Source organism: Microbacterium aurantiacum (assembly GCF_002872075.1).
Lineage (GTDB): Bacteria > Actinomycetota > Actinomycetes > Actinomycetales > Microbacteriaceae > Microbacterium > Microbacterium aurantiacum_A.
In genome coordinates this window covers 1-55,369 of record NZ_PGGU01000004.1, presented here as the reverse complement: position 1 = coordinate 55,369, position 55,369 = coordinate 1, and the positions used below count along the sequence as shown (strand labels likewise).

General features: G+C 69.6%; 55 protein-coding genes (1 of these 55 cut by a window edge). 34 read left to right on the top strand and 21 right to left on the bottom strand.

Features of this window, described 5'->3' with window-relative positions; all coding sequences use genetic code 11:
• Positions 1-119 carry the 3' portion of an SDR family NAD(P)-dependent oxidoreductase gene (locus CUR96_RS01875; protein WP_102191610.1) on the top strand. It extends 523 nt beyond the left edge of the window, so the window shows 119 of its 642 coding nt (coding positions 524-642); the start codon falls outside the window, past its left edge; it ends in the stop codon at positions 117-119.
• A 52-nt stretch (positions 120-171) separates the two neighbouring features.
• Here CUR96_RS01875 and CUR96_RS01870 read toward each other — a convergent pair whose 3' ends face one another.
• Entirely contained in the window at positions 172-1,668 is a 1,497-nt protein-coding gene (locus CUR96_RS01870) for an MFS transporter (protein WP_102191782.1), read from the bottom strand.
• Positions 1,669-1,836: 168 nt separating this feature from the next.
• On the opposite strand from CUR96_RS01870, the gene CUR96_RS01865 reads away from it, so the two are divergent.
• Positions 1,837-2,901: a threonine aldolase family protein gene (locus CUR96_RS01865; protein ID WP_102191609.1), complete on the top strand. Its 1,065-nt coding sequence runs from the start codon at positions 1,837-1,839 to the stop codon at positions 2,899-2,901.
• Complete coding sequence (locus tag CUR96_RS01860; protein ID WP_102191608.1) at positions 2,901-3,641, top strand: tyrosine-protein phosphatase; 741 nt, start codon at positions 2,901-2,903, stop codon at positions 3,639-3,641. The genes CUR96_RS01865 and CUR96_RS01860 overlap by 1 nt, the downstream gene beginning before the upstream one ends.
• A gap of 6 nt (positions 3,642-3,647) precedes the next feature.
• Here the strand turns inward: CUR96_RS01860 and CUR96_RS01855 are convergent, their stop codons facing one another.
• Positions 3,648-4,250 (bottom strand): DUF4916 domain-containing protein, encoded by a 603-nt coding sequence (locus tag CUR96_RS01855; RefSeq protein WP_102191607.1) that lies wholly within the window; start codon positions 4,248-4,250, stop codon positions 3,648-3,650.
• Positions 4,251-4,338: 88 nt separating this feature from the next.
• On the opposite strand from CUR96_RS01855, the gene CUR96_RS01850 reads away from it, so the two are divergent.
• Entirely contained in the window at positions 4,339-5,007 is a 669-nt protein-coding gene (locus CUR96_RS01850; protein WP_102191606.1) for an alpha/beta hydrolase, read from the top strand.
• Between the two features lie 6 nt (positions 5,008-5,013).
• Here the strand turns inward: CUR96_RS01850 and CUR96_RS01845 are convergent, their stop codons facing one another.
• The gene (locus CUR96_RS01845; RefSeq protein WP_219721948.1) at positions 5,014-6,276 is read right to left on the bottom strand and encodes an endonuclease/exonuclease/phosphatase family protein; all 1,263 of its coding nucleotides are present in this window, start codon (positions 6,274-6,276) and stop codon (positions 5,014-5,016) included.
• Between the two features lie 315 nt (positions 6,277-6,591).
• On the opposite strand from CUR96_RS01845, the gene CUR96_RS01840 reads away from it, so the two are divergent.
• On the top strand, positions 6,592-8,277 hold the full coding sequence (locus tag CUR96_RS01840; protein ID WP_102191605.1) for an ABC-F family ATP-binding cassette domain-containing protein: 1,686 nt from the start codon (positions 6,592-6,594) through the stop codon (positions 8,275-8,277).
• Here CUR96_RS01840 and CUR96_RS01835 read toward each other — a convergent pair.
• A complete protein-coding gene (locus CUR96_RS01835) occupies positions 8,274-9,557 on the bottom strand; it encodes a PA2928 family protein (protein ID WP_102191604.1) in 1,284 nt (427 codons plus the stop codon). The two genes, CUR96_RS01840 and CUR96_RS01835, sit on opposite strands and share 4 nt — an antisense overlap.
• An 82-nt stretch (positions 9,558-9,639) precedes the next feature.
• Between CUR96_RS01835 and CUR96_RS01830 the strand changes: the two genes are divergently transcribed.
• The 5 genes from CUR96_RS01830 to CUR96_RS01810 all read left to right on the top strand — a co-directional run bounded on the left by CUR96_RS01830 (position 9,640) and on the right by CUR96_RS01810 (position 16,562).
• Positions 9,640-9,819 (top strand): PspC domain-containing protein, encoded by a 180-nt coding sequence (locus tag CUR96_RS01830; RefSeq protein WP_102191603.1) that lies wholly within the window; start codon positions 9,640-9,642, stop codon positions 9,817-9,819.
• 60 nt (positions 9,820-9,879) lie between these two features.
• The gene (locus tag CUR96_RS01825) at positions 9,880-14,448 is read left to right on the top strand and encodes an ATP-dependent helicase (protein WP_102191602.1); all 4,569 of its coding nucleotides are present in this window, start codon (positions 9,880-9,882) and stop codon (positions 14,446-14,448) included.
• A gap of 19 nt (positions 14,449-14,467) precedes the next feature.
• On the top strand, positions 14,468-15,277 hold the full coding sequence (locus CUR96_RS01820; protein WP_102191601.1) for an EI24 domain-containing protein: 810 nt from the start codon (positions 14,468-14,470) through the stop codon (positions 15,275-15,277).
• Entirely contained in the window at positions 15,277-16,050 is a 774-nt protein-coding gene (locus CUR96_RS01815) for a DNA-formamidopyrimidine glycosylase family protein (protein WP_102191600.1), read from the top strand. Before CUR96_RS01820 ends, CUR96_RS01815 begins: the two co-directional genes overlap by 1 nt.
• Positions 16,051-16,154: 104 nt before the next feature.
• The gene (locus CUR96_RS01810; RefSeq protein ID WP_102191599.1) at positions 16,155-16,562 is read left to right on the top strand and encodes a transferase; all 408 of its coding nucleotides are present in this window, start codon (positions 16,155-16,157) and stop codon (positions 16,560-16,562) included.
• Between the two features lie 12 nt (positions 16,563-16,574).
• On the opposite strand, the gene CUR96_RS01805 is transcribed toward CUR96_RS01810, so the two are convergent.
• Both CUR96_RS01805 and CUR96_RS01800 read right to left on the bottom strand, forming a co-directional pair.
• The gene (locus CUR96_RS01805) at positions 16,575-17,255 is read right to left on the bottom strand and encodes a LuxR C-terminal-related transcriptional regulator (protein ID WP_102191598.1); all 681 of its coding nucleotides are present in this window, start codon (positions 17,253-17,255) and stop codon (positions 16,575-16,577) included.
• On the bottom strand, positions 17,248-18,438 hold the full coding sequence (locus CUR96_RS01800; RefSeq protein ID WP_102191597.1) for an ATP-binding protein: 1,191 nt from the start codon (positions 18,436-18,438) through the stop codon (positions 17,248-17,250). Before CUR96_RS01800 ends, CUR96_RS01805 begins: the two co-directional genes overlap by 8 nt.
• 114 nt (positions 18,439-18,552) lie before the next feature.
• Between CUR96_RS01800 and CUR96_RS01795 the strand changes: the two genes are divergently transcribed.
• From CUR96_RS01795 to CUR96_RS01780, 4 genes are read left to right on the top strand one after another with little or no spacing between them, the layout of a single operon-like run.
• Positions 18,553-20,100 carry a PspC domain-containing protein gene (locus CUR96_RS01795; protein WP_102191596.1) on the top strand — a complete coding sequence of 516 codons (1,548 nt, stop codon included), beginning with the start codon at positions 18,553-18,555 and terminating at the stop codon, positions 20,098-20,100.
• Positions 20,097-20,399 (top strand): hypothetical protein, encoded by a 303-nt coding sequence (locus tag CUR96_RS01790; RefSeq protein ID WP_102191595.1) that lies wholly within the window; start codon positions 20,097-20,099, stop codon positions 20,397-20,399. The genes CUR96_RS01795 and CUR96_RS01790 overlap by 4 nt, the downstream gene beginning before the upstream one ends.
• 21 nt (positions 20,400-20,420) lie before the next feature.
• On the top strand, positions 20,421-21,161 hold the full coding sequence (locus CUR96_RS01785; RefSeq protein WP_102191594.1) for a LysR family transcriptional regulator substrate-binding protein: 741 nt from the start codon (positions 20,421-20,423) through the stop codon (positions 21,159-21,161).
• Positions 21,162-21,205: 44 nt separating this feature from the next.
• On the top strand, positions 21,206-21,922 hold the full coding sequence (locus CUR96_RS01780) for a glutamine amidotransferase-related protein (RefSeq protein WP_102191593.1): 717 nt from the start codon (positions 21,206-21,208) through the stop codon (positions 21,920-21,922).
• Between the two features lie 15 nt (positions 21,923-21,937).
• On the opposite strand, the gene CUR96_RS01775 is transcribed toward CUR96_RS01780, so the two are convergent.
• A complete protein-coding gene (locus CUR96_RS01775) occupies positions 21,938-22,396 on the bottom strand; it encodes a glutaminase (protein WP_102191592.1) in 459 nt (152 codons plus the stop codon).
• Positions 22,393-23,607: a cation:proton antiporter gene (locus tag CUR96_RS01770; protein ID WP_102191591.1), complete on the bottom strand. Its 1,215-nt coding sequence runs from the start codon at positions 23,605-23,607 to the stop codon at positions 22,393-22,395. The genes CUR96_RS01775 and CUR96_RS01770 overlap by 4 nt, the downstream gene beginning before the upstream one ends.
• 88 nt (positions 23,608-23,695) lie before the next feature.
• Between CUR96_RS01770 and purU the strand changes: the two genes are divergently transcribed.
• On the top strand, positions 23,696-24,547 hold the full coding sequence (gene purU / locus CUR96_RS01765; protein WP_102191590.1) for a formyltetrahydrofolate deformylase: 852 nt from the start codon (positions 23,696-23,698) through the stop codon (positions 24,545-24,547).
• Here purU and CUR96_RS01760 read toward each other — a convergent pair.
• A complete protein-coding gene (locus CUR96_RS01760; RefSeq protein ID WP_102191589.1) occupies positions 24,544-25,587 on the bottom strand; it encodes an NAD(P)H-dependent flavin oxidoreductase in 1,044 nt (347 codons plus the stop codon). The genes purU and CUR96_RS01760 overlap by 4 nt on opposite strands.
• 88 nt (positions 25,588-25,675) lie before the next feature.
• Here CUR96_RS01760 and CUR96_RS01755 point away from each other — a divergent pair, with 88 nt between their 5' ends.
• Both CUR96_RS01755 and CUR96_RS01750 read left to right on the top strand, forming a co-directional pair.
• Entirely contained in the window at positions 25,676-25,948 is a 273-nt protein-coding gene (locus CUR96_RS01755) for a DUF6412 domain-containing protein (RefSeq protein ID WP_102191588.1), read from the top strand.
• 67 nt (positions 25,949-26,015) lie between these two features.
• The gene (locus CUR96_RS01750; RefSeq protein WP_102191587.1) at positions 26,016-26,786 is read left to right on the top strand and encodes a YidC/Oxa1 family membrane protein insertase; all 771 of its coding nucleotides are present in this window, start codon (positions 26,016-26,018) and stop codon (positions 26,784-26,786) included.
• Here CUR96_RS01750 and CUR96_RS01745 read toward each other — a convergent pair.
• The 5 genes from CUR96_RS01745 to CUR96_RS01725 all read right to left on the bottom strand — a co-directional run bounded on the left by CUR96_RS01745 (position 26,758) and on the right by CUR96_RS01725 (position 31,762).
• The gene (locus CUR96_RS01745) at positions 26,758-27,699 is read right to left on the bottom strand and encodes an EamA family transporter (protein WP_102191586.1); all 942 of its coding nucleotides are present in this window, start codon (positions 27,697-27,699) and stop codon (positions 26,758-26,760) included. The genes CUR96_RS01750 and CUR96_RS01745 overlap by 29 nt on opposite strands.
• Before the next feature lie 53 nt (positions 27,700-27,752).
• Positions 27,753-28,637: an SDR family oxidoreductase gene (locus CUR96_RS01740; RefSeq protein ID WP_102191585.1), complete on the bottom strand. Its 885-nt coding sequence runs from the start codon at positions 28,635-28,637 to the stop codon at positions 27,753-27,755.
• Between the two features lie 85 nt (positions 28,638-28,722).
• The gene (locus tag CUR96_RS01735; protein ID WP_102191584.1) at positions 28,723-30,360 is read right to left on the bottom strand and encodes an alpha-amylase family protein; all 1,638 of its coding nucleotides are present in this window, start codon (positions 30,358-30,360) and stop codon (positions 28,723-28,725) included.
• Positions 30,357-31,316, bottom strand: coding sequence for a TIGR03885 family FMN-dependent LLM class oxidoreductase (locus CUR96_RS01730; RefSeq protein WP_102191583.1), 960 nt, complete (start codon positions 31,314-31,316; stop codon positions 30,357-30,359). Before CUR96_RS01730 ends, CUR96_RS01735 begins: the two co-directional genes overlap by 4 nt.
• A 95-nt stretch (positions 31,317-31,411) precedes the next feature.
• Positions 31,412-31,762 (bottom strand): ATP-dependent DNA ligase, encoded by a 351-nt coding sequence (locus tag CUR96_RS01725; RefSeq protein WP_102191582.1) that lies wholly within the window; start codon positions 31,760-31,762, stop codon positions 31,412-31,414.
• 81 nt (positions 31,763-31,843) lie between these two features.
• Between CUR96_RS01725 and CUR96_RS01720 the strand changes: the two genes are divergently transcribed.
• Both CUR96_RS01720 and CUR96_RS01715 read left to right on the top strand, forming a co-directional pair.
• Positions 31,844-32,176 (top strand): hypothetical protein, encoded by a 333-nt coding sequence (locus tag CUR96_RS01720; protein WP_102191581.1) that lies wholly within the window; start codon positions 31,844-31,846, stop codon positions 32,174-32,176.
• A 70-nt stretch (positions 32,177-32,246) separates the two neighbouring features.
• Positions 32,247-32,783, top strand: coding sequence for an FHA domain-containing protein (locus CUR96_RS01715; RefSeq protein ID WP_102191580.1), 537 nt, complete (start codon positions 32,247-32,249; stop codon positions 32,781-32,783).
• Here CUR96_RS01715 and CUR96_RS01710 read toward each other — a convergent pair.
• Complete coding sequence (locus tag CUR96_RS01710; RefSeq protein ID WP_102191579.1) at positions 32,756-33,433, bottom strand: DUF6766 family protein; 678 nt, start codon at positions 33,431-33,433, stop codon at positions 32,756-32,758. The genes CUR96_RS01715 and CUR96_RS01710 overlap by 28 nt on opposite strands.
• 280 nt (positions 33,434-33,713) lie before the next feature.
• On the opposite strand from CUR96_RS01710, the gene CUR96_RS01705 reads away from it, so the two are divergent.
• Both CUR96_RS01705 and CUR96_RS01700 read left to right on the top strand, forming a co-directional pair.
• Positions 33,714-34,127, top strand: a complete 414-nt coding sequence (locus CUR96_RS01705; RefSeq protein ID WP_102191578.1) for a CBS domain-containing protein — start codon at positions 33,714-33,716, stop codon at positions 34,125-34,127.
• Entirely contained in the window at positions 34,124-34,660 is a 537-nt protein-coding gene (locus tag CUR96_RS01700; protein WP_102191577.1) for a CinA family protein, read from the top strand. The genes CUR96_RS01705 and CUR96_RS01700 overlap by 4 nt, the downstream gene beginning before the upstream one ends.
• Here the strand turns inward: CUR96_RS01700 and CUR96_RS01695 are convergent.
• Together CUR96_RS01695 and CUR96_RS01690 are read right to left on the bottom strand one after the other, a co-directional pair.
• A complete protein-coding gene (locus CUR96_RS01695; RefSeq protein ID WP_102191576.1) occupies positions 34,644-35,732 on the bottom strand; it encodes an alcohol dehydrogenase catalytic domain-containing protein in 1,089 nt (362 codons plus the stop codon). The two genes, CUR96_RS01700 and CUR96_RS01695, sit on opposite strands and share 17 nt — an antisense overlap.
• 483 nt (positions 35,733-36,215) lie before the next feature.
• Entirely contained in the window at positions 36,216-37,358 is a 1,143-nt protein-coding gene (locus tag CUR96_RS01690; RefSeq protein ID WP_102191575.1) for a sensor histidine kinase, read from the bottom strand.
• 230 nt (positions 37,359-37,588) lie between these two features.
• On the opposite strand from CUR96_RS01690, the gene CUR96_RS01685 reads away from it, so the two are divergent.
• The gene (locus tag CUR96_RS01685) at positions 37,589-38,248 is read left to right on the top strand and encodes a response regulator (protein ID WP_102191574.1); all 660 of its coding nucleotides are present in this window, start codon (positions 37,589-37,591) and stop codon (positions 38,246-38,248) included.
• Positions 38,249-38,265: 17 nt separating this feature from the next.
• On the opposite strand, the gene CUR96_RS01680 is transcribed toward CUR96_RS01685, so the two are convergent.
• Complete coding sequence (locus CUR96_RS01680; RefSeq protein WP_219721947.1) at positions 38,266-39,195, bottom strand: phosphotransferase; 930 nt, start codon at positions 39,193-39,195, stop codon at positions 38,266-38,268.
• A gap of 102 nt (positions 39,196-39,297) precedes the next feature.
• Here CUR96_RS01680 and CUR96_RS01675 point away from each other — a divergent pair, with 102 nt between their 5' ends.
• Genes CUR96_RS01675 through CUR96_RS01660 form a run of 4 tightly spaced genes read left to right on the top strand, consistent with a single transcriptional unit; the run spans position 39,298 to position 43,806 of the window.
• Entirely contained in the window at positions 39,298-40,581 is a 1,284-nt protein-coding gene (locus CUR96_RS01675) for a M18 family aminopeptidase (RefSeq protein WP_102191572.1), read from the top strand.
• Positions 40,582-40,637: 56 nt separating this feature from the next.
• On the top strand, positions 40,638-42,089 hold the full coding sequence (locus CUR96_RS01670) for a purine-cytosine permease family protein (protein ID WP_102191571.1): 1,452 nt from the start codon (positions 40,638-40,640) through the stop codon (positions 42,087-42,089).
• Positions 42,086-42,676: a cysteine hydrolase family protein gene (locus CUR96_RS01665; protein WP_102191570.1), complete on the top strand. Its 591-nt coding sequence runs from the start codon at positions 42,086-42,088 to the stop codon at positions 42,674-42,676. Before CUR96_RS01670 ends, CUR96_RS01665 begins: the two co-directional genes overlap by 4 nt.
• Before the next feature lie 59 nt (positions 42,677-42,735).
• Positions 42,736-43,806 carry an alpha/beta hydrolase gene (locus CUR96_RS01660; protein WP_102191569.1) on the top strand — a complete coding sequence of 357 codons (1,071 nt, stop codon included), beginning with the start codon at positions 42,736-42,738 and terminating at the stop codon, positions 43,804-43,806.
• A gap of 5 nt (positions 43,807-43,811) precedes the next feature.
• On the opposite strand, the gene CUR96_RS01655 is transcribed toward CUR96_RS01660, so the two are convergent.
• Both CUR96_RS01655 and CUR96_RS01650 read right to left on the bottom strand, forming a co-directional pair.
• Positions 43,812-45,185 carry a pyridoxal phosphate-dependent decarboxylase family protein gene (locus CUR96_RS01655; protein WP_102191568.1) on the bottom strand — a complete coding sequence of 458 codons (1,374 nt, stop codon included), beginning with the start codon at positions 45,183-45,185 and terminating at the stop codon, positions 43,812-43,814.
• Between the two features lie 9 nt (positions 45,186-45,194).
• The gene (locus tag CUR96_RS01650; protein WP_102191567.1) at positions 45,195-45,827 is read right to left on the bottom strand and encodes a TetR/AcrR family transcriptional regulator; all 633 of its coding nucleotides are present in this window, start codon (positions 45,825-45,827) and stop codon (positions 45,195-45,197) included.
• A 62-nt stretch (positions 45,828-45,889) separates the two neighbouring features.
• On the opposite strand from CUR96_RS01650, the gene CUR96_RS01645 reads away from it, so the two are divergent.
• The 7 genes from CUR96_RS01645 to CUR96_RS01615 are packed head-to-tail and all read left to right on the top strand — an operon-like array spanning position 45,890 to position 52,846.
• Positions 45,890-46,918, top strand: a complete 1,029-nt coding sequence (locus tag CUR96_RS01645; protein WP_102191566.1) for an agmatine deiminase family protein — start codon at positions 45,890-45,892, stop codon at positions 46,916-46,918.
• Complete coding sequence (locus CUR96_RS01640) at positions 46,918-48,633, top strand: amidase (RefSeq protein ID WP_102191565.1); 1,716 nt, start codon at positions 46,918-46,920, stop codon at positions 48,631-48,633. Before CUR96_RS01645 ends, CUR96_RS01640 begins: the two co-directional genes overlap by 1 nt.
• A 30-nt stretch (positions 48,634-48,663) precedes the next feature.
• On the top strand, positions 48,664-48,870 hold the full coding sequence (locus CUR96_RS01635) for a hypothetical protein (protein ID WP_102191564.1): 207 nt from the start codon (positions 48,664-48,666) through the stop codon (positions 48,868-48,870).
• Positions 48,871-48,900: 30 nt separating this feature from the next.
• Positions 48,901-49,755 (top strand): tryptophan 2,3-dioxygenase, encoded by an 855-nt coding sequence (locus tag CUR96_RS01630; protein ID WP_102191563.1) that lies wholly within the window; start codon positions 48,901-48,903, stop codon positions 49,753-49,755.
• Positions 49,755-50,777 carry an amidohydrolase family protein gene (locus CUR96_RS01625; RefSeq protein WP_102191562.1) on the top strand — a complete coding sequence of 341 codons (1,023 nt, stop codon included), beginning with the start codon at positions 49,755-49,757 and terminating at the stop codon, positions 50,775-50,777. Before CUR96_RS01630 ends, CUR96_RS01625 begins: the two co-directional genes overlap by 1 nt.
• Before the next feature lies 1 nt (position 50,778).
• Complete coding sequence (locus CUR96_RS01620) at positions 50,779-51,993, top strand: kynureninase (protein WP_102191561.1); 1,215 nt, start codon at positions 50,779-50,781, stop codon at positions 51,991-51,993.
• Between the two features lie 4 nt (positions 51,994-51,997).
• The gene (locus CUR96_RS01615) at positions 51,998-52,846 is read left to right on the top strand and encodes a PaaX family transcriptional regulator (RefSeq protein WP_102191560.1); all 849 of its coding nucleotides are present in this window, start codon (positions 51,998-52,000) and stop codon (positions 52,844-52,846) included.
• Here CUR96_RS01615 and CUR96_RS01610 read toward each other — a convergent pair.
• A complete protein-coding gene (locus CUR96_RS01610) occupies positions 52,833-53,840 on the bottom strand; it encodes a LacI family DNA-binding transcriptional regulator (protein WP_102191559.1) in 1,008 nt (335 codons plus the stop codon). The genes CUR96_RS01615 and CUR96_RS01610 overlap by 14 nt on opposite strands.
• 146 nt (positions 53,841-53,986) lie before the next feature.
• Between CUR96_RS01610 and CUR96_RS01605 the strand changes: the two genes are divergently transcribed.
• Entirely contained in the window at positions 53,987-55,270 is a 1,284-nt protein-coding gene (locus CUR96_RS01605; RefSeq protein WP_102191558.1) for an extracellular solute-binding protein, read from the top strand.
• Positions 55,271-55,369: the final 99 nt, after the last annotated feature.

Sequence of the window (55,369 nt, the reverse complement as noted above, 5' to 3'; positions counted from 1 at the left end):
CGGCATCCGTGGTGTTCCGCGCCAAGGCGCTGGATCCTGAGGCGCTCGTCCCCGCTGTCCTCGCGCTCTGGGATGCGGATGCCGCTGACCTCAACGATCGCGTGCTGGAACTCGCCTGAGCCAGAAGCACGACCGCGCCCCCTCACGCGCCGTCAGGAAATACCGGTGGGCCTATCTCCGCGGTTCGTTCATCTCCGGCGGAAGGCCTCTCACCGGCGGCGGGGCGTCAGACCGGCGTTGCTCCTCGCCCGCGTCTGCGGCGTCTGATCCGGGCTCCTGCGGGGCGACGCCCGAGCCGGTCGCATCCGTGGCGTCGCCTTCCGCACCCTCGGTTGGAATATCCTGCTCCGGCGCATGCGCATAGAGGTCGGTGAGCTGACGGTAGGAGCGCGTGAGGAAAGCGAGCAGCGCCGCGACCACCATGATCAAGCCGGCGAAGAAGCAGATCAGGGCGATGCCGCGCGCCTCGCCCTCGCCCAGCAGCCAGCCCCACTGCCGCTGACCATCGGCCGTGCGCATGTACGGGATGATGAGGAACTCGGCGATCGGCGCGATCAGGAATGCCGTGATCGGCGCGGCGGCCGCCTCCATCGCCGCAGCGACGCCGAAGACGCGCCCCTGCCGGGCGAACGGCACCACCTTCTGGATGATGGTCTGCTCCGCCGCCTCGACGGGCGGGATCAGGATCATGTACAGCCACATGCCCACGACGTAGAGCGGCCACCACTCTCGGAGCATGAAGATCGAGCCGAGCAGCCCCATCACGATGACCACGAGGAGCAGCGTGCGCATCGGCTTCGGGCCCAGCCCGAACTTCGCCACCAGCCCGCCTCCGATGAGGAAGCCGGTCGAGGCGAACGCCAGCGCGAACCCCCACGTCTGAGCATCGAACAGGGTGAGTCCGTAGGGATCCATCAGCGCCATGTAGACGCCGCCGATGAGGTTGTTGAAGGTGGAGAAGATGATCAGCGCGAACAGTCCGGGCGCGAGGCGGATCGCCGTCACGCTGCCACGGAAGTCGAGAGCGCTGGAAGCATTCGGGTCGGCCTCAGGCGTGCTCTCCGGGATGCGGATGAACAGCAGGTGCGCGAACGTCAGCGCCATCGCCACCACGGCGATCGCGAGCGTCCAGCCCATGCCGAGGAAGCCGATCGACAGTCCCGAGAACACGCTCGTCACCAGGAACGCCAGCCCCTGGACCGTTCCGACGAGCCCATTCGCGTTCGCACGCTTGTCCTCCGCGACGAGCAGCGTGACCGTCGTGGAGAGAGCGATGTTGCGCAGTTGCTCGATCACCCCGCCGAACAGGATGACGGCGGAGAACAGCCAGAACCATGGGCCGCCGAGGTCGAGGAGCGACGACTCGGGCTGCCACAGGTAGAGCGCGCCGGCGACCATGAACGCGACCGCCGAGATCACGCTCGAGATCACCATCACGGTGTGCTTGCGATGCCGATCGACGATGGTCCCGAATGCCATGGCGAAGAACGCCACGAGCAGCATGTAGGCACCGCCGATGATGCCGGTCGCCAGCACGGACTGAGTCTCGATGTACACCCAGAAGGTCAGGGCGAACCAGAGGAAGCTGGTCGTCACGTTGGCGATGAGCGTGTTGACGAGCACGTTCGCGAAGGCCGTCTTGGCGCGCTGACTTCCGGGCCCCGTCATCTCGGCCCCGTTGCGGATCGTGTCCGCTGATCCTGTGGTCTCGGTCACGATTTCGAGATTAGATCGGGGCGCGGACATTCGGTAGGCCCCCCAGCGGTTCCGCACGGATCCACGGGTCCTCGTGCGGCTCCGGACGGGCGGACATCCGCCGGGACATAGGCTTGTCCGGTGAGCATCCAGCATGACCCCGCGATCCGGGGCTTCGCCAGTGACAACTACTCCGGCATCCACCCCGAGGTCCTCGCCGCCATCGCGGCGGCCAACGGCGGCCACCAGGTCGCCTACGGGGAGGACTTCTACACCGCCCGCCTGCAGGAGGTGTTCCGGCAGCACTTCGGCGAGGGCGTCGAGGCCTTCCCGGTCTTCAACGGCACCGGGGCGAATGTGACCGGGCTGCAGTCGATGCTCCCCCGCTGGGGTGCCGTGATCGCCGCATCCACCGCCCACATCAACGTCGACGAGGGCGGCGCGCCCGAGCGGATCGGCGGCTTCAAGCTGCTCACGGTGCCCACCGACGACGGCAAGCTCACCCCCGAGCTCGTCGACCGCGAGGCCTGGGGCTGGGGCGACGAGCACCGCGCGCAGCCGCTCGTGGTGTCGATCACGCAGTCGACCGAACTCGGCACGCTGTACACCGCCGACGAGATCCGCGCGATCGCCGATCATGCGCACGAGCGCGGCATGAAGCTGCACCTCGACGGCGCGCGGCTCTCCAATGCGGCCGCCGCCCTCGACCTGCCGCTGCGCGCCTTCACGAGCGACGTCGGCGTCGACGTGCTCAGCTTCGGCGGCACGAAGAACGGCGCGATGCTGGGCGAGGCGATCGTGGTGCTGAATCCCGAGGCGTCCGACGGCCTCATCTACTCGCGCAAGTTCAACATGCAGCTCTCCTCGAAGATGCGGTTCGTATCTGCGCAGCTGATCGCTCTGCTCGAGGGCGACCTGTGGCTGCGCAATGCCCGCCACGCCAATGCGATGGCTCAGCGCCTGCGCGGCGCCATCGAGGCGGGGATCGCCGACGGGGCGATCAACGGAGTCGCGTTCACACAGCCGACGCAGTCCAACGGCGTCTTCGCCACGCTCCCGGACGGCGTCGCCGACGCCCTGCGCGAGTCGATCCGGTTCTACGACTGGGATGCCGCACGCAACGAGGTGCGCTGGATGTGCGGCTTCGACACGGAGGAGTCCGACGTCGACGCCTTCGTCGCCGAGCTCGCGCGTCTCACCCGCTGATGACCGGCTGGGAGGGCGCGTTCAACCTGCGCGATCTGGGCGGACTTCCGCTGCAGGACGGCGGGATGACGACGGCCGGACGCGTGTACCGCTCGGGGCGTCCGGAGACGCTGACCGACGCCGGCTGGGCCGCACTCCGCGGCGCCGGCGTCTCGACCGTGATCGATCTGCGCAACACGCCGGAGCGGCAGCGCCGTGAGACGGACCCGCAGCTCTCCGACGGCCATTCGACGGGCGTCGACATCGTGCACGCGCCGACCGAGGACCCCGATGACGCGGAGTTCATGCGGGTCTGCGGACCGTGGCTCGATCACCCTCGTTCCTACGCCGACAACGCACGGATGTATCCGGAGAAGCTCGCCGCCGTCTTCACCGCCATCGCCGATGCGCGGGGAGCGGTGCTCGTGCACTGCGCGGGCGGCCGCGACCGCACCGGAATGGTCTCGGCGATGCTGCTGGCCCTGACCGGCGCCGAGCCGGAGGCTATCGCCGACGACTACGCCGCGGCGTTCCGTGAGGCGAGCCGGCGGCACGCGCGCGATCTTCCGGCCCAACCGATTCCCGGACAGGGCGGCTACGTGGAGCCGATGTTCAGCGACGAGGAGATCGAGGAGCGGATCGCCGATCGCGTGGCGGTGCTGCGCGACTGGATCGCCGGACTGGACGTGCGGGAGTACCTGCGAGAAGCCGGAGTGGACGGCATCCGCCTCGACGAACTCGCGCAGCGCCTGCGGGACTGAGCGCTCCTACCGGAGCAGCCCCAGGTTCGCGAGCGCCAGCCGGATCAGGGTGCCGCGGCCACCCTCCATCTCAGCGGACACCGCGTCGGATGCAGCGGCCTCCGGCGGGAACCAGGTGACCTCGAGCGCATCCTGTCGCGGCTCGCAGGTGCCGGTGACGGGCACCACGAAGGCCAGCGACACGGCGTGCTGCCGGTCGTCGTGGTAGGCGCTGACGCCGGGGATCGGGAAGTACTCGGCCACGGTGAACGGCAGCGGCTGCGGCGGGAGCAGGGGGAACGCCATCGGGCCGAGATCGTTCTCGACATGACGGAACAGCGCATCGCGGATGGTCTCGCCGAAGCGGACCCGGCCGGAGACGATCGTCCTCGTCATCTCGCCCATGGGCGTGGAGCGCAGCAGGATGCCGATCTCGGTCACCTGACCTGACCCGTCGGTGCGCACCGGGATGGCCTCGACGTAAAGCATCGGCAGTCGACGACGCGCCTCCTCGAGCTCGACATCGGTCAGCCAGCCGGGGTTGCCGTCGGAGGAACCGGTGGAGCCGTCGCCGAAACCGCCGAGACCGTCGTTCGGTTCCGGGTCGGGATCAGGAGTGCGCACGGACATGACTCATTTCTATCAGCCGCATGGGCTTCCGGATACGGGGCGGCCTGCGACGAATGGACGTGTCGGGTGCCGCTGGCAGGATGGATGCATGACCACTCCCCTCGTCATCGACGAGCACGCGACCCGGTGGGCACCCGAACAGCCCGAGGGGATGCCGCTTCTCGTGCTCCTGCACGGCTATGGTGCCGACGAGAACGACCTGTTCGGCCTGGTGCCCTATCTTCCCGGCGGGATCGCCGTGGCATCCGTCGCCGCTCCGCTCGCCGCACCCTGGCCGATGCTGGGGCGGTCCTGGTATCCGATCGAGGGTCTGAACGGCCGCGACTACCTCGCCGTGTCGGCGGCAGCCGAGGCGCTGCTCGGCTGGCTCGACGCGCATGTGCCGACGACGACCGAGGTCGCCCTCCTCGGGTTCTCGCAGGGTGCGGCGGTGTCACTGCAGGCGCTTCGGCTCGCCCCCGAGCGCTTCGGCGCCGTGGTCGCCCTCAGCGGATACGCGGCGCCCGGCGAGCTGCCCCACGACGACGTGCTGCAAGAACTGCGGCCACCCGTGTTCTGGGGCCGCGGATCGCACGACGACGTCATCCCGGCGTTCCTCGTCGAGCACACGGCGCAATGGCTGCCCGACCACTCCGACCTCTCCGGCCGCATCTACCCCGGGCTCACCCACAGCATCTCGGAACAGGAGCTCACCGATGTGGGCGTCTTCGTGACGAAGTGGCGGGATGCCGCCGCCGAGACCGGCACCAAGAGCTGAAGCGCCTCAGCGCCCCGGCTTCGCTCCCGGCACGTCGGCATCCACCCACACGAGTCGATGATCACTCGACGGGAACGGGTAGCTGCCCGTCAGGCGCGCGAGAGGATCGGTCGCCGTCGGCCAGAACACACCGGAGTCGATGATCCGGATCTGCCGGCTCGGCAGCACGTAGTCCACACGCAGGTTTCCCGGCGGCTCCGAGAAGTCCGCGGTGTCCTCGGCGGGGTCGCCGAGGTGCGCGAGGTTGACCCCGCCCTGCAGCTCTGCCGCCTCGGCAGCGCCGTCACTCGTCGGCACCGACCCGGTGTTCACCTTCGGATGCTGCAACAGCTGATCGATCGCGCCGGCGGTCGAGTCGCCGTCGTTCGGATCGGCGTTCTGGTCGCCCGCGATGACGAACAGGGAGCCGCCCTTCAGCGCGCCGGTGCGGCCGGCATCGTCGACGATGTAGCCGCCGGCCTTGCCTCCCGCGATGTAGTCCGCCCAGAATCGGATCTCGTCGTGGTTGCGCGTGCCGTTGCGGTCCTCCGCGCCGTCGAAGGTCGGGGGCGTGGGATGCGACACGAGGAAGTGCACCGTCTTGTTCTTCGACACCCGGATCGGCACGTCCCAGTGCGACTTGCTCGAGAGCGGGAACTCGGCCAGCTCCTCGGGCGAGTACCAGTCGGCCGGTTCCGGCGTGCTCGGATCGTCGGGAAGGAGAGCACCGGGCATGTCGGCCCAGCGGAAGTTCTGGAAGGTGCGGATCGCGTCTTCGTCGATCGGCAACTTCGAGTAGACGGCCATGCCGTACTGCCCGGGGAACAGCCCGAAGCCCCAGGCGTCGTCTCCGCCGGAGACGACGCCGTTGTTGTTGAGGTCGAACCCGCTGGGCACGCCGGTGTTCACCGGCGCGGTGTAGCGATAGGGGTAATCCGCCGCCTCGGCATCGCCGTGCGGCACCGCGAGATAGTTGTCGTGGAAGAGACGCAGCGCCTCGCCCTCGGCGTCGTAGTCGAACTCGTTGATGAGCAGCACGTCGGGGGCCGCCCGCTGGATGATCTCGGCGACGGCATCCGCCTGCGCGTTCCCCGGCTCCGACAGGTCGCGCACCAGGGCGCCCTCGGTGCCGCGGTTCAGCGAGGCATTGAACGTGGCGAATCTCATGCCGGCCACGCTAGCGGCGGCGGGCCGGGAGTCGGCGAAGGCGGGGGTGGCCGCCGTAACGGATGTCATCAGCAGGACAGCGGCGAGGCCGGCGACGCGGGCGCGACGGTGCGGAATCTTCATGCGGTCACCCTAACGCCGTCCCGTGACGCTGGGGATACCAGATGGTGAACGGATGCCGGATGCCCCGGACACGACGAGAGCGACCGCGACACGCCCGGGGGTTGCGAAGGCCGACACGCCCCGGGTATCGTCATGGAGTCCTGTCCGCCGTGTCTGGAAGTCCTTTGATCTGATCCGTCGCCTCCGCGCTCTTCTTTCCGCGCGCTGACCCGACGATCGCCGACTCACACGGCCGCATCCGCCTTCCGGCGTCGATTCTTCGACGTCGCCGGATGCCCGGCGTCAGCGCACCCCGAACACCCCGGGAGACGCTCCATGTCATCACCAACCACCCACGCACCGGTCACCCTCGACCGCCTCACCTTCACCTGGCCGGACGGCTCGACCGCGCTCGACCATCTCACCGGCTCCTTCGGGACCGGCCGCACCGGGCTCGTCGGGCGCAACGGCTCCGGCAAGTCCACCCTGCTGCGATTGATCGCCGGCGAGCTCGAGCCGACGTCCGGCACGGCCCACGCCACCGGTGATGTCGCGTATCTGCCACAACGGCTGACACTCGACGTCGAACGCCGCGTCGCCGAGCTGCTCGGTGTCGCCGACCAGCTCGACGCGGTCCGCGCGATCACCGCCGGCGACGTCGACCCGGCGCATTTCGACGCGGTCGGAGACGACTGGGACATCGAGGCGCGCGCCGAGGCCTCCCTCGCCGAAGCCGGCCTCGACCCGTCGTTCCTGGACCGCCGGGTCGGAGAGCTCTCCGGGGGCGAAGCCGTGCTCGTCGCCACCGCGGGCATCCGTCTTCGGCGAGCGCCGATCACGCTGCTCGACGAACCGACCAACAACCTCGATCGCGACGCGCGGGCGAAGCTCGCCGCCATGATCCGCTCCTGGAAGGGGACCCTCATCGTCGTCAGTCACGACGTCGCTCTGCTCGAGCTGATGGATGACACCGCCGAGCTGTATGCGCACACACTGAGCGTGTTCGGCGGGCCGTACTCCGAATGGCGGGCATGGCTGGATGCCGAGCAGGGTGCCGCGAAGCAGGCCGAGGTCTCCGCCGCCCGAGCACTCCGCAAGGAGAAGCGGCAGCGGATCGAGGCCGAGACGAAGCTGGCGCACCGAGCCAGAACCGCACGCAAGGCGGAGATCGAGAAGCGGGTGCCGAAGATCGTGGCGCACGGCCGGAAGATGGCTGCCGAGGTCTCAGCCGGAAGGCTGCGGGTCGAGGTCGGAGAGAAGGAGGAGGCGGCCCGCGCGGCCCTCGACCAGGCCGGCCGACGGATCCGCGACGACGACTCGATGAAGATCGAGCTGCCGGATCCGCAGGTGTCACGCAGCCGCCGCATCGCGACTGTCGGCGACGGTGAGCGGTCGTGGGTCATCCAGGGGCCCGAGCGCGTCGCGTTGATCGGGCGGAACGGTGCAGGCAAGACGACCCTGCTGCAGCGACTGGTCGAGAGCGCGGCGGCGGCTGTTCACAACTCAGGAGAAATGGACCGGATCGGGCGCGAACGAGCTGGTTCCGGCGAATCTCGGCCGGATCTCCTGAGTTATGAACCGCGAACGTGGGCGCACTCCCACACCGAGCGGGTCGGCTACCTGCCTCAGCGCATCGATGGCCTCGATGAGAGCCGCTCGGTGATCGAGAACGTCGCCGAGGCGGCACCGCAGGTTCCCGAGAAGGAGCTGCGCAACCGGCTGGCGCGCTTCCTCATCCGCGGCGGCACGGCGGACCGGCCGGTGGCCGGCCTGTCGGGCGGCGAGCGCTTCCGCGTCGCATTGGCACGGGTGCTGCTCGCAGATCCGGCCCCGCACCTCGTGGTGCTGGACGAGCCGACGAACAACCTCGACCTCGACACGGTCGGTCAGCTCGTCGAAACGCTCCGTGCCTATCGCGGCGCCGTGCTCGTGGTCAGCCACGACGATGCGTTCCTGAAGCGACTCGACCTCGACCTCACGCTCGAGATCGACGCGGAGGGGGTGCTCAGCGAGGTGGATTAGGTGAAGAGGCGCTGCCACCAGGGCAGTGTGCCGACCTCGACCACCCGGAGGGTCCCGTCGGGTTGCAGGACCACCATGGTGTTCGGCCGCCAGGCATCGGGGGCGGCGGCGATCACGGCCGTCGTCCCCTCGGGGCCGGTCAGAGCGCGCAGGGCGTCGACCTTCATCTCGACGGTGTCGACGATCCGGCCGGTTTCCGCATCGATGCTGCTCAGCGCCATCAGTTCGGCGTTGACCGACTCCTTGTGCTGCACGAGCAGGAACCCCTGCCCGAGACCGGCGGGCGCCGGCGGCATCTTCCCGTCGGCGCCCATCACGTTCTCGATGAGCGCCTGGATGTCTTCCTCGTCGATGTCGCTGAAATCGCCGTCGAGGAACTGACCGGTATCGAGCATCACGCCGCGTCGGGGGCCGATGTCGGTGACCGGCAGGATCGACATGTCGACGAGCTCGGTCCGGAATACGACCTGCCCTTCGGCGGAGGTGACGGTGAGTGCATCACGCTGGACTGCCTCGGCAACGGACTCCACCTCGTAGGTGGCGCCTTCTCCGGACACGGCGAGTTCGACCTGGTCGACGAGGACCGTGTCGTCGTAGAAGGGCCCGGAGTTCAGCACGTCCTCCCAGCGCCCGGCGACCGCCGCATCGGCGGGAGTCGCCTGCTCCTGTCCGACGGGCAGCTGCATGACCTGCCCGGTTCCGGCGAGGGCGACCACGGCGTTCGCCTCGGCGTCGTATCCGTAGGCGCTGGCGGCGAGCACCGCGTCGGCGCCGAGTCCGGCGATCTCGAGGCCCCGGGAGCGCACGGCGCCGGTCGTGGCATCCAGGATGACGAGGCCGTCGTCGCTGCCGACGTACACGAGTTTCGAGTCGCCGGCGAGCACGACGGCATCGCCCATCAGATCGTCGTTGAGCTGCTGATCCCACAGCTGCTCGCCGTCGGAGGCGCGGATCGCGGTGACCCGCGTCTGGAAGCCCGAGACGAAGAGCCCGGGTCGCGAGGAGTCCTGGTAGACGAGGACCGCGACATCCTCACCGCCGATGTCGACGATCCCCGAGGTCGATGCGATCTCGATGTCCCTGGCCGACGGCGACAGTACGCTCACGGACAGCGCGATCGCGGAGCCGATGATGACGACCAGGACGACAGCCGCGATGACGACCCCGCGGGCCTTGGCGGGCTCCTTGCGCGGCTTCTCGGGCGGCGGCCAGCCGGGCGACTGCACGGATGAGCCGTTGAGGATGTAGCCCGATTGCGTGGCCGGGGTCGTGAGCTTCATGTCGTGCCTCCTGGCCCTCAGTATCACCCAACCTCGCCGCGCATGCTGTGCGTCCGGTCGGCAGTCGGGAGAGGATGGACGCATGAAATCACTCACCCGTCCTCGCGGCGATCGCGTCATCGCAGGCGTCTGCGCCGGCATCGCCCGCCGATTCGACATGAAGCCGTCGACCGTGAGGATCCTCTCCGTGATCCTCGTGCTGTTCGCCGGACTCTCGCTCTGGGCCTACATACTCCTGTGGATCGTGATGCCGAACGAGTAGTCCCCATCCGCAAGAGGCAGCATCCGGTCCGATGTCGGACGCAGGCCGCATGATGGAGTGATGAGCGACGTGCTCGAGCGTTTCACCCCCGCCACGCAGGATTGGTTCCGGGGTGCGTTCGCGGCGCCCACTCCGGCACAGGCGGGCGCCTGGGATGCGATCTCGGCGGGGAAGCACGCCCTGGTCGTCGCACCGACAGGGTCGGGCAAGACGCTCTCGGCCTTCCTCTGGGCGATCGACAGCGTGTTCCGGGAGCGGATGGCGGACGCGGCGCCGCCGGCCAGGGGCGAACCGCGCACCCGCATCCTCTACATCTCTCCGCTGAAGGCGCTCGGCGTCGACGTCGAGCGCAACCTCCGATCGCCGCTCGTCGGCATCGGCCAGTCCGCGCGCCGACTCGGCGTCGCATCACCCGCCGTCACCGTCGGCGTCCGCTCCGGAGACACCACCTCCAGCGATCGGCGCAAACTCGTCTCCGATCCGCCCGACATTCTCATCACGACCCCCGAGTCGCTCTACCTGATGCTCACGAGCCGCGCCGGCGAGACCCTGCGCGGCGTGCACACCGTGATCATCGACGAGGTGCACGCGGTCGCCGCCACGAAGCGCGGAGCGCACCTCGCCGTGAGCCTGGAGCGCCTGGATGCTCTGCGGCGCTCCTACGATCCCGATTCCGCGCCCGCGCAACGCATCGGACTGTCGGCGACCGTCCGGCCGATCGACGAGGTCGCGCGGTTCCTCGGCGGATCTGCTCCAGTCGAGATCGTCGCGCCCCCCGCATCCAAGACCTTCGAGATCGGCGTCGTCGTCCCGATGGACGACATGACCAATCCCCCTCCGCCGCCCGGCGTTCCCGGCGACGCAGCGGATGCCGAGTACACCGAGGTGACCGGTTCGGTGTGGCCGCACGTCGAGGAGGCGATCGTCGACCGCATCCTGCAGAACAACTCCACGATCGTGTTCTCCAACTCCCGGCGGCTGGCCGAGCGCCTCACCGGCCGTCTCAACGAGATCTACTCCGAGCGGATGGGCATCGCCCTTCCCGAAGCCGCCGTACCCGCCGCGATGATGGCGCAGGCCGGCGCCACGGCCGGCGCCGATCCGGTGCTCGCCAAGGCGCACCACGGATCGGTGTCGAAGGAGCAGCGCGCCCTCGTCGAGGAGGAGCTCAAGTCCGGTGTGCTCCGCTGCGTCGTCGCGACGAGCAGCCTCGAGCTGGGCATCGACATGGGCGCCGTCGACCTCGTCATCCAGGTCGAGGCTCCGCCGTCGGCGGCCTCCGGGCTGCAGCGCGTCGGGCGAGCCGGCCACCAGGTCGGCGAGATCAGCCGGGCGGCGATGTTCCCCAAGCACCGCGGCGACGTGCTGCACACGGCGATCGTCACGGAGCGGATGCTGGCGGGCAAGATCGAGGCGATCCAGGTGCCGCGCAACCCGTTGGACATCCTCGCCCAGCAGACGGTGGCCGCCAGCGCGCTCGGCGCGATCAGCGTGGAGGAGTGGTTCGAGACGGTGCGGCGCAGCGCGCCGTTCCAGTCGCTCCCGCGGTCGGCGTACGAGGCGACACTCGACCTGCTCGCCGGCCGCTATCCCTCCGACGAGTTCGCCGAGCTGCGCCCTCGCCTGGTCTGGGACCGGGATGCCGGCACGCTCACCGGGCGCCCGGGGGCGCAGCGGATCGCGGTGACGAGCGGCGGGACGATCCCCGATCGCGGGCTCTTCGGCGTCTTCGTCGCCGGCGAGACGACGGGCGCGCGCGTCGGCGAACTCGACGAGGAGATGGTCTACGAGTCCCGCGTCGGCGACGTCTTCACCCTCGGTACGACGAGCTGGCGGATCGCCGAGATCACCCACGACCGGGTCAACGTCATCCCCGCGTACGGCCAGCCGGGCAAGGTCCCGTTCTGGCACGGCGACGGCATCGGCCGGCCTTATGAGCTCGGCGAGGCACTGGGGAAGTTCTCCCGGGAGGTGTCGGCGGCCACTCCCGAGAAAGCGGCGCAGCGGCTCATCGATGCCGGTCTCGACGAGCAGGCCCGCGCCAACCTGCTCGCGCATCTCGCCGAACAGCGGGAAGCCACGGGCACCCTCCCGACCGACCGCACGCTCACGGTGGAGCGCGGCCGCGATGAGGTCGGCGACTGGCGGGTCATCCTCCATTCCCCATACGGCATGAAGGTGCACGCACCATGGGCGCTCGCCATCAACGCGCGCGTCCGCGAGCGGCTCGGGGTCGAAGGATCGGCGGTGGCCAGCGACGACGGCATCATCGTGCGGATCCCGGATGCCGAGGCCGAGCCACCGGGCGCCGAGCTCTTCGTCTTCGACCCGGACGAGCTCGAGCACCTCGTCACGGAGGAGGTCGGCGGATCCGCCCTCTTCGCCTCCCGGTTCCGCGAGTGCGCCGCGCGCTCGCTGCTGATGCCGCGCACGAATCCGAATCGGCGATCCCCGTTGTGGCAGCAGCGGCAGCGTTCCGCGCAGCTGCTCGAGGTCGCGCGACGGCATCCGACGTTCCCCGTGATCCTGGAGACCCTGCGCGAGGTGCTGCAGGACGTGTACGACCTGCCCTCGCTGCGGAAGCTCGCCACCGCCATCGCCGACCGCAGGGTCAAGCTCGTCGAGACGCAGCCCGCGCAGCCCTCGCCGTACGCGCGCGATCTGCTGTTCGGCTACGTCGGCGCGTTCATGTACGAGGGCGATTCACCGCTGGCTGAACGCCGCGCGGCCGCGCTCTCGGTCGACCCGGCGCTCCTCGGCGAACTGCTCGGGACCGTCGAGCTGAGGGAGCTCCTCGATCCCGATGTCATCGCGCAGTTCGAGCGCGAGGCGCAGCGCCTCGACCCCGAACGGCATGCACGCGGGCTCGAGGGCACGGCAGACCTGCTGCGCCTGCTCGGCCCGCTGGATGCCGCCGAGGTCGCGGCGCGGCTCGACGAGCCGTCCGAGGCGGCCGCCCATCTCGACGCGCTCGTCGTCGCGCGCCGCGCCATCCCGATCAGCGTCGCCGGGGTCGCCAGGATCGCCGCCATCGAAGACGCCGGCCGCCTGCGCGACGCCCTCGGCACAGCCCTGCCCACCGGCATCCCGGTCGCGTTCCTCGAACCCGTGGCCGACCCGCTCGGCGACCTCATCGCCCGGCACGCGCGCACCCACGGTCCGTTCCCGACGGATGCTGTGGCGACCAGGTTCGGCATCGGCTCCGCCGTCGCCCGCCACACGCTGCAACGACTCGAGAACGCGGGGCGGGTGACCAGCGGCTACTTCCTGCCGGAAGCCGCAGGCAGTGCCTCCGACATCGAGTGGTGCGACACAGAGGTGCTGCGCCGGCTGCGCATGCGGTCGCTCGCCGCCATCCGGGGAAGCGTCGAACCCGTGCCCCCCGCGGCATATGCGCGTTTCCTCCCCGAGTGGCAGCACCTCACCCGGCCGCAGGAGGGCATCGACGGCGTGCTCGCCGTGATCGAGCAGCTGGCCGGAGTGCCGATCCCTGCGAGCGCCTGGGAATCGCTGATCCTTCCGACGCGCGTCCGCGACTACACGCCGGCGTTGCTCGACGAGCTCACCGCCAGCGGCGAGGTGATCTGGTCGGGTCACGGCACGCTCCCCGGACGGGACGGCTGGGTCTCGCTGCACCCGGCCGACCTCGCGCCGTTCACGCTGCCCGAGCCGGAGGACGAGATCGCGGCCGAATCGCTGGAGGCGCGGCTGCTCGATGCTCTCAGCGCCGGCGGCGCCTATTTCGCCGCTCAGCTCAAGGAGATGGCGGACGCCGAGAACGAGCAGTCCGTGCTCGAAGCGCTGTGGACGCTGACCTGGGCCGGCCGTGTGACGAACGACACCTTCGCGCCGATCCGGGGGCTTCTCGGCGGTGGATCTCAGGCGCATCGCGTGACCCGCCGCGCCCCGCGCACCCGCGCCTACCGCGGCATGTCGCTGGGACGCTCGACGGCGCGGCCGGCCACTGCAGGCGGCCGCTGGTCGCTGCTGCCCTCGGTGGAGGCGGATGCCGCCCGCCGGGCGACCGTGACCGCCGGCCTCCTCCTCGACCGCTACGGCGTCGTCACCCGCGGCGCCGTGCAGGCCGAAGGCGTGCCCGGCGGCTTCGCGCAGGCCTACCGGGTGCTCGCGGGCTTCGAGGAGGCCGGGCACTGCCGTCGCGGCTACGTGATCGAGAAGCTCGGGGCGGCGCAGTTCGCGGCATCCGCCACGGTCGACCGCTTGCGCACCTTCGCCGGGCTCAGCGATCCCCCGCCGCGGAAGGCGATCACGCTCGCCGCGACGGACCCGGCGAACCCCTATGGTGCGGCCCTCGGCTGGCCCCGCCGCGAAGGCGTCTCGCACCGCCCAGGGCGCAAGGCAGGCGGGCTGGTCGTGCTCGTCGACGGCGAGCTCGTGCTGTACCTCGAACGGGGCGGGCGCACCGTGCTGTCGTTCAGTGACGATCCTGACGTTCTGCAGTCGGCGGCCTCCGAACTGGCCGCGACAGCGAGAGGCCGGCGACTCGACACCCTCACCGTCGAGAAGGTGAACGGCGAGGGCGTCTACGGCACGGTCCTCGCGACGGCGCTGCAGGAGGCCGGTTTCGTGGTCACCCCGCGCGGGTATACGCTGCGCAAAGCGCTGTGACGCCGCCTACGCTGAGAACATGATCCGTGAGTTCGGTGCCGGTGTCCGCACGCTGCTGCGGGGCTTCGGCCTGTGGCGCACCCGGCCCGGCCTCATGGCGCTCGGGCTCATCCCCGCCGTGATCGCCTTCCTGCTCCTCGCCGCCGCGCTCATACCGCTGCTGCTCTCCCTCGGCGGCATCACCGAGTGGATCACCCCCTTTGCGGCAGGATGGACGGAGCCGTGGCGCAGCATTCTGCGCGGCGCCGTCGGGATCATCGTGTTCATCGCCGCGCTGGCACTGGCCGCATCGGTGTTCAGCGCGCTCGCGCTCACGATCGGCGACCCCTTCTACGAGCGGATCTGGCGTGCGGTCGAGACCGACCTCGGCGGTGAGCCACCCGCCGACGGAGGCGGATTCTGGACGGCGCTCGGCGAAGGTCTGCGACTCGTGCTGCTCGGGCTGCTCATCGCCGTTCTCGTGCTGCTGATCGGTCTCATCCCGATCGTCGGCGGAGTACTCGGCGCCGTGGGCGGCGTCGTGTTCACCGGGCGCCTTCTCGCGCGCGAACTCACCGGCCGCGCCTTCGATGCCCGGAATCTGACTCCGCTGGACCGTGCCGCGCTGTTCGCCGGCAGCAGGGCGCGCGTACTCGGTTTCGGTGTCGCGACGCAGTTGTGCTTCCTGATCCCTCTGGGCGCCGTCTTCGCGATGCCCGCGGCGGTCGCAGGGTCCACCATGCTCGCGCGGACCATGCTCGATCGCGCGACGACACTGCCGTCCGGCCCGCGCCCGTCGGCATCCGGCCCTGTCTCCGGCCCGGGGATCCCCTCGACAGGCCCGGCCTGATGCCTGAGGGTGACACCGTCCACCGCACAGCCGGGCGCCTCGACGAGGCGCTGGCCGGGGCGGAGGTCACCCGCTTCGACCTTCGAGTGCCGCGCGCGGCGACCCTCGATCTGCGCGGTCAGCGCGTGCAGGGAGCTGCGGCCCGCGGCAAGCATCTGCTGCTGCGCATCGGCGACCACACGATCCATTCGCACCTGCGCATGGACGGCGCCTGGTTCCTCTACCGACCGGGCGAGAAGTGGCGGCATCCGGCCTTCAAGGTGCGGGCCATCGTCGGCACCTCCGAGCGCGAGGCCGTCGGCGTCGATCTCGCCGAGGTCGAGGTCGTTCCGACGCGTGACGAGGACCGGCTGATCGGCCACCTCGGGCCGGACCCGCTCGCGGACGACTGGGATGCGCAGGAGGCGGCTCGGCGGCTCGGCGCGGATGCCCGCAGCATCCACGTCGCCCTTCTCGATCAACGCAACGTCGCCGGATTCGGCAACGAATACGCCGCGGAACTGCTGTTTCTGCGCGGCGTGCTGCCGACGACGCCGACTCCGGAGGTCGATGTCGCCGCCCTTCTCGACCTCGGCGTCCGCACGATCCGCGCCAATCGCGACCGCCCCGATCGTACCTTCACCGGCGTCAACCGCGCGGGGCGCACGACGTGGGTGTACGGTCGCGCCGGCCGCCCCTGCCGGCGCTGCGGAACCCTCATCCGCAAGGGTGAGCTCGGCGCCGATCCGACCCGCGAGAGGGTCACATTCTGGTGTCCGCAGTGCCAGAGGTGAACCTGGCTTCCTGAGCCCGTCGAAGGACATCCCTCAACGGGAATGAATCCGCACCACCCGTGGTTGTTGATATATCCGGAGAACTCCGGGGCACGGGAGGAATCGTGGGAAAGAACTACGTCGACATCGAGAACGACCAGGGAGCGACGCTGCGTTACCGCAAGCACGCGAATGGCCGGGGTCTCGTCGCGCACGGCGCGAAGGTGCATCCGAGGGCCATGGTCGAAGCGGGCGCATACATCGAACCGGGCGCGCGGGTCGCGGCCGGTGCGAAGGTCGCACGCGGCGCATGGGTGGAACCGGATGCCGTGATCGGCGAAGGCGCTTTCATCGACGCGCACGCGCACATCGGCCAGGGTGCCGCCGTCGGTGACGGCGCGCACATCGGAGTCCGCACCGAGGTCGGCGCCGGCGCGCGCATCGCGCGCGGTGCCAAGATCGGCGATGACGAGACGGTCGCGGCCGGTATGAGGATCGCGACCAACCCCAAGGGGCTCTGGCTCGCGGCCTGAGTGCCGCGGGCGCTACAGCAGCCGGCGCTCCGATGCCCAGGCCGTCAGCTCGTGCCGCGAGGAGAGCTGCAGCTTGCGCAGCACGGCGGAGACGTGCGTCTCGACGGTCTTGATCGAGATGAACAACTCCGCGGCGACCTCCTTGTAGGCGTAGCCGCGGGCGATCAGCCGCATTACCTCCTGCTCGCGCGCCGAGAGGCGGTCGAGCTCGGAGTCGGCGATGGCCGTCTCCCCGGCGACAGCGCCGAACGCGTCGAGCACGAACCCGGCCAGTCGCGGTGAGAACACGGCGTCGCCGTCGGCGACGGCCTGGACCGCGCTGCTCACCTCGATGCCGGATGATCCCTTGGTGATGTAGCCGCGGGCTCCGGCCCTGATGACCCGCACGACGTCGGCTGCGGCGTCCGAGACGCTCAGCGCGAGGAAGCGCGTCGATGTCGGAGCGCAGCCGCGGATCACCGCTTCGCCGCCCGTCTCATCTTGAGACTGCGCCCCTGAGCCCGTCGAAGGGCCGCCCGGAAGATGCACGTCGAGCAGGACCACATCGGGCGCAGTCGCACGGATGACCGCGATCGCCGACGGCACGTCCGCGGCCTCGCCGACGACGTCGACGCTCGAGTCGAGGTCGGCTCGGAGCCCCGAGCGGAAGATCGAATGATCGTCGACGATGACGACGCGGATGCCCTCAGCCACGGTCGCCTCCGGTCGTTTGGATGTGCAGGTGCACTTCTGTTCCGTTCTCGTCGCTGCGCACGGTGCCGGCGCCGCCGGCCCTGCGCATCCTTCCGATGATGGACTCCCGGACCCCGAGACGGTCGCTCGGGACGGCCGCGAGCGCAAATCCCTCACCGCGGTCTCGGATGAAGACGTCGACGCCGGTGCCGTTGCCCTCGATGTACACGGAGATCTCGCCGCCGGCATGCCGGGCCGCGTTGAGCATCGCCTCGCGAGCGGCCGCCGCGAGGTCTCCGCTGGCGCGCTCAGCAGACAGTCCGGCCGACACGACGTCGATGCGCACGGGATAGTCCAGTTCCAGCCCGCCGGCGTAATCGCGCAGATCCGTCGGCAGGTCGCTGTCCGCCGGGGCATCGCCGTCGTACAGCCATGCCCGCAGCTCGCGCTCCTGCGCGCGGGCGAGCCGTGCCGCCTCGCTGGAGGCTCCCGCCCGGTTCTGGATCAGCGCGAGCGTCTGCAACACGGAATCGTGCAGGTGCGCCGCCATCTCACTGCGCTGCTCCTCGCGGATGCGTCGCACGCGTTCACCGGCGAGTTCGCGCCAGCGATGCATCAGCGTCGAGGAGAGCACCGCCAGGAAGCCTGCGAGGGGCAGCATCGTGAGCGCCAGGACCGATCCTCCGGTCGCCCGGGAGAACAGGATCAGGAACAGCACTCCGAGCAGGGTCAAGGCGAGAACCCGGATCACCGTCGTATGCCGGGGCCCGCGCGCCGGATCGGTGCGGTCGATGAGCGTGGCCCAGAGACCCGCTGCGGTCGCGAAGGAAGCGGCCGCCCCGACGGTGAGAAACGCCCCGGGCGCCAGCAGGCCCGACCAGGAGCCCACGGCGACAGACGCGACGAGGACCAGGGCGACCGCCGGTGCCAGGAGCATCCACGCGACCGGTGCCCGCCGGGACGGTGCAGACTCCCCCGCCTGCCACGGCATGAAGGCCCAGCACCACACGTAGAGGAGCACGCCCGCACCGCCGCAGAGCGCGAGCGCGACGAACAGGGCGCGCACGATCCAGGTCGGTGCCCCGAGGTGCCTCGCCATGCCCGCACTGACGCCGGCGACCAGGCACTCTCGATCGCGCACCAGCGGCGGACGCGGCGGCGCCGGCACGCGGCGCGGCTGCGCGGTCTGGGCCGAAGAAGACATGCCGCCATCCAATCACCCGGAGTGCTCCCCCGGCGGACCAGCGTCCGAAGATCAGGGTCGACTCAGGGGAACACCCCATGGTCGCGGCCTGCAGCCGGGCGAGAGGATCGGACCATGACGATTCCGACCGCGCCGCCACCCGCTGCCGACACCACCCCGCCCTCCGCGAAGGCGCTCCGTTCCGACAGGTTCTTCCTCTGGGTCTCCGGACTCGGCGTCGCCCGCTCCGACGGGTGGCTCGGCGGGGTCTGCGCAGGGATTGCGGCGCGGCTGCGCATCGATCCGCTGATCGTCCGCGGCGTGTTCGTCGTCGCGGCGCTGTTCGGGTTGCCGGCGATCTTCCTCTACGCCGTCGGCTGGGCACTGCTGCCGGACGCCGACGGTCGCATCCACACCCGCGACCTGCTGGCGCAGGACTTCCAGCCGACGCAGCTCGGCATCCTCGCCATGGCGATCGTCGGGCTGATCCCGACGGCACCGATCACCGGGTCCCTTTTCGGCGTCTGGTATGCCGACTGGTCGGCGCTGTCGGTCCTCGGCTGGATCGTCGGTCTCGTCCTCGCCGGCTCACTGCTTTTCCTCATCGTGCGCGCCGCACGCCGCACCCCGGGCGCTTTCGCGTCGAGTCCGTCGATGGCTTCCACGGTCTCCGCGGCCCCGGATGCGTCTGCTGCCGTCGACGGTACGGGTACCGTCGACGCCACAGACGCGATCGAGACGGATGCCGGAGCTCTCGCCGACACGGCGGCTCCGGCATCCGCTCTGCTCGAGCCCGCGCCGCTCGCCCCTGCCCCGCTTCCGGCCGGACCGCAGAGTCCCGAGGACGTCGAGGCGTGGCGCCTGCAGCACGCGGCCTGGAAGGAACAGGATCAGGCCTGGCGCCGGCAGCAACAGGATGCCGAGCGCGCCGCCCGCGACCAGGGCCGGCGCGAGCGACAGGCGATCGCGGCGGCCTTTGCCGCAGAGGCCGCAGAACGCCGGCGGATCCGCCGTGCGTCCAACCCCCGCGCGAGCTTCGCGTTCGTCGCGTCGGTCATCGGCCTGGCGCTGGTGGCCGGTGCCGCGACGGGGCTCTGGTCGGGGGGCGACGAGCGCCTCCGGCTGGCCGCGGGACTGCTCTCGGGCGCGCTGGTGCTCGCGGTGGGAATGATCGTCGCCGGGGCGCTCCGCCGCCGCAGCGGCTTCCTCGCCTTCCTCACGGTCCTGGTGCTGCTCGGCGGTGCCACCGCGACGGGCGTCGCCACGCTGCGGCAGTTCACGTTCGGCGATGTCTGGGCGAGCAACGCACATTCTCTGGGACTTCAGCAGCCGTTCGGCACCCTCACCATCACCCTCGACCCGCATGAGAGCGAACCTCCGCTGATGACTGTCGACAAGGGGACCGGCAGCACGCTGATCGCCGTCGCCGAGGGTGTGGAGCTCGACCTCGAGGCGACCGTCGACACCGCCTCTATCGTGTGGAAGCGGGTGGACGCGGAGACCGGAGCGGTGATCGAGGTGGGCACGTGGCAGCCGCGCGACGACGGGGACGGCGATCGGGTCTACGAGGAGACGATCAGCGCGAACGGCGCACCGATCGTGACGAGACAGAAGATGACCATCGATCAGGCCGCGGGTGAGATCTCCATCACGGTCTACGAGAACAAGAACGGCGAAGAATGAGCATCGACACCACGACACCGATCCCGGCAGCGCCCACTCCGGCAGAGTCGGCTCCGACGGAGTCGGCACCGCGCACGCGCTGGGCCGCCATCGTGTGGGGTGCATTCCTCGCCGCGCTGTCGGCGATCGGTCTCTGGCTTCTGACCGACCGGGACCGCAGCGAGGGCGTCGCGGACTGGGCGCTGGGGATGACCCCTGGCACGATCACGGCGACCGTGCTCCTCTGCGTCGGCACCCTGGTACTCGTGGGCGGAGCAGCCGGCCTGATCCGCCACGCGCAGCGGCGCACTTCGCGCTGAGCGGCCCGATACCCTGAAGGCATGGCGAAACAGGGTGGCGCGCGCGGCCGCAGGGCTGCGCCCGCGCGCGGCGGGAAGCGTCCCGTCGGCGCGGGGTCCACGAGGGCGCAGCCCACGAAGCGCCAGCAGAAGCAGGCGAAGGTCGTCTTCGACGCCGCGCCTGAGGCGGAGGAGCCCCGGACATTCCGGCTCGGCGCGGTCCCCGGCGCGACACCCGGCAAGTGGATCGATGCCTGGAAGCAGCGGATGCCGCACGTGCCGCTGGAACTGGTCGCGATCGAGGCGGCGGGGCAGCGCGCGGCGCTCGAGGACCTGGATGCGGCGCTCATCCGTCTGCCGCTCGAGGACGACACACTCCACATCATCACCCTCTACGAAGAGGCCCCGGTCGTCGTCGCCTCGATCGACTCGCATCTGATGGCCGTGGAAGAGCTCTCGCCTGCGGATCTCGCCGGAGAAGTGCTGATCACTCCCGACGACGACGTTCTCGGCCCCCTCGATCTTCCCGGCACGCTCGCCCCGGCCTTCCCGCCGCTGGCGACGACAGAGGAGGCCATCGCCACCGCCGCCTCCGGAACCGGAATCGTCGTGGTGCCGATGTCACTGGCACGGATGCACCACCGCAAGGATGCCGGCCACCGGCCCCTCATCGACGGGCCGACGTCGACCGTCGCGCTGGTCTGGCCGCGAGAGCGCACCACCGCGGATGTCGAGACGTTCGTCGGCATCGTCCGCGGGCGCACCTCGAACTCCTCCCGCTGACCCGCGGCCGCAGCCCCGCGTCAGCCGAACGTTAGAATCTCCTGATGGCCTCGCTTCTCTACGTGTGCGTGCGCCCGGAAACCGGGGCGGCGGATGCCGAGCACGCCTCGTTCCGGCGAGCACTCGGCGTGGACGTCGTCGATCGACTCGATCTGCTCTCCGAGCCGCTGGATCCCGCCCGGCTCGCGCACTACCGGGGCATCGTCGTCGGCGGCTCGCCGTTCAACGTCAGCGATGCGGAGAAGTCCCCCTTGCAGGCCCGTGTCGAAGCCGACCTGGAGCGCATCGCACATCGGGCCGCCACCGGCGATCTCGCCGGCTTCTTCACGTGCTTCAGCATCGGCGTCGTGACCCGGATGCTGGGCGGCGAGGTGACGATCGACACGCCGGAGGCCGCGAGCGCCACCGTCATCCGCACGACTCCCGCGGGAGACGCCGACCCGGTGTTCGGACCCAGCTCCCCCGCGCTGACCGTGTTCACCGCGCACAAGGAGAGTGCAGCATCCGTCCCTCCCGGGGCCGAGCTGCTCGCCACCAACGATGTGTGCCCCGTGCAGGCGTATCGCGTCGGCACCCATCTGTACGCCGCGCAGTTCCACCCCGAGCCGACCCCGCGCGACTTCGCTGATCGGATGACGTTCTACCGCACGACCGGATACTTCGACCCCTCCGAGTTCGACGCGGTGCAGGGGCAGGTGCTCGCGGCATCCGTCACCGAGGGCGCAGCCCTCCTCCGACGGTTCGCCGAGACCTTCGCCTGACCGACACCGCACCACTCAGCCGCGCAGCAGTTCGATCCGCTCCCGCAGGTATGCCTCCAGTGGCATGTAACCACCCGCGGTGCTCCAGCGCACAACCGCAGCCCCGTCGATCATGGCCAGAGGACCGGATGACCCGCCGGCGTCCACCGCCTGGACGTCGATGACGCTCCAGCCGACGTGCACCACCTCGCCCTCGGCGAAGCCCCCGCGCAGTGCTTCCTCCCTGCGCGCCGCTCGGGCGCGAGCAGATTCCGCGGTGTAGCCGCGACGGCCGGGGTCCGCGGCCCGCAGCACCTCGGCCGTCGCCAGCACATGCGTATCGGTGAGCAGCAGCACGCCGAGATGCCAGGCCGCACCGACCGGCACGATGCGCTGCCCGCGCCAGCGCGAGCTGCGCTCTTCGCCCAGCCGCTCCTGCGGCGCGCCGGCGAGCGCGGCCCGTGCTTCGGTCAGCAGATCGGATGCGGTCGTCACAGCTCCCCCTGCGGCCGCACATCGCCTCGCGGCCGTCCGACGACGCGCGCGCGATCCCCCCGGAGGGTCATCGCGACGAGCGGGTAGATGAGCACCGACAGCATCCCGGCTCCCACCAGCGCCGCGGCCGTTCCGCTGTCGAGCATTCCCCGCTCGACGCCGATGGCCGTCACCGCGACGATGATCGGCAGTCCGGTGGCGGCGAGCATCCCGAGAGCCGTACGGTCGCGCTGGCTCATCCCGCGCGGGGCCGACAGCTGTGCCGCCGACCCGCGGATCAGGAGGAGCGCGACCAGGAACAGCGGCAGGAGGCCGAGCGCCGCCGGAGAGGCGAGCAGGGCGGCGAGGTCGAAGTTCACGCCCGTGTACAGGAAGAAGATCGGCACCAGGAAACCGAAGGCGACCGCTTCGACCTTGCTCTCGACCGCCGCCGCGTCATCCCGCGGCGCACGGGACATGATGATGCGCCACACGGCTCCGGCGACGAAGGCGCCGAGGAGCATGTCGAGGTCGAGCAGCACGCTGAGCCCGACCAGCGCGGCGACGAGCAGCAGCACGAACCGCACCCCGAACTGGTCGGAGGTGTGCAAGGTCGCCCGGATGAACGCGTGCAGCCTTCCATGCGGCAGCCGGCGCGCCAGCACGACGGCGAGCGCCGCCAGCACGACGAAGGCGAGCAGGATCGCGGCCGCGACCGGGGTCGTGCGGGCGCTGAGGAAGACGGAGATGGCGATGAGGGGCAGGAACTCGCCGACGGCGCCGATCACGGTGGCCACTCTGCCGAACGGGGTATCGAGCTCTCGGGCGTCGCGCAGGATCGGCATCAGCGTGCCCAGCGCGGTCGAGCTCAGCGCGATCCCGATCACGATCATGCCGTCACCCGGCGCGAGGAGGAACCCGACGCCGACGCCGAGGCCGACGCTGATCACCCAGCCGATCGATGCCCGCATCAGCGGCTTCCCCGACACCGCACGGAAGTCGATCTCGGACCCCGCGACGAAGAAGAGCATCGCCAGACCGAAGTCGCTCAGCTTCTGCAGGATCTCGTGCGGCTGGATCCAGCCGAGCACCGCCGGTCCTGCCAGAATCCCGAGCATCAGCTCGAAGACGATGATCGGAACGCGGAGCACGGGGCGCACTCCCCGCGCCAGCAGAGGTGCCGCGACCGCGAGCAGCGGGATCAGCACCAGTCCGACGTCGCCCGCGTTCACGCTCTCAGGTTAGCGACCCGGCGACCCGGCGATTCGTTCCGATCACCGCATCCACGGCAGAATCGACTGACACGTCCGAGGAGTCCCCATGTCCCAGCCCGATACCGCCCGCCTCCTGATCGCCTGCGACGACCAGCCCGGCATCGTCGCAGCCGTGGCCGGTGTGCTCGCCGAGCACGGGGCGAACATCATCTCCCTCGACCAGCACTCGACGGATGCCGAGGGCGGGCGCTTCTTCCAGCGGACCGTGATCCACCTCGAAGGGCTGTCCGCCGCGCGTCCGGCACTCGAGGCCGACGTCGCGGCCGTCGCCGAGCGCTTCGGCATGGAGTGGTCGCTGCACGACGTCGCACGCCGCAAGCGCGTCGCGATCTTCGTGTCGAAGTACGACCACTGCCTGATGGAGCTGCTCTGGCGCACCCAGCGCGGACAGCTCGACATCGACATCACGATGGTGGTGTCCAATCACCCGGATCTCGCCGAGTCCGTGCGCACCTTCGGGGTGCCGTTCGTGCACATCCCCTCCGGCGACAAGGCGGCGATGGAGGCTCGTCAGCTCGAGCTGCTGCAGGGCAATGTCGACCTGGTGGTGCTGGCCAGGTACATGCAGATACTCACCGACGACTTCATCGAGCGCGTCGGTGCCCCGGTGATCAACATCCATCACTCGTTCCTCCCGGCCTTCATCGGTGCGAACCCGTACGCCAGGGCGAAGGACCGCGGCGTGAAGCTCATCGGCGCGACAGCGCACTATGCGACGGCGGACCTCGACGAGGGACCGATCATCGAGCAGGACGTCACCCGCGTCACCCACTCCGAGTCCGCCGCCGAGCTGCAGAGCCGCGGCGCCGACGTGGAACGCCTGGTGCTGGCCCGTGCGGTGCAGTGGCACGCCGAGGACCGCGTGATCGTGCACGGCCGCTCGACCGTCATCCTCTAGCGCGCCGGCACACCAGCGAGAAGTTCCGCGAAGACTCCGTCCGCCGCACCGGAGCGCGCAAGAGGCGCCGCCTGACCCATCCAGAGCGACTGCAGCTCTCCGAGGTTCTGCTGACCGGCGGCCGTCCGGAAGCGCCCGGTGAGCCAGTTCTGCATCGGGAAGGGCGCGATCGTGCCACTGGCCTCGATCGCGCGCACCACCCGGTTGCGTGCGCCGCGCGCGAGTCGCCCGCTCATCGCCCGAGTGAGCACCGTCTCATCGGCGGCGGTCGAGCCGATCGCCGCACGATGCGCGTCATTCGCCGCCGACTCCGCCGCCGCGAGGAACGCGGTGCCCACCTGCACGCCGGACGCGCCGAGGACGAGCGCGGCGGCCACTCCGCGACGATCGGCGATGCCGCCGGCCGCGATCACGGGAACCGGGACGGCGTCGACGACCTGCGGCACGAGCGCGAAGGTCCCGACGAGCGACTCCTCAGCCGGGCGCAGGAACGAGACGCGGTGACCTCCGGCCTCAGAGCCCGTGGCGACGACCGCATCGACTCCGCCGTCGGCGAGGGCCCTCGCCTCGGCCACAGTGGTGGCGGTGCCGACGACGCGGATGCCGCGACGATGCGCCTCCTCGACGACCTCCGCCGAGGGAACGCCGAACACGAAGCTGAGCACCGCCGGGGCGGCGTCCCAGATCGCATCCAACTGTTCGGCGAGGTCTGGAAGGTAGCTGCTCGGACGCGCCGGCGTCTCGATGCCGACCGCCTCGAAGAACGGCTGGAGCGCCTGCGCGAAGATCGCGTGCTGAGGGTTCGGCTCGACCTCGTCTCCGGTGGGCAGCCAGAGGTTCAGGGCGAACGGCCGTGACGTCGCCGCGCGCAGCTCTGCAGCCGTCGACCGGATGCGGTCGCCGTCGTAGCCGTACAGGCCGTATGAGCCCAGGCCGCCGGCTTCGCTCACGACTGCCGTCAGCGCGACGGAGGAGAGCCCGCCGAACGGGCCGAGGACGATCGGATGCTCGATGCCGAGCAGCGTGCGCAGATCACTCATCCTCCGAGGCTACGCCCGGCTGGGAGGATCGAGGCGCGTGGGGTCGTCCAGCCGCCGGTGGTACTCTCGCACCGAAGGGGGCGCGCACATGGGCGAGTGGTTCGGGCAGATGCTGAGCATCGTCCTCACCGCGCTCGGACTCGTCTCCGCACCCGATGCCGCCGCCCTGGGGCTCGCCATCGCGATCGTCGCCGTCACGGTTCTGACACTCGCCGTGGCGCTCAGCGCGCTTCCCGCCGGTGGCGGCGGGTCGCCGCATCCACGTCGCGCCATCGACATCGGAACCCTCCTCCCGCAGAGCGACCCTGATGCCGCTGGGCATCCGCGTCCTCGTGCGCCGGGAGTCGTGCCCGCCGCGTAGCCCGTCCTTCCTGGCTCGGGAAACGCGGCTTCGGCCGACCCTTCCCCCACGTCACGAACGGACCTTCATGGACCCCTTTGCCTTCCCCCCTCTCGCCGCGCTCCTGAACGCCGCCTACGGCGCGCTCGCCGGCCTCTCCACCGCTCTCGAACCTCTCGCCGGAGCCGCCGCCGCGGCGATGGCGGTCGTTCTCGTCACCCTGCTGGTGCGCGCGCTCCTCATCCCGGTCGGCGTCTCGCAGGCGAAGGCCGAGCAGACCCGCGCCCGTCTCGCCCCTAAGCTGCGCGAACTCCAGCGTCGGTACAAGAAGAACCCGGAGCGTCTTCAGCGCGAGACCATGGCGCTGTACCGGAGTGAGAACACCTCGCCCTTCGCCGGGATGCTGCCCGTGCTCGCCCAGGCGCCGGTGATCGGCATCCTGTACACCCTGTTCCTGCGACCGGACATCGCCGGGCACCCGAATGAGCTGCTCACCCATGATCTGCTCGGCGCTCCGCTGGGCACCAGCTTCGTCTCGGCCGTGCTCGACGGCACGGCGGGCGCAGCGACGCTTCTCGTGTGGGCCGGGCTCCTCGCGCTGATGATCGTCGTCGCCGAGGTCACCCGCCGGGTCTTCCGGCCGGCGCCGCTCGATGATTCGCCGTTGAACTCACCCGGCATGCTGCGGGTGGTGGCGGCGATGCACTACCTGACGGCGGTGTTCGCGGTGCTCGTCCCGCTCGCCGCGGCCGTGTACCTCGCCGTGACCGTCGTCTGGACCCTCGTGCAGCGGATGCTGCTGCGCCGACGGTTCCCGCTGCCGGACGCTGTCAGTCCGGGAGCGGGATCGGTCCGGTGAAAACCGTGGGCGCATCGCCGTCGTCCCGCGCCTCGGCATCCGCGCGGCGGCGCGCCCCGCGCACGCCGACGGTCGTTCCGACACTCGCCGCGACGACCAGAGCGACGGCTCCCAGCCGCAACGGCGTCGCATCCTGTCCGAGCACGAGCCAGCCGGCCAGGATCGCGAAGGCGGGCTCGAGGCTCAGCAGCACCCCGAATACGCGCTGCGGCAGACGGCGGAGCGCGGCGAGCTCGAAGCTGTACGGGATCACCGACGAGAGCACGGCTGTGAGGACCGCGAGCAGGATCAGCTGCCCGTCTCCCACGACGGTGATCGACGCAGGCACGCCGACCGGCAGCAGCAGCACCGCGGCGATGACCAGACCGACGGCCAGACCCGAGGTTCCTGGGATCACCGCTCCCACGCGCGCGCTCATGCGGATGTACATCACCCAGAACCCGGCCGCGATCAGGATGAACAGCACGCCGAGCGGGTCGAGCGGATCTGCGCCGATCATCCCGTCGACGCCGAGCAATGCCATCCCGAGCAGAGCGACACCCACCCACGCGGCATCCGCGAGTCGCCGGGTGAGCACCGCCGCGAGGATGAGAGGGCCGAGGAACTCGATGGCGACGGCGGGGCCGAGCGGGATGCGGTCGATGGCGGCATAGAAGAAGCCGTTCATCCCCGCGAGCGAGAGTCCGAACAGCGCGGCAGCCGTCCACTGCTCACGGGTCCAGCCGCGCGGGCGAGGTCGCACGATGACGACGAGCAGAAGCGCGGCGATGGCGATGCGCAGCGAAGTCACGCCCCAGGCGCCGAGCACCGGGAAGAGCTGGGTCGCGATCGCGGCCCCGAAGGGCAGCGACAGGCACGACCCGATGACGAGCGCGATACCGACGAGAGGACGAGGTGACGCGTTCGACTGCACGCACCCCAGCCTGGGGCATCACGCCGCTTCGGGACAACCTCGGCGACGCCGTATCAGAGGTGCTTGCCTCCGGTCACCGGGAGCACCGCACCCGACACGTACGACGATTCCTCCGATGCGAGGTAGACGTAGGCGCCGGCGAGCTCGGCGGGCTGGCCGGCACGCCCCAGGGGCGTGTCCTGCCCGAACGAGGCGATCTTGTCGGCATCCCACCCCGTGGCCGGAATCAGCGGGGTCCAGATCGGCCCCGGCGCGACGGCGTTCACCCGGATGCCGCGCGGGCCCGCCTCTTCTGCGAGCGCCTTCACGAAGGCGACCTGCGCCGCCTTGGTCATCGCGTAGTCGATGAGCCCAGGGGACGGGTTGCAGGCCTGGATGGATGCCGTGACGATGATGCTCGCTCCCGCCTCCAGATCGGCGTAGGCAGCGCGCGCCGAGAAGAGCAGACCGAACAGGTTCGTCTCGAACACGCGGCGCATGTCCTCGGTGCGGAGCGTCTCGAATCCCTGGATGTCATGCTGGAAGGCGGCGTTGAGAACGAGGACGTCCAGACCGCCGAGCTCCCGGCGCGCCTGGGCGACGGCATCCGTGGCGAAGGACTCCTCGCGCACATCGCCGGCGAGACCCACGCCCTTGCGGCCCGCCTCCCGCACCTGCTCCAGCGTCGCATCCGCGTCGTCCTGCTCCTCGGCCATGTGCACGATCGCGACATCCGCGCCCTCTCGGGCGAAGGCGATCGCGACCGCCCGTCCGATGCCGGAGTCGCCGCCGGTGATCAGCGCACGCCGCCCCTCGAGCCGGCCGTGGCCGACGTAGCTCGATTCGCCGTGGTCGGGCGTCGGACGCGTCTCATCGGTCAGCCCCGGCTGGTCCTGCTGCTGCGGAGGGAAAGGGCCGTCGGTGTGGAGGGTCCGGGGATCGGGGGTGTTGTCTGCCATCGTGATCTCTCCTCGAGTCGTGGATCCGGTCTGTCGAGCATCCGATGCCCGTCCCGAGAACCCCAGGGGGTTGACACGCCTTCGGCTATTCCGGCGTCACACGGCACCAGCGGAAGCCATAGGGGTCCAGATCGATCTCGAACGTGCCGCGCTCGGCGGCGATCGCGGCTGCCGAGCCGAGCAGGTCGAGCAGCTGCTCCCCGCCGATGTCCCGGGTGGAGAGTTCGATCCGCCGCGGGATGTCACTGAAGTTGTGGAGGGCCAGGAATGTGGCCCCTTCCGCGCTCAGAGTGTGCGCGAGGACCGTCGAATCCTCCACGTCCAGAACCGTGAGTGCTCCCCATGCGATCTCCGGAGCTTCCCGGTAGCGCGAGATGAGCGTCTTGATGAAGGAGAGCAGCGAGTCGGGATCGCGCTGCTGATCATGCACGTTGACCCGATCCGGTCCGTATCCGCTTTCGGCGAGCGCGGTCGGGACGCGGGATCGGGAAGCCGTCGAGAATCCGCCGTTCTTCTCCGGTCGCCACTGCATGGGAGGGCGGACCGCCATTCGGTCCCCCCAGCCGGGCACCTCCCCCATGCCGATCTCCTCGCCGTAGAAGAGCGCGGGTGTGCCGGGCAGGGCGAACATGAGGCTGTACGCCATTCGAAGGCGGCGAGGATCCCCTTGCAGCATGGGCGCCAATCGCCGCACGATCCCCCGACCGTAGACGCGCTGCTCCTCGTCCGGTGACAGTGCCTCGAACACTTCCTGGCGCTCGTCCTCGCTCAACTGATCGAGGGTCAGCTCGTCGTGGTTGCGCAGGAACATCGCCCACCCCTGCCGCACGTCGATCACGGGACGGGTGCGCAGGGCTTTGGCGAGCGGCGCGGCGTCGTGCCGGACGAAGGAGAGGAAGCACGCCTGCATCGTCGCGAAATCGAACTGCAGGTCGAGCTCCGTTCCCTTCTTCCCGAAGAAGTCGAGCTGCGCCTTGTGCGGCAGGTTCACCTCGCCCAGCAGCGCCGCCTCCCCGCGCCTGCGCGTCACGAAACGGCGTAGCTCGCGGAGGAAGTCGTGCGGATCTGCCGTCTTCGGTGCGCCCTCGTTCTCGATGAGGAAAGGAACCGCGTCGATCCGGAATCCGTCGACGCCGAGCTCGGTCCAGAATCCGAGGATCCTGGCGATCTCCGCGCGCACCTCGGAGTTGGCGAGATTGAGGTCGGGTTGGTGCCGATAGAAGCTGTGCAGGTAGTACTGCCCGCTCTTCTCGTCCTTCTCCCACACGCTGCTCTCTTCGCCGGGGAACACAGTGGCCTGCTGGACGCGGGGCGGGCTGTCCCGCCACACGTAGTAGTCGCGGTAGCGGGAGGTGCGCGACCGGCGGGCCGACACGAACCAAGGATGCCGGTCCGAGGTGTGGTTCACCACGAGGTCGATGATCACTCGGAGCCCTCGGCCGTGGGCGATGCGCAGCAACTCGACGACGTGCCCGATATCTCCCAGCCGCCGATCCACTCCGTAGAAGTCGGTGATGTCGTAGCCGTCGTCGAGGTCGCGGGTGGGCTGGAAGGGCATCAGCCAGAGGCACGTGACGCCCATGTCGGCCAGGTAGTCGATCCGGGTGGCGATGCCCTCGAGATCGCCGATGCCGTCGCCATCCGAATCCTGGAAGGTCTCGACGTCGAGGCAGTAGATGACAGCGGTGCGCCACCAGAGATCGCTCGTGTCGGCCGGTCTCATATCCGGCTCCGCAGCGCCGGGAGGAGTTCGGTTTCACAGCGACGTAGGAACGCGGCCTGGTCGGTGCCCACATGGTGCAGGTATACCTGGTCGAACCCTTCGGCGGCCCGCGCGATCCGGTCGGCGAGATCTTCGGTCGAATGGGCGATGAGGACAGCCTTCCGCAGCGCCTCCTCCGTCGGGTCGGCGAGCTCCTCGAAATCCTCGGGTTGCTCGACATCCCACATGCGCCCCGGTGGCGCGGTGGCATGCGACCACTGCTCGCCGGCGACCCGGAGGGCCTCCTCGTCGCTCTCTTCGAGACACACGTGCACCTGCAACGCGGTCTCGCCGGTTCCTCGCGCACCGCGGTACGCCGCCCGGACCTCCTGGGTGGCGGCGGCATCCGATCCGACGGTGATCAAGCCGTCGGCCCATTCCGCGACCCACTCGGCCGTCTCCGGGCTCACTGCCGCACCGAGCAGGGGCGGCGGTGACGCCGGCAGACTCCATATCTGCGCGTCATGCACACGGATGCTTCCGTCAAAGCTGATCCGGTCTCCGGTCAGGAGCCGTCGGATGACTGCAACGCAATCACGAAGGCGACCCTCGCGGGCGCTTTTGGTCGGCCACGAGTCGCCGGTGACGTGTTCGTTCAGAGCTTCACCGCTGCCGAGGGCTGCCCAGAACCGGCCGGGGAACATCTCCTCCAATGTGGCCATCGCCTGCGCGGCGATCACCGGGTGGTACCGCTGTCCCGGTGCGGTCACCACCCCGATCGAAAAGTCCGTCCGGGCGAGTGCTGCCCCGAGCCAACTCCACGCGTATCCGGATTCGCCCTGCGCCCGCGTCCACGGAGCGAGGTGATCCGAGCACATCGCCGCGTCGAAGCCGACCGACTCGGCAAGCCGCACAGCGGAGAGGAGCATCCCCGGGGGCAGCTGTTCATGGGAGGCGTGGTATCCGATGACCGTCATGGGGTGCGATCCTGCCGCCGCGCGCACCGCGATGCACGGGGGTTGACAACTCGCGCGCAGGAACGATCCGTGCGACGCGTGCCGCCCCGGTCGCGTTACACAGGTGGTGTGACCGGGAGTTCGGCAGAGCTGGTTGGCGCGTCACCGGCCTCTGCCGGCTCGGGAACGAGGTAGAGACCGCTCGGCGCGTTCGCGGTGAAGGCCAGTGCCTCGATCCAGGCGCGGTTGATCGACGGCTGTCTGCTGCCGAAGTACTTGAAGACCAGGGAGCTGCCGGGCTGGATCCACACGGTGGTGCGGCCACCGCCGACGCTGGCATCCTCACGCCAGCTGAACGGGAACGGCTCACCTCTGCGCAGCTTGGCGGTGATGACGAGCTGCAGATGCGTCAGAGCGCGATCCTCGACCTCGGTCTTCACTCCACCTTCGTAGATGAACTTGCCCATGCAGAAGCCTCCTCGACCGATGACACGCCGATCCGACATCGGGACTGTCGGATCGTATTCCTACTGCGTAGCGTATGGCCTATGGGCATGCTCTACTACGGCGGCACCGCCGACCCCGTCCAGATCGAGGATCGCGCTCTCGCGCATCTGAAGGTCGTCATCGCGACGAAGCTCCGGCGCAACGAGAGCTTCACCCTGTCCTGGAGCCATCCCAGTGGTCATACCCCCGGGCGTTCGACGATCTGGCTGCACCCGTCGATCCCGCTCAGATTCGTCTTCGACGAACCGGAGCCGCCGCCGCTCTCGGCCGAGTTGATCCAGGCGATGGCCAACTCGGCGAACTCCACCGGAGGGATCGCCCTCGTGCCGGAGATCCTGCTCCCCTCGGATGCTCCTGTCTCCGCGCCGTCGTGAAGTCAACCCCCTCGGCCCGGAGATCGGCGGCGTCTAGCGTCGTCATCCAGACCTGCCGAGGAGGCGAGCCATGGACGAGCACCGCGCTGACGAGAACACCATCGACGAGAAGAACGCGCCCGAGGGGAACTCCCCGACCACGACGCACGCGGAATGGGGCGCGGGCAACCCGCACCTGCTGATCACCCGGGACGACGAGCGGACCGAATACGCCCTCGATGCCGATGTCGTGCGCATCGGTTCCGCCGCGGGCAACGAACTGCGACTCTCCGACACGGCGCCCGTGCACGCGACGATCGAGCACGACGACCGCGACGAGTACGTCCTGACGCTGCATGGCGAGGGCGAGATGAACTCGCACCCCGACGCCGCGGCGACGCACGACGGCGAGCGCACCCAGACGCTCCGCACCGGCGCTCGCTTCACAGCGGGGCCGTGGACCTTCGTGTTCGCGCGCGACGAGTACGCCGACCACGGCCGACCGTATGGCGGACGAATCGGTGGCGAGTACTCCGATCAGCGGCTGCAGCCGCCGCGTCCCGACTACCGCGACGACGCTGCTTCGGAGCAGGCCGAGCGTCAGTCGGATTCCACCGACGAGACGTGATGCGGCACGCCGACCGGCTTCGACTCCGCTGAACCGCGCTGACGGAGGTAGATTGAGAACGCCACCATCGTGCCGACGGCGAGGAACTCCGACTGCCAGTTCTGCAATGTCCGATCCCAGAAGTCCGCAGAGCCGACGTACTCGATCCAGCTCAGCAGAGCCGTGCCGTGCATGGAGTTCTCCTCGTTGATGACGACCAGTCCGGCGAGGGACTGAGCCAGCCACGAGAGCACGAAGATCGCGCCCATCACGAGCAGCAGGGAGTTCCCGTAGAGCGCGGTACGCCAGCCGCCGATGCGCGCCCACAGGGGCGAGTCCGACTGCGCGTGTTCTGCGACGAGCTGATCCGCATCATCACCCGGCCCCTCGTCGCCGGGTTTCTTCGACTCCGGTGACCCGCGCTGCACGAACCATACGGTGGCCGCGATGAACAGGAAGAACTGCAGGAATTCGGATTGCCAGTTCTCGGCGACGTCGACGAGGAAATCCGACGACGACAGGAAGTCCCCGAAGCCGATCTCGGGTCGCCCGTGATCTGCGAGCTCCGTGTTGTTGCGGATGAACCCGGCGACCGCCTGACCGGCGAGCGCGAGGACGAAGAGCAGGAGGAAGAACAGGCTCAGCCCGTTGTCCCTGATCGCCTTGCGCATGATCTCACCGCCCCCCGACGGGCGTGACGATCATCACCGCGAGTCCCACGACGATGATCGTCATCCAGCTCCAGAAGACCAGCAGCATCCCCGTCGTCTGTCCCGTGCGCTCCGGCATCGTTCCCTCCCTCGTCAAAAGCGATGCTGTCGACCGCATCCGATCAGTGACAGGGGGTTGACGCACGCACGCTCCGTTGTCAATGCCCCTGCCCCTTCACCACCCGGGTCGTATCGTCGGCCGGATCAGGTAGGCCATCGAAGCATGAGAGGCATTGAGCCAATGACCATCACACGCGACATCATGACGCCGAGTCCCCGTTGCATCGGCGAGAACGACTCCCTGCACATCGCCGCGACCGTCATGTCCGACCTCGATGTCGGCGCCCTCCCCATCTGCGGAGAGGACAGCAAGCTGAAGGGAATGCTGACCGACCGCGACATCGTGGTGCGGGCCATCGCGCTCGGACTCGACCCCGAAACGACTCCGGCCCGCGCACTCGCGCAGGGCAAGCCGGTGACGGTGGACGCGAACGACGACATCGACGTCGCGCTCGAGCGGATGCAGGAGCATCAGATCCGCCGGGTGCCGGTGATCGAAGACCACCTCCTCGTGGGAATCGTGAGCCAGGCCGACATCGCCCGGTCGCTTTCGGCCCAGCAGACCGGGGGGACCGTCGAGAGCATCTCCCAGTGACCGAGGATTCGCCCGGGGAGCACATCGACCGGCTGAGCGAACTCGCCGGCGCGCGCCGGCTGCGCGTCTGCGTCGCCGAGTCTCTCACCTCCGGGCAGCTGGCGAGCGCCGTGGGTGCCGGCGCAGACGCCTCGACCTGGTTCGCCGGAGGGATCGTCGCCTACCTCACCGACGTGAAGGAGCGGGTACTCGGGCTCGCCCCGGGAACGGATCCGTGCTCTGCGGCCTGCGCGGAGCAACTCGCCGCCGGAGCTCGACAGCTCTTCGACGCCGACATCTGCGTGTCGACGACCGGCGTCGGCGGCCCCGGCCCCGAAGGGGGCCATCCGCCGGGAACCGTCTATCTCGGATGGGCCACTCCCGGCGCCGTCGGGCATAGACGGCTCGCGCTGCCAGGAGACCCGCAGAGCGTGCTCGATGCCTGTGTCGCTGCGGCGACACGGCTGCTCGCCTTCCACGTCGAGACGGTCCACCCGGCCGGCCCTCGCCGCACCGGACAGGCTCTCCCGGAGGACGTCAGCGCCCCGGGATGAGGCCGATCCGCAGCGGAGCATCCGGGGCGGATGCCGCGCGCAGCGCATCGTCGATGTCTGCCAGCGGCCGGACATCGCCCACGACCTCGGCGAACGGGTAGGCGCGACCGCGACCGGCGAGGAACGCGACGGCTTCGGCGAGGTCGGTGCCGCTGTAGTCACGCACGCCACTCACGGTGATCAGACGGCGCACGATGCCGTCGGCATCCAGCGCCACGGGTTCCGGACGCGGCGGTCTGCCGGTGAGCACGACCGTGCCACCGAGGTCGACGGCGTCGATCGCCGCGGCGACGGCGTGTCCGGAGGCCTCGATCACCACGTCCGGGACGCGGCCGGAGGATCCTGCTCCGTACCGGGCGGCCAGTTCGCGGCGCGACGGGTCCCGGTCGAAGACCTCGACGGACGCACCGAACTCGGTCGCGATCGCCGCAGCGGACAGCCCGACGAGGCCGGCCCCGTAAATCCGCACGGAAGCTCCCTCGAGGTCACGGTCGCGGCGGGCGCGAGCCACGGCTGCCCAGGCCGTCGCCGTCGCGCCCGATGCCGGGGCGAGCACGACGGCCGGCAGCGACTCCGGCACCCGCACGATGGCCGTACCCTCCCGCAACTGCACGTGCGTGCCGAACGCGCCGGTGAGGTCGCCGTGGGCGCCGATGCGCTCGTGCCCGTACTCGGCGAGGCTGCGGCATTGCTGCGGCATCCCGCGCCGGCACCGTTCGCAGTTCGCGCAGGAGACGGTCGCCGACCACACAACCCGGTCGCCGATGCGCAGCGGTGTGCCGTCGACGGCAGACGCCCCGACGTGGCCCGTGGCGATCACCCGGCCGACGCTCTCGTGCCCCAGCACCAGCGGCGCGGGCGCCGAGCGCAGCCCGAGCACCGTGTCCACATCGGAGTCGCAGATCGTCGACATCTCCACGGCGACCAGCACGTCCGCATCGGCGAGCGCGACGCCGGGTACCGCGATCGTCTCGTGCGGATGCCCCACGCCGAGCCAGACCATCGCGAGCGCTGCGGGGCGCAGGGCGACATCCGTGCGCGGGACGGCCGGCCGCATCAGAGACGTGCCCATGTCAGACGCTCCGTTCCTCCGTGTGTGGCGCTCAGGCGGAGCATGCCGCGCTCGCCGAGGGCGCGCGATGATCCGCCAACAACTCTGGCGGGATTTCGACGGAGGAATACACCTGACAGGGAACTGTTCAACGGCTGTTTGCCGGGAAGTTGCCCAGAGATGAACATTCCGCGAACGGCTCGGCGATGGGCGCTTCCGCGAAGGGGAAGGGGCACTCGCCCAGAAGAGAGTGCGATCGCGAGCGCAATGCTATTCAGAAGCCGAAGATCGCGCTCGCGATCGCAGAAGCGCTGGGGACGCTTCTCGCCAAGGCGCTGGGGGCGCCTCAATTGGGGCACTGTCTACGGTAGTAATAGGCGGTGCCGGCGAGAAGCGCCAAAGGTCGAAACCGTCCTAGACGTCTGGCCAGACTGTGCCCGCGCCCGATGGCGGCCGCACGGTTGCCATGCCGGCCGCACGGTCGCCATGCCGGCGATCAGCCGCTCAGGCGATCGAGAGGCGCGCTGAAACCCGCCACCGGCCGTCGACCGCACCGGCATGGAACTCTCCGCTCGCGCCGAGCACGCGCTCGGCCATCCGGTTCAGTCCGGTGCCGCTGGAGGGCAGGTCGCGCCGCGGCGTCGCCGGCAGGGGGCTGTCGATCGTCAATGTCGCCGATTCGTCGTCGACATCGAGCCGGATTCCGACTTCGCCCGGCCCCGCGTGCTTCAGGATGTTCGTCGCGGACTCGCGCATGATGCGCGCGAAGACGATCTCCGCCGCTCGGGGAATCCGCTCATCCTGCGGGTCGCCTCGGGTGAGCACCGGATGCCCGGCCGATTCGAACTCGTTCCTGGCCTCATCGATCGCCGCCGCGAGGTCTCCGGTCTGCAGCGCAGATGCGCGCGGACCGTCATCGGCGAGTTCGATCACGAAGCGCAGATCGGCCATCGCCTTCCGCGCGGCGACGCGAATGGCCTCCTGGGAGTCTCGGCCGACTCGGGCGTCGTCGAGCATCTGGACGTGCATGGCCACGACGGTGAGGTGATGGGCGATGCTGTCGTGCAGTTCGCCGGCGATCCAGCGTCGCTCGGCGAGCACAGCCTCGCGTTCCTGCTGCGCCTGCTCCACGAGCTGCTGTTCCAGGCGTTGCCCGCGCGCAGAGGCCATCCTCAGCGCGAAGCCGATGGCGCCGGCCACGGTGGCGACGATGAGATAGATCCCGACGTTCACCGGACCGCTCAGGTCACCGTACGCGATGATCGCCGAAGCGATGACGAAGCCGCCGATGTACGACAGGATCAGCGAATTCCACCCGAGACGCATGACGATTCCGGCCGCGACGGCGGCGGCCAGGAGAGCCTGAAGTTCGTTGCCCGTCACGAAGGAGAGGGCGAGCATGAGCCCCAGCGCCGATGTGGCGGCGAGGGGTGACCAGAGATAGAGGGCCAGCACCGATGTGGTCGCGATGCTGAGCACGGATGCGATGACGTCGACACCGGGCGAGAAGATCAGGCCGAGCAGATCGACCGCGACGACCACCACGATGACGACCAGGACGAAGATGCGCTCGAGGGTGCTCAGCGCCTGCCCCCGGCCCAGCCGGAGGATTCCCGGGTCATCCCGCGTCGAAGGGATGGACGCCATAGTTCACTATCTCCTACCGGCCAGGTAATCTAGCGAATGATGCCCAGAATGTAGCAAAGCTGCTGCCAGAAAGTCATGGTCATACACCTCCTCGATTGGTCTTTTGTCGAACAACTGACTTGATCTTCGCGCTGATCGAGGGGCACCACATCGGACTACTCGGCAGTCTTTGTTGGACAAAGGTCTACATCGACACGAGACCCACCCACTACCGCCGTTAGGCTTCCCCCATGCCGGCAATCCGCGTTCTCATCGTCGATGACGATCCCCTGGTCCGTTCCGCACTGTCGCATTTCGTATCGCGTGATCCGGGGATCGAGGTGGTCGGGGAAGCCGAGACCGGACTCGAGGCGATCGCCTTCCTGGAGGGGGACCGCCCGGACGTCGTGATGATGGATGTTCAGATGCCGGAGATGGACGGGATCGAGGCGACCGCAGCGATCACGGAGCGCTGGCCGGACGTCCGCATCCTCGCGGTGACCACGCTCGACGGCAGCGACACCGTCCTCCCGATGCTGAACGCGGGCGCCTCCGGGTACCTGCTGAAGGACTCGAGCGCCGACGACATCGTGCTCGGCGTGCACGAGGTCCACGGGGGCGCCAGCTCGCTCTCGCCGCGGATCGCGTCGATGCTCATCAAGCACGTGCGCGAGGCCGAGCCCGCAGGAGGCCGCGGAGCACGCGCTCTGGAATCACTCACCGAACGCGAGACCGAGGTGCTCGAGCGTCTGGCGCAGGGCATGTCGAACGCCGAGATCGCACGGACGCTCATCGTGTCCGAAGGCACCGTCAAGGCGCATCTCGGCCGCATCATGTCCAAGTGGCAGGTGCGCGACCGGGTGCAGATCCTTGTGGCGGCGGCGCACGCCGGGCTCGTCGACTTCCGCTGACGCGCTGTCGTGCCGGATCAGCCCCAGCGCTGCCGGAGCCACTCCATGCCCGCGAGCGCTTCGCTCAGCTGGAAGTCGCGAAGCGTCGGCATGCTCGGGACCGCGGGGCGTCGCGCCTTGGCGAAGAACCCGCCGGTCAGGGCGGCGAGGAGTGCATCGATGTGCGACCCAACGACGCCGGCGAAGAGCGGATGCGTTCGCAGAAGCTCTTCGGCGTCGACGTCTTCACCGCGCAGGCGTGCGTCGAGGAGATAGCAGAGTCCGTCGAGCCAGCGCGCACCGACGCCGGCCCACGGCCAGTCGATGATCCAGGCTGTCCCGGCGCGGTCGATGAGCACGTTGTCGGTTCGGCAGTCGAGGTGCTGCAGGTGGTCGCCCTCTGCGGCGTCGGCGATCTGCTCGGCCGTGCGGCCGAGGCGATCGAAGTTGTCGATAGCCCAGTCGGGCAGTTCGCCGACGGCACCCGCATCCTGGATCTTCGCCCATCCGGACGCGTCGACGGCCAGTTCGTCAGCAGCGCGTGGCAGGTCGGCGGCCGCCGCTCCGCGCATCTCAGGAAGCGTCGCGAGTGCGTCGAGGACGGCGACGATGTCCGCGCCGTCGAGGGCCTCGCCGGGGTGGCGCCCGTCGATGTCGTCGAGGATCAGTGCCACCCAATCGTCCGAGACGAAGGAGCCCAGCAGTGACGGCACTCTGACGCCGCGCGGCATCACCTTCATGACGCCGAGCTCACGCCGATGGAGATCGTAGGTGCCGGGATGGTGCGGTGTGCGATGCGCGGTCTTGACGAACGCGCGCTCCCCCGCTGCTGTGCTCACCCGGTCTGCGCTACCGGGGGAGAATCCGTTGCTCTGGCTCACGGCACGAGTGACGGGTCCGCCCAGAAGCTCGGCGACCCGTTCGCGCACGTCATCGGGCAGGTCTGCCCAGGCGGTCCGGGTCGTCACGGCGTTCTCCATCGCACAACCGTAACGGCTGTATCCGGGAGTGACTCACCCGCACCATCCGCCCGATTACGATCGAAGCACCCCCTTTCAGGAAGGTCCTTCATGCCCGTCACCCCGGTAGCCCTCGCTCACGCCGACGATCTCGCCGACTTCATCGCCGCGTCTCCGTCGAGCTACCACGCGGCGTCCGAGGTGGCTCGCCGCCTGGAAGATGCCGGATTCGTCCGTCTCGACGAGACCCAGCCGTGGCCATCACAGCCCGGCGGACGCTTCGTGGTCGTGCGCGACGGGGCGGCGATCGCCTGGGTCGTGCCGGCGGATGCCGCTGCCACGACTCCCGTGCAGGTGTTCGGCGCGCACACCGACTCCCCCGGTTTCAAGCTCAAGCCGCAGCCGACCACAGGAACGAAGGGCTGGCTGCAGGCGGCCGTCGAGATCTACGGCGGCCCGCTGCTGAACTCGTGGCTCGACCGTGAACTTCGGCTCGCCGGGCGCCTCGCCCTCGCCGACGGACGGGTCGTGCTGGCGGACACCGGACCGCTGCTGCGCCTGCCGCAGCTGGCGATCCACCTCGACCGCGGCGCGAACAGCGGACTCGAACTCGACAAGCAGCTCCAGACGCAGCCGGTATGGGGCCTCGGCGACCCGACCTCGGCCGACATCCTCGCCGAGCTCGCCGCCTCGGCCGATGTCGATGCCGCCGACATCCGCGGCTACGACGCGGTCGTCGCCGATTCGGCACGTGGCTCCGTGTTCGGCAAGGACGACGCTTTCTTCGCCGCCGGCCGCCTCGACGACCTCGCCTCGGTGCACGCCGGGGTCGTGGCGCTCGCATCGCTCGACCCGGCCGCTGGCGACCCGATTGCCGTCCTCGCCGCCTTCGATCATGAAGAACTCGGCTCCGGATCGCGGTCCGGAGCCGCCGGCCCTTTCCTCGAAGACGTCCTGGAGCGCGTGTACGCGAGCCTCGGCGCGGATCCCTCCCAGCGCCGTCAGGCGTACGCGTCGTCGTGGTGCCTCTCCAGCGACGTCGGGCACTCGGTGCACCCGAACTACGTCGCCAAACACGACCCTGTCGTGCAGCCGGTGCTCGGTTCGGGACCGATCCTGAAGATCAACGCCAACCAGCGCTATGCGACCGATGCCGTCGGCGCCTCAGCCTGGTCGTCGTGGTGCGAGCGCGCCGGCATCGCGTCGCAGGAATTCGTGTCGAACAACACCGTCCCCTGCGGTTCGACGATCGGTCCGATCACCGCGACCCGTCTCGGGCTGCGCACGGTGGACGTCGGCATTCCGATCCTGTCGATGCATTCGGCCCGCGAGCTCGCCGGGGTCGCCGATCTGCATGACCTCACCCGGGTGGCCGAGGCGTTCTTCCGCGGCTGAGCGGGTCGAAACGCTGATTCCGGCCGCAATGCCCTCGGCAGTGCCAGGATGATGGCATGAGCGAGAAGATCGCAGCAGCGCCGGCACTGATCGAGCGCGCCGGCATCGAGATCATCCCCGAGTCCGAGCGGACCGCGAAACCCCGAGACCTGTTCTGGCCGTGGTTCGCGGCGAACGTGTCGGTGTTCGGCATGTCGTACGGGTCGTTCGTGCTCGGCTTCGGCATCTCCTTCTGGCAGGCGACGCTCGTCTCGGTGATCGGCATCGTGGTGTCGTTCCTGCTCTGCGGACTCATCGCGATCGCCGGGAAGCGCGGTTCTGCCCCGACAATGGTGCTCTCGCGCGCCGCCTTCGGCGTGCACGGCCAGAAGGTGCCGGGCATCGTGTCGTGGCTGACGTCGATCGGCTGGGAGACGTTCCTGGCGATCATGGCCGTGCTCGCCACGGCGACGGTGATCACGCAGCTCGGCGGTGACGGTGACAGCGTCGCGCTGAAGATCGTCGCGACGGTGATCGTCGCGGCTCTCATCGTCACGGCATCCGTGCTCGGGTATCACACCATCATGAAGCTGCAGTCGGTGCTCACCTGGGTCACCGGCGTCGTGACGATCCTCTACGTCGTCCTCGCGATCCCCGCCATCGACCTCTCCGCCGTCCTCACGAAGCCCGACGGCGGCATCGGCCAGGTCATCGGCGCTCTCGTCATGGTGATGACCGGATTCGGCCTCGGCTGGATCAACATCGCCGCGGACTGGTCTCGCTACCAGAAGCGCACGGCATCCGACGGCGCGATCGTCGCCTGGAACACGTTCGGCGGATCCATCGCCCCGGTGATCCTGGTCGTCTTCGGCCTGCTGCTCGCCGGTTCCGATGACGACCTGAGCGCCGCGATCGCCGGCGATCCGATCGGCGCCCTGGCGAGCATCCTGCCGATCTGGGTGCTCGTGCCGTTCCTGCTCACGGCGGTGCTCGCCCTCGTCTCCGGTGCGGTGCTCGGCATCTACTCCTCGGGCCTGACGCTGCTGAGCCTCGGTATCCGCATCCCGCGGCCCTCCGCCGCGGCCATCGACGGCGTGATCCTGACGATCGGCACCATCTACGTGGTGTTCTTCGCGACGGACTTCCTCGGCCCGTTCCAGAGCTTCCTGATCACCCTCGGAGTGCCACTCGCATCGTGGGCCGGCATCCTCATCGCCGACATCCTGCGGCGCAAGAAGGACTACGACGACGAAGCGCTGTTCGATGCGAACGGCCGCTACGGCGCCTGGGACGCCGTCTCGATAGTCACGATGATCGTCGCCTCCGTCATCGGCTGGGGGCTCGTGGTCAATCTCTTCGCGGATGCCGCGCCGTGGAACAACTGGCAGGGTTACCTGCTGGTCCTCGTCGGCGGCAGGGAGGGCGAGTGGGCCTACGCGAACCTCGGCGTCTTCTTCGCTCTGGTGCTGTCGTTCCTGGTGACGTGGTTCGCCAGGGCGGGGAAGATCCGGCGTCAGGAGCAGGCGTGACGGATGCCGCTGGCACATCGACGGGCTCCGCACCCTGGCTGGTCGTCATCGACCCGCAGGCGATCTTCGCCTCGGCGGACTCCGCCTGGGGTTCGCCGTTCTTCGCCGACGCGATGCCACGCATCCGTTTCCTCGCGGAGATCTTCGGCGACCGCGTGCTCGTGACCCGGTGGATGCCGACCGCCGACCGCTCCACCTCATGGGGCGCATACTTCTCGGCCTGGCCGTTCGCCGACCAGTCCCCGAGCGACGCTCTGTTCGATCTCGTGCCGGAGGCGCAGAGTCTCAGCACCCATCCCACCCTCGATCTGCCGACCTTCGGCAAGTGGGGGCCCGAACTGGAGGCGATCGTCGGGCGGGGCGCGAACGTGGTCCTCGCCGGCGTCTCCACCGACTGCTGCGTGATCTCCACCGCCCTGGCCGCAGCCGACGCGGGCGCCTTCGTCACCGTCGCCGCCGACGCATGCGCGGGCTCGACCGCCGAGAATCACGCCGCGGCCATCCACGTGATGGGGCTGTATCCGCCGCAGATCACCGTGAGCGACACGGCGGCGATCCTCGCCGCGGCGGCGTCGCTGTCACCGTGAAACGCGATTCCCCGGAATCGCACCGACTCCTGCCAGACTGATGCCAGAAGGGGGGCGCCATGACCGCGCACGCGCACACCGATGAGGCCGATGGCCAGAACACCGATGGCCGCAGGAAGACGCGACGCCCCTGGCACCGCACCAAGGTGACCGTCGGCGTGGTCGCCGCCGTCGTCGCGATCGTGGTCGTGGTCGGCTCGATCACCCCGTGGCCCTCCGCAATGCTGATCCGCTCGGTGTTCGAGAAGGGCGGCGACCAGACCGCCGCCGAGATGGACAAGCACGTTCCCGACACCGAGCTCACCGAGACTCTCGATGTCGCCTACGCCGACGGCGGGGCCGACACCACCATGGATGTCTTCCGACCGGCATCCGCCACCGGCCCCCTCCCGACGATCGTGTGGATCCACGGCGGCGCCTGGGTATCGGGCTCGAAGGAGAACGTCGACCCGTACATGCGCATCCTCGCCGCTGAGGGCTACACGACCATCGCGGTGAACTACACGATCGGACCGGAGGGCGTCTACCCGCTCGCCGTGCACCAGCTCAACGACGCGCTCGGCTACATCGACGAGCACGCCGACGAACTCGGCGTCGACCCCTCGCAGATCGTGCTCGCCGGGGACTCGGCCGGCGCACAGCTGGCCAGTCAGATGGCGACCCTCGTCACGAGCACGGACTACGCCGACATCCTCGGCATCACCCCCAAGATCGACGCCGACCAGGTCGTCGCCACGGTGCTCAACTGCGGCGTCTACGACCTCGCCGCACTGGCCGAGCTCGACGGCATCATCGGCTGGGGATTCAAGACGTCGATGTGGGCGTACTCCGGCACGCGCACCTGGGCGGAGGATTCCACCGGAGCGACGATGTCGACCGTGAACTGGGTCACCGCCGACTTCCCGACGACATACATCTCCGGCGGCAACGGCGACGGGCTCACCTGGTTGCAGTCGATCCCGATGGCCCAGCGGCTCGATGAGCTCGGCGTCGACGTCACCACCCTGTTCTGGCCGGCACCCCATGAACCGGCACTGCCGCACGAATACCAGTTCCACCTGGACATGCCGGACGCCCAGACCTCACTGCAGAAGACACTCGACTTCCTGAGCGCGCACACGAACGGCTGAGCGGCCTACTTCATCGTGTCGAGGATCCCGACGAGGTCGTCGAACGTCGTCATCGGGTTGAGGATCGCGAACCGGGTGTTCGGCCGGCCGCCGTGCGAGCTCGGCACGACGAAGGCGCGCTGCGAATCGAGCAGCTCGTCCGACCACCGGTCGTAGTCGGCACGGTCCCAGTCGTTGCGCTCGAACACGACGACCGAAAGCTGCGGGTCGCGCACCAGCGTGAGTTCGGGGCGGCGGGCGATCTCTGCGGCGATCCGCTGGGTCAGCGCGAGCGTCGAGCTGACCGCATCGCGGTACGCCGCGACGCCGTATGTCGCCAGGGAGAACCACATCGGCAGGCCCCGCGGGCGACGGGTCAGCTGGATCGAGTAGTCCGAGGGGCTGAACTCGGCGGCATCCGTCAGCGTGTCCAGGTACTCGGCGTGCTGGGTGTGCGCACGTCGCCCGCTGTCGGGGTCGCGGTAGATCAGCGCGCAGCAGTCGAAGGGGGCGAACAGCCACTTGTGCGGGTCGACGATCACCGAATCGGCGCGCTCGACGCCGGCGAAGATGTGCCGCGCCTCCGGGGCGAGCATCGCGGTGAGACCGTAGGCGCCGTCGATGTGCAGCCAGAAGTCGAACTCGTCCTTGAGGGCGGCGATGCCGGCGATGTCGTCGACGATTCCGAAGTTCGTCGATCCGCCCGTCGCGACCACGGCGCAGATCTCGTCACCGTGCTCGGCGAGCGCCTCGCGCACGCCTTCGGCCCGCAGCACGCCGTCGGCCCCGGCAGGAACCAGCAGCACATCGGCATCCATGATCTTGGCCGCCGACTTGTTCGAGGAGTGCGCTTCGACGCTGCAGACGATCTTCCAGCGCGCCGGCAGCTGCTTGCCCGCTTCGGCTAGCCGCGCCTTCGCCGACTCCCGGGCGGCGACCAGCGCCGAGAGGTTGCCGATCGTGCCGCCCTGCACGAACACGCCCCCGGCGGTCTCCGGCAGGCCGAACTCGGCGGCGAGCCAGGAGAGCACCTCGTTCTCGGCGTGCACGGCACCCGCACCCTCGAGCCAGCTGCCTCCGTACAGGCCGGATGCCGAGACGACGAGGTCGAACGCCATCGCCGCGATCGTCGGCGCGGTGGGGATGAAGGACAGATAGAGCGGATGACTCGTCGTCAGGCACGCCGGCGCGAGGATGTGCTCGAACACGCTGAGCGCGCGCTGGGCACCGAGACCCGAATCTGTGATGGTCGCGCCGACGAGGCGGTTGAGCTCGGCCTCGGTCTGCGGCTTGTCCAGCGGCACGTCGGAGGCGAGCATCCGGCGCCGCGAGTAGTCGAGCACGGCATCGACGATCGCGGTCGATTCGGGCGAGGCGGCGTGCATGCGCACAGCGTCCATGAGCGGTCCTTAGGGTTCGGCGGGGTGAGCGGGAGGGTCGGCACGGTCGAGCACGGCGGACAGCGCGCGGCGCGCGAGGTCGGCGCGGTCGTGCGGCGCCCACTTCACGAGGGAATGCGCGCTCATGCCGTCGACCATCGCGAGCAGCAGCCAGGCGGCGGACGCGGCATGGACGGCGGGGATGGCGCCGGTGGATGCTGCGCGGGTGAGGGCATTCTCGAGGGCATGCTGCCACAGATCCATCTCGTATCGCACGCGCGCGGCGAGATCGTCATTGCGGGTGCCGAGCGCCCAGGCCTGCACCCAGATCAGCGTGACGTCGTCGCGAGCGGGGTCGAGCAGCGTCTCGACCAGCCTGAGCAGATCGGCGCGCCGGACGGCGCCGGACTCGAATCCGGAAAGCACCTCATCGCGCTCGGCGCCGACGATCGTGCCGAACACCTCTGCCACGAACGCTCCCATGGCCGGGCGGTAGTGGGCGACCAGGGCGGGAGTCACGCCGACGCGAGCGGCGACGGAGCGCACGGTGAGGCTGTCGAGGCCATCGTCGCGGGCCTGCGCGATCGCGCCGTCGAGGATCGCTCGATCGCGTTGCTCCGGAGACATCCGCCGGGGCGTCGCACCTGTTGACGTGGTCTTCATCACCGGCTACCGTAGCAGCTGTTGATCACGTGTTCAATAGAGCGCTGCAGCGAGGAGACCCGATGAACTGGCGCATGCCCGCCGAGACCGCACGCCACGAACGCACCTGGATGGCGTTCCCCGCCGAGGGGATCACTCTCGGCGAGACGGCGTCGGAGCGCGAAGAGGGCTACTCCACATGGACAGCAGTCGCGCACGCCGTCGCCGAGTTCGAGCCGGTCGCCATGCTCGTCGATCCCAGCGAAACGGCGCGTGCCCGGCGCATGCTCAGCGGCAGCATCGAGATCGTGGAAGCGCCGGTCGATGAGTTCTGGATGCGCGACTCCGGCCCCACCTTCGTCGTCGACGAGGGCCGGCTCGGCGCGGTCGACTGGGTGTTCAACGGCTGGGGCGCGCCCGCTTGGGCACAGTGGCACAAGGCCGCACAGCACGCTCGCCTCATCGCGGGCGCAGTCGGTGCGGAACTCGTCAGCTCGGTGCTCGTGAACGAGGGCGGCGGCATCCATGTCGACGGCGAGGGCACCGTGCTGCTCACCGAGACCGTGCAGCTCGACCCACGCCGCAACCCCTATGCCGACAGGCAGCGCGTCGAGGCCGAGATGCTGCGCACGATCGGCGCGACGAAGGCCGTCTGGCTGCCGCGCGGCCTCACCCGCGACTACGACGAGTTCGGCACGAACGGGCACGTCGACATCGTCGCGACGATCACCGCGCCCGGGCACATCCTCCTGCACGACCAGCGGGACCCGGCGCACCCGGACCACGCGGTGACGCGCGAACTCCGCGCGCATCTCGAGCAGCAGACGGATGCCGCCGGCCGCCGATTCGAGATCATCGACCTTCCTGCGCCGACGACGCTGCGCGACGACGAGGGTTTCGTCGACTGGAGCTACGTGAACCACCTCGTCACGAACGACGGCGTCGTGGCATGCGGGTTCGGTGACGAGCAGGCGGATGCGGCGGCGCGGTCGATCCTCGCCGACGCCTACCCGGGCCGCCGCGTGGTGACCGTCGACGCCCGCCCGCTGTTCGACCGCGGCGGCGGCATCCACTGCATCACCCAGCAGCAGCCGGCGCTGGAGAACAGCTGATGTTCGACGTCGTCGAAGCCTCCATCGCCGACCTCCGCCGCGCCCTCGAGACGGGGGCGACGACCGCGGTCGATCTCGTCGACGCCTATCTCGCGCGCATCGCGGTGTTCGATGCCCCGGGCACCGAGACGGCGCTGAACGCCGTGGTCGTCTCCAACCCGGATGCCCGCGCCGAAGCCGCCGCGTCCGATGTCCGTCGCGCCCGCGGCGAGACGCTCGGTCCGCTCGAAGGCATCCCGTACACGGCGAAGGACAGCTACCTGGTGCGCGGGCTCACCGCCGCGGCGGGCAGCCCCGCCTTCCGGGACCTCGTCGCCCAGCACGATGCGTTCACGATCGAACGGCTCCGGGCCGGCGGGGCGATCTGCCTCGGCCTGACGAACATGCCGCCGATGGCGAACGGCGGCATGCAGCGCGGCGTGTACGGCCGCGCGGAGAGCCCGTACAACGCCGATTTCCTGACGGCTCCCTTCGCCTCCGGCTCGTCGAACGGCTCCGGCACGGCGACCGCCGCGAGCTTCGCCGCCTTCGGGCTCGGCGAAGAGACCTGGTCGAGCGGCCGCGGTCCCGCCACGAACAACGCCCTGTGCGCGTATACGCCCTCCCGCGGCGTGATCTCGGTGCGCGGCAATTGGCCGCTCGTGCCGACGATGGATGTCGTCGTGCCGCACACGAGGAACATGGCCGACCTGCTCGAGGTGCTCGACGTGATCGTCGCCGACGACGTCGAGACCCGCGGAGACTTCTGGCGAGTGCAGCCCTGGGTCGCGATTCCGCCGGCATCCTCCCTGCGCCCGGCGTCATACCCGGAGCTGGCCGTGGACGCGGCGAGCGCCCTCGCCGGTACGCGGGTCGGCATCCCGCGGATGTACATCAACGCGGACCCGGATGCCGGCACGGCGGAGAGCCCGGGGATCGGCGGCCCGACCGGCCGGCGCATCGACACGCGCGCCAGCATCATCGCGCAGTGGGAAGCTGCTCGCCGAGATCTCGACGAGGCCGGTGCGACGGTCGTCGAGGTCGACTTCCCCGTGGTCTCGAACTACGAGGGCGACCGGCCGGGCGCCCCGACGATCGCCACCCGCGGTCTCGTCTCGCCCGAGTACCTGAAGCGCGAGATCGTCGACCTTTCGGCCTGGGGCTGGGAGGACTTCCTGCAGGCGAACGGCGACGCCCGACTGCGCACGCTGGCCGACGTCGAGGGAGCCGCGATCTTCCCGCATCCCGAAGGCGCCCTGCCCGACCGCTACACCGGGTTCGACGACGACATCGCCGAGTATCCGGGCTGGGTGCGGGACAACCCCGGCGCCGGTTTCGACGTGATGCCGGAACTCGAGTCCGGTCTGCGCGGGCTGGAGGAGACGCGCCGTGTAGACCTCGAAGCGTGGATGGACGCCCTCGACCTCGACGCCGTCGTGTTCCCGGCCGTGGCCGATGTCGGCCCGGCCGACATGGACGTGAACGCGGCATCCGCCGATCTCGGCTGGCGCAACGGCACCTGGATCGCCAACGGCAACCTCGCGATGCGCCACCTCGGCATCCCCACCGTCACGGTTCCGATGGGACTCATGGCCGACATCGGCATGCCGATCGGCCTCACGTTCGCGGGCCGTGCCTACGACGACGGGAAACTGCTGCGCCTCGCCGCCGGCTTCGAGACGATCGGCACCCCCGGCTCCCGCCGCACGCCGCCACCGCGCACCCCGCGCCTCTGACGGCCGAGAGCGCAGGTCTAGGCTGAGCGCATGGACAACGGAGCGTTCGTCTACGCGATCTTCGCCCTGCCGTTCTGGATGGGCATCATCACTGTCGGAATCGTGCTCCTTCTGCTCATCCCCATCGGTCTCAACGTTGTGCTCCGGATCATGATCGACGGCATCCTCGCCGCGAACCGTCGCCGCAGTGAGCGCGCCTACGTGAGGAAGCATCAGGCCAACATTTCAGATCTGTGACGCCCGCCACATCGGTGATATATTCGGGCCATGAGCACCGAGCAGAACGAGCGCGAACTCGAGACGGGGATCGTCACCGACCTCTCGGGCAAGATGACCTACGGGTCCTACCTCGACCTGGATCGGCTGCTCACCGCGCAGCATCCGGTCTCGAGCCCCGAGCACCACGACGAACTGCTGTTCATCATCCAGCACCAGACGACCGAGCTCTGGCTGAAGCAGCTGCTGCACGAGCTCTCCTCCGCGCGCGAGCTGCTCGCCAGTGACGACCTGCGCGAGGCGCTGAAGCGGGTCGCACGCGTCAAGAAGATCCAGGACGTGATGACCCAGCAGTGGTCGGTGCTCGCCACCCTCACGCCCACCGAGTACGCCCAGTTCCGCGGTGCGCTCGGCAACTCCTCCGGCTTCCAGTCGGTGCAGTACCGGGCCGTCGAGTTCGCCCTGGGCAACAAGAACGAGCGGATGCTGCAGGTCTTCGCCGACCATCCGGCCAACCTCGCCCTGCTCACCGCCGAGTGGGAGAAGCCCACCGTCTACGACGAGTTCCTCCGCTTCGCCGCACGACGTGGACTTCCGATCCCGGCCGAGATCCTCGAGCGCGACGTGCGGCTGCCGTACCGCGAATCCCCCGCCCTCGTGCCCGCGATCCGCGAGATCTACGAGAACCACCAGGAGCACTGGGATCTGTACGAGGCATGCGAAGACCTCGTCGACCTCGAGGACAACTTCCAGTTCTGGCGCTTCCGTCACCTCAAGACGGTGACCAGGACCATCGGCATGAAGGTCGGCACCGGAGGGTCCAGCGGCGCCGGCTTCCTGCAGCGCGCCCTGGAACTGACCTTCTTCCCCGAGCTGTACACCGTGCGCACCTCGATCGGCAGCTGATGCAGGCCGCCACGTTCTTCGACGGCGAAGGATTGCGCGACGGCATCCTCGACGACCGGATGCTGCTGCGCGACGAGCGGCCGCCCGCCGACCTCCCCCGGCTCGACGGCGTCATCGTCGGCGGCTTCACCGACCATCACGTGCACCTGCAACTCGTCGACTCGTCGCTCCTCGCCCACTCCACGCTCGGGCGTGTGATCGACCTCGGCGGGAACCCCAGCGTGCTGCGCGCCCTCGCCGCTGACGCGCGTAGCGGGGCCAAAAGTACATCTGCGCCTTTCCGCGAGGTCGAAAACGCATCGGAATCGCCCTTTTCGGATGCTTTTTCGACCTCGCACGCGGGGGGATCGTGCCGCATCGAGTTCGCGGGGGCGTTCCTGACCGCGTCGGGCGGATACCCATCGGACCGCGACTGGGCGCCGGCCGGGTCGTGGCGTGAGATCGCGACCATCTCGGACGCCGAGGCGGTGATCACCGAGATGGCGGATGCCGGAGCATCCGTCATCAAGGTCGCCTGCAACAGCACAGCCGGCCCCGTCTTCGGCGACGAGACCCTCCGCACGATCGTCGTGCTCGCGGCTGGCCGTGGCCTGCCGGTGGTCGCGCACGCCGAGGGAGATGGCGAGGCGCAGCGCGCGGCACGACTCGGTGTCCGCATGCTCGCGCACGCACCGTTCACTGAACGCCTCACTGACGATGAGATCGCCGCGCAGGCGGCATCCGTCTCCTGGATCTCCACGCTCGCGATCCACGACGGAGCGGACCGTGTACGGGCACTGGACAACGTGCGCCGCTTCCACGCCGCCGGGGGCACCGTGCTCTACGGCACCGACATGGGCAACGGCCCGACGCCCGTCGGCCTGAATCCCGCTGAGGTCGCCGCCCTGCGCGAAGCCGGGATCGACGGCGTCGACCTGCTGCGAGCGCTCGCGCCGCAGGATCCCCTCGATCCGGCATCGACGCTGCTCCGTCTCACGCAGAAGACTCTCGACCCCCTCGACGCCCGACCCCTGAAGGTGTGACATGACCGACCTCCTCGACACGGCTCGCGCGCTCGATGACGCCGATCCACTCGCCGCGCACCTCGACGCCTTCGCAGAAGCGCCGGGAGTCAGCGCCTATCTCGACGGCAACTCGCTGGGGCGGCCGCTCAAGGACATCCCCGAGAAGCTCGCCGCATTCGTGCGCGACGACTGGGGGACGAGGCTCATCCGCTCGTGGGACGAGCAGTGGATGGCGCTCCCCCTCGAGCTCGGCGACCGGATCGGGCGCATCGCGCTCGGCGCCGCGCCCGGCCAGACGGTCGTCGCCGATTCGACCAGCGTGCTCATCTACAAGCTGATGCGCGCCGCGGCCGCCGCGGATGCCGCCCGCACCGAGCTCGTGATCGAGGCGGGCAACTTCCCGACCGACCGCTTCCTCGCGGAAGGCGTCGCCGCCGAGACCGGGATGACCCTGCGCTGGCTCGAGCCCGACCCGGTGCACGGCGTGCGACCGGCCGACGTCGCAGCTGTCGTCTCGGAACGGACGGCGCTGGTCTCGCTCAGCCACGTCGACTACCGCTCGGGAGCCCTCGCCGACATGCCGGCGATCACCGCCGTCGCGCATCAGGCCGGCGCGCTGATGATGTGGGACCTCTGCCACTCGGTCGGCGTCGTCCCGATGCAGCTCGACGCCTGGGGTGTCGACATGGCGGTCGGCTGCACCTACAAGTACCTGAACGGCGGACCGGGCTCCCCTGCGTTCGCCTATCTGCGCCGCGAGCATCAGGGCGTGCTGCAGCAGCCGATCCAGGGCTGGTGGAGCGCGGCCGACATCTTCGCCATGGGGCCGGAGTACGCCCCGGCCGGCGACATCCGCCAGCTGCTCAGCGGCACTCCGCCGGTCACCTCGATGCTCGCGATGCAGGGGATGCTCGATCTCATCGAGGAGTCGACGATCGAGCTGGTCCGGGCGAAGTCGAGGTCGCTCACCGACCTCGCCGTCCGGGCGTACGACGAGACGCTCGCCCCGCTCGGGGTGCGGCTGCTGAGCCCACGGGATGCGGAGTCGCGCGGCGGTCACGTCACGATCGGCCACCCCGACTTCCGCGCGGTGACGCAGCGGCTGTGGGCGGACGGCATCATCCCGGACTTCCGCTTCCCCGATGGGATCCGCCTCGGTCTCTCGCCGCTGAGCACCTCGCACGTCGAGACGGTGACCGGAGTCCTGGCGGTCAGGGACGCCCTGCGCGGGTGATCGGATGCAGAGCTCGCAGGCACCCTCGGAGGGCGTGATCCTCGACGACATCGATGCACGCCCCGGCAGCACCGCCTCGCTGCTGCGCACGTTCATCGGCCTCTACCTGCGCCGCCTCGACGGCTGGATCTCCGCATCCGACCTCGTGCGCTTCGCGGGCCGCCTCGGCATCCCGCCCGCCCAGGCCCGCACCGGGTTCACGCGCCTCAAGCAGAAGGGCCTGCTTCTCGCCGCCCGCGAAGGCGGCATCGGCTATCGGCTCAACCCCGCGGCGATCCCCATGCTCGAGCGCGGCGACCGGCGCATCTTCGACGTGCGGCAGATGGCCATCGGGGATCCGTGGTGCCTGCTGTCGTTCTCGATCCCGGAGACCCGCCGCGACCTGCGGCACCGGCTGCGCCGCCGACTGCAGTGGATCGGCTGCGGCATGGTCTCCCCCGCGCTGTGGATCTGCCCCGGGTACCTGCAGGACGAGGTCGAGGACATCCTGGCCGAGCTCGACGCCCGCGAGTCGGCGACGCTGTTCCGCACGCAGACCCCGCAGGTCGCCGGGTCTCTCGCCACCGCCGTGGCGGGTTGGTGGGATCTCACTGCCCTGCGCGCCGAGCACGAACTGTTCCAGGAGTCTATCGTGGCGCTGCCGGATGCCGTCTCCGAGCCGTTCGCCGCGTACGTGCGTCTCATCGACGCATGGCGGGTGCTGCCCTACCGCGATCCCGGCCTTCCCGCGCAGCTGCTCCCGCCCGACTGGCCGGGCCAGCGCAGCTTCGACGCGCACGCGCGGCTGTCGGCGCAGCTCGCCGCCCCCGCATGGGATTTCGTGCGCGCGACGGTCGGGCTCAGCGCGGACTGACTCCGGGGCATGAGGTGGTCGCCCGCACCACGAGCCTCGTGGGCAGGATCACGTGCAGCTGTTCCAGCGGCGCTCCGGAGAGCAGGGTGAACACCATCTCTGCGGCGACCGCTCCGAGGCGGTTCATCGGCTGCCGGATGGTCGTCAGCGGCACCGCCCTCCGGGACGCCTCGGGGACATCGTCGAAGCCGATCACCGACAGGTCGTCCGGCACCCGCAACCCCAGCTCCTGGGCGACGTCGATGACCGCGATCGCGGAGAGATCATTGGCGGCGAAGACGGCCGTCGGGCGGCTGTCGCCGGCGAGCAGGACCCGAGCCGATTCCCGCGTCGTCTCCAGGTCGTATCGTCCGATGCCGATCAGAGCGGGATCGACGGGGATGCCGGCATCTCCCAGCGCCCGCCGGTAGCCGGCGTCGCGGAGGCCGGCTGAGCGCAGGTCGGGGCGCCCTGCCAGGAAACCGATCCGCCGATGCCCGAGCTCGATCAGATGCCGCGTGGCCGCCAGGGCGCCGCCGAAACTGTCGGACTCCACCGTGGGGAGCCCCGCCCGGCCGGTATGCGGATCGATCGCGACCACCGGGATCTCCGTCGATGCGCTCACGACCGTCGGCGTCACCATGATCGCCGCGTCGATCAGGGTGCCGGACAGCCTGCTCAGCGAGCGTCGCTCCCAGCCCTCGGATGCTCCCTGGCGCGAGCTGTACGCGAGCAGATCGAAGGCGGTTCCGTGCGCCGCGGATCCGACGCCCTTGAGGATCTCGGCGCTGAACGGCTCGAAGTCCGCCAGGAGAACGCCGATCACCCCGGTGCGTCGCGCCCGCATGCTGCTGGCGACCAGGCTGGACTCGTACCCCAGCTCGCGCACCGAGTCGAGGACGCGCCGAACCGTGGCATCCGCGATTCCGTATCGTCCGTTGACCGCTTTGGAGACCGTGGAGACCGAGACTCCCGCCGCTTTGGCGACGTCGTGGATCGTCGTTCGTCCGCTCATGTCTGCACAGCGTAGCGTCGGCTCCCCATCGGACGGAAACTGTTTTCGAAAACGTTTGACGATGTCGGCTGATCCCGCCAAGCTCTCCCACGCCTCCCTGTGACGCTGACCACGACGAGGCCCTCAACGAAGAGAACGGGAATCACATGAAAGCCACCAAGATCCTGCTGGCATCAGCCATCGTGACCGCGGGCGCTCTCGCGCTCGGCGGATGCAGCGCCTCGCCCGGCGAATCCGCCGACGGCGAGGTCACGCTCACGTTCTGGCAGAACTCGACCACCGGCGACGGCCAGAAGTACTGGAAGGACACGATCGCCGCATTCGAGGCGAAGTACCCCGACGTCACCGTCAAGATGCAGTCGATCCAGAACGAGGAGATGGACGGCAAGCTCCAGACCTCGCTCAATTCCAACGAGGGCCCGGACATCTTCATGGCGCGCGGTGGAGGAAAGCTCGCCGATGTGGTGGAAGCCGGTCAGGTGATGGACATCACCGACAAGATCTCGGACGCGACGAAGTCCGCCGTCAGCAGCTCGCTCTCGGCCTTCGAGATCGACGGCAAGAACTACGGTGTGCCCACGGCCGTGCTGCCGTCCGGCATCTTCTATTCCGCCGACCTGTTCGAGGCGGCCGGGGTCACGACGGCGCCCACGACGATCGAGGAGCTGACGGACGTCACCGCCGATCTCCGCACCTCCGGCGTCGCGCCCATCGCCGTCGGAGCGAAGGACGCGTGGCCTGCCGCGCACTGGTACTACAATTTCGCCCTGCGCGCGTGCTCCAAGGACGCGCTCGACGAGGCCGCCTCCACCCGGACGTTCGACGACGAATGCTGGCTGACCGCGGGCGAGAACCTGCAGAAGCTCATCGATGCCGAGCCGTTCAACGACGGGTTCCTCACGACGACCGCGCAGCAGGGTGCCGGCTCCTCGGCAGGCCTGCTCGCCAACCACAAGGCGTCGATGGAGCTCATGGGCGCGTGGGATCCCGGCGTGATCGCCTCGCTGACACCAGATGAGAAGCCCCTCCCGGACCTCTCCTGGTTCCCGTTCCCCGAGGTCGAGGGCGGCGACGGCGAAGCCGGCGCCATGATGGGCGGCGTCGACGGCTTCTCGTGCTGGGTCAACGCGCCGAAGGAGTGCGTGGACTTCCTCGACTTCATCGCCGAGAAGGGCAACCAGGAGGCCTACGCGAAGGCGTTCCAGACGGTGCCTGCTTCCTCCGAGGCTCAGGCCGCCGTCACCGACCCGGTGCTGAAGAACATCCTCGACGCGTACAGCGCGGCACCGTATGTCGTCGTGTGGCTGGACACCCTCTACGGCCAGAGCGTGGGCAACGCGCTGAACGTCGCGGTCGTGAACATGTTCGCCGGCCAGGGCACGGCGCAGGACATCGTCGACGCCGTGAACAGCGCCGCTGCGAAGTCCTGAGCGGAATCGCATGACTACCACTCGCGTGCCACCGCAGGGCGCGGCGATCGCGCCCGGGACACCGGGCCCGGCCGGGGGCGTGCAGACGCAGCCCCCGGC

What these genes read in the sequence shown, in the direction of transcription:
- CUR96_RS01755 (WP_102191588.1), top strand. Translation starts at nt 25,676, where the DNA reads ATGGGCGAGTGGTTCGGGCAGATGCTGAGCATCGTCCTCACCGCGCTC.
- CUR96_RS01645 (WP_102191566.1), top strand. Translation starts at nt 45,890, where the DNA reads ATGAACTGGCGCATGCCCGCCGAGACCGCACGCCACGAACGCACCTGG.
- CUR96_RS01640 (WP_102191565.1), top strand. Translation starts at nt 46,918, where the DNA reads ATGTTCGACGTCGTCGAAGCCTCCATCGCCGACCTCCGCCGCGCCCTC.
- CUR96_RS01825 (WP_102191602.1), top strand. Translation starts at nt 9,880, where the DNA reads ATGAGCGACGTGCTCGAGCGTTTCACCCCCGCCACGCAGGATTGGTTC.
- purU (WP_102191590.1), top strand. Translation starts at nt 23,696, where the DNA reads ATGTCCCAGCCCGATACCGCCCGCCTCCTGATCGCCTGCGACGACCAG.
- CUR96_RS01860 (WP_102191608.1), top strand. Translation starts at nt 2,901, where the DNA reads ATGACCGGCTGGGAGGGCGCGTTCAACCTGCGCGATCTGGGCGGACTT.
- CUR96_RS01605 (WP_102191558.1), top strand. Translation starts at nt 53,987, where the DNA reads ATGAAAGCCACCAAGATCCTGCTGGCATCAGCCATCGTGACCGCGGGC.
- CUR96_RS01690 (WP_102191575.1), bottom strand. Translation starts at nt 37,358, where the DNA reads ATGGCGTCCATCCCTTCGACGCGGGATGACCCGGGAATCCTCCGGCTG.
- CUR96_RS01695 (WP_102191576.1), bottom strand. Translation starts at nt 35,732, where the DNA reads ATGGGCACGTCTCTGATGCGGCCGGCCGTCCCGCGCACGGATGTCGCC.
- CUR96_RS01730 (WP_102191583.1), bottom strand. Translation starts at nt 31,316, where the DNA reads ATGACGGTCATCGGATACCACGCCTCCCATGAACAGCTGCCCCCGGGG.
- CUR96_RS01735 (WP_102191584.1), bottom strand. Translation starts at nt 30,360, where the DNA reads ATGAGACCGGCCGACACGAGCGATCTCTGGTGGCGCACCGCTGTCATC.
- CUR96_RS01850 (WP_102191606.1), top strand. Translation starts at nt 4,339, where the DNA reads ATGACCACTCCCCTCGTCATCGACGAGCACGCGACCCGGTGGGCACCC.
- CUR96_RS01705 (WP_102191578.1), top strand. Translation starts at nt 33,714, where the DNA reads ATGACCATCACACGCGACATCATGACGCCGAGTCCCCGTTGCATCGGC.
- CUR96_RS01715 (WP_102191580.1), top strand. Translation starts at nt 32,247, where the DNA reads ATGGACGAGCACCGCGCTGACGAGAACACCATCGACGAGAAGAACGCG.
- CUR96_RS01655 (WP_102191568.1), bottom strand. Translation starts at nt 45,185, where the DNA reads ATGGACGCTGTGCGCATGCACGCCGCCTCGCCCGAATCGACCGCGATC.
- CUR96_RS01610 (WP_102191559.1), bottom strand. Translation starts at nt 53,840, where the DNA reads ATGAGCGGACGAACGACGATCCACGACGTCGCCAAAGCGGCGGGAGTC.
- CUR96_RS01635 (WP_102191564.1), top strand. Translation starts at nt 48,664, where the DNA reads ATGGACAACGGAGCGTTCGTCTACGCGATCTTCGCCCTGCCGTTCTGG.
- CUR96_RS01710 (WP_102191579.1), bottom strand. Translation starts at nt 33,433, where the DNA reads ATGCGCAAGGCGATCAGGGACAACGGGCTGAGCCTGTTCTTCCTCCTG.
- CUR96_RS01615 (WP_102191560.1), top strand. Translation starts at nt 51,998, where the DNA reads ATGCAGAGCTCGCAGGCACCCTCGGAGGGCGTGATCCTCGACGACATC.
- CUR96_RS01685 (WP_102191574.1), top strand. Translation starts at nt 37,589, where the DNA reads ATGCCGGCAATCCGCGTTCTCATCGTCGATGACGATCCCCTGGTCCGT.
- CUR96_RS01870 (WP_102191782.1), bottom strand. Translation starts at nt 1,668, where the DNA reads ATGACGGGGCCCGGAAGTCAGCGCGCCAAGACGGCCTTCGCGAACGTG.
- CUR96_RS01820 (WP_102191601.1), top strand. Translation starts at nt 14,468, where the DNA reads ATGATCCGTGAGTTCGGTGCCGGTGTCCGCACGCTGCTGCGGGGCTTC.
- CUR96_RS01620 (WP_102191561.1), top strand. Translation starts at nt 50,779, where the DNA reads ATGACCGACCTCCTCGACACGGCTCGCGCGCTCGATGACGCCGATCCA.
- CUR96_RS01650 (WP_102191567.1), bottom strand. Translation starts at nt 45,827, where the DNA reads ATGAAGACCACGTCAACAGGTGCGACGCCCCGGCGGATGTCTCCGGAG.
- CUR96_RS01785 (WP_102191594.1), top strand. Translation starts at nt 20,421, where the DNA reads ATGGCGAAACAGGGTGGCGCGCGCGGCCGCAGGGCTGCGCCCGCGCGC.
- CUR96_RS01855 (WP_102191607.1), bottom strand. Translation starts at nt 4,250, where the DNA reads ATGTCCGTGCGCACTCCTGATCCCGACCCGGAACCGAACGACGGTCTC.
- CUR96_RS01815 (WP_102191600.1), top strand. Translation starts at nt 15,277, where the DNA reads ATGCCTGAGGGTGACACCGTCCACCGCACAGCCGGGCGCCTCGACGAG.
- CUR96_RS01835 (WP_102191604.1), bottom strand. Translation starts at nt 9,557, where the DNA reads ATGAAGCTCACGACCCCGGCCACGCAATCGGGCTACATCCTCAACGGC.
- CUR96_RS01725 (WP_102191582.1), bottom strand. Translation starts at nt 31,762, where the DNA reads ATGGGCAAGTTCATCTACGAAGGTGGAGTGAAGACCGAGGTCGAGGAT.
- CUR96_RS01795 (WP_102191596.1), top strand. Translation starts at nt 18,553, where the DNA reads ATGACGATTCCGACCGCGCCGCCACCCGCTGCCGACACCACCCCGCCC.
- CUR96_RS01740 (WP_102191585.1), bottom strand. Translation starts at nt 28,637, where the DNA reads ATGGCAGACAACACCCCCGATCCCCGGACCCTCCACACCGACGGCCCT.
- CUR96_RS01845 (WP_219721948.1), bottom strand. Translation starts at nt 6,276, where the DNA reads ATGAAGATTCCGCACCGTCGCGCCCGCGTCGCCGGCCTCGCCGCTGTC.
- CUR96_RS01780 (WP_102191593.1), top strand. Translation starts at nt 21,206, where the DNA reads ATGGCCTCGCTTCTCTACGTGTGCGTGCGCCCGGAAACCGGGGCGGCG.
- CUR96_RS01625 (WP_102191562.1), top strand. Translation starts at nt 49,755, where the DNA reads ATGCAGGCCGCCACGTTCTTCGACGGCGAAGGATTGCGCGACGGCATC.
- CUR96_RS01630 (WP_102191563.1), top strand. Translation starts at nt 48,901, where the DNA reads ATGAGCACCGAGCAGAACGAGCGCGAACTCGAGACGGGGATCGTCACC.
- CUR96_RS01675 (WP_102191572.1), top strand. Translation starts at nt 39,298, where the DNA reads ATGCCCGTCACCCCGGTAGCCCTCGCTCACGCCGACGATCTCGCCGAC.
- CUR96_RS01750 (WP_102191587.1), top strand. Translation starts at nt 26,016, where the DNA reads ATGGACCCCTTTGCCTTCCCCCCTCTCGCCGCGCTCCTGAACGCCGCC.
- CUR96_RS01800 (WP_102191597.1), bottom strand. Translation starts at nt 18,438, where the DNA reads ATGTCTTCTTCGGCCCAGACCGCGCAGCCGCGCCGCGTGCCGGCGCCG.
- CUR96_RS01760 (WP_102191589.1), bottom strand. Translation starts at nt 25,587, where the DNA reads ATGAGTGATCTGCGCACGCTGCTCGGCATCGAGCATCCGATCGTCCTC.
- CUR96_RS01720 (WP_102191581.1), top strand. Translation starts at nt 31,844, where the DNA reads ATGGGCATGCTCTACTACGGCGGCACCGCCGACCCCGTCCAGATCGAG.
- CUR96_RS01840 (WP_102191605.1), top strand. Translation starts at nt 6,592, where the DNA reads ATGTCATCACCAACCACCCACGCACCGGTCACCCTCGACCGCCTCACC.
- CUR96_RS01830 (WP_102191603.1), top strand. Translation starts at nt 9,640, where the DNA reads ATGAAATCACTCACCCGTCCTCGCGGCGATCGCGTCATCGCAGGCGTC.
- CUR96_RS01670 (WP_102191571.1), top strand. Translation starts at nt 40,638, where the DNA reads ATGAGCGAGAAGATCGCAGCAGCGCCGGCACTGATCGAGCGCGCCGGC.
- CUR96_RS01660 (WP_102191569.1), top strand. Translation starts at nt 42,736, where the DNA reads ATGACCGCGCACGCGCACACCGATGAGGCCGATGGCCAGAACACCGAT.
- CUR96_RS01790 (WP_102191595.1), top strand. Translation starts at nt 20,097, where the DNA reads ATGAGCATCGACACCACGACACCGATCCCGGCAGCGCCCACTCCGGCA.